General features: G+C 63.9%; 53 protein-coding genes and 1 pseudogene (2 of these 54 only partly in view). 28 read left to right on the top strand and 26 right to left on the bottom strand.

From position 1 onward, the window contains the following. Positions 1-179, top strand: partial view of a hypothetical protein gene (locus HNQ95_RS06210; RefSeq protein ID WP_154385493.1) — the 3' portion only. The gene continues 37 nt to the left of window position 1, outside the view; only the last 179 of its 216 coding nucleotides appear in the window; its start codon lies off the left edge, out of view; the stop codon is at positions 177-179. Positions 180-282: 103 nt separating this feature from the next. After that, positions 283-582 carry a hypothetical protein gene (locus tag HNQ95_RS06205; protein ID WP_154385492.1) on the top strand — a complete coding sequence of 100 codons (300 nt, stop codon included), beginning with the start codon at positions 283-285 and terminating at the stop codon, positions 580-582. 80 nt (positions 583-662) lie between these two features. On the opposite strand, the gene HNQ95_RS06200 is transcribed toward HNQ95_RS06205, so the two are convergent. From HNQ95_RS06200 to HNQ95_RS06190, 3 genes are all read right to left on the bottom strand, one after another. Continuing rightward, a complete protein-coding gene (locus HNQ95_RS06200) occupies positions 663-2,297 on the bottom strand; it encodes an inverse autotransporter beta domain-containing protein (protein ID WP_182573657.1) in 1,635 nt (544 codons plus the stop codon). A gap of 273 nt (positions 2,298-2,570) precedes the next feature. Next, positions 2,571-3,095 carry a hypothetical protein gene (locus HNQ95_RS06195; RefSeq protein ID WP_154385491.1) on the bottom strand — a complete coding sequence of 175 codons (525 nt, stop codon included), beginning with the start codon at positions 3,093-3,095 and terminating at the stop codon, positions 2,571-2,573. Positions 3,096-3,596: 501 nt separating this feature from the next. Then, complete coding sequence (locus HNQ95_RS06190) at positions 3,597-4,322, bottom strand: outer membrane protein (RefSeq protein WP_067963485.1); 726 nt, start codon at positions 4,320-4,322, stop codon at positions 3,597-3,599. Between the two features lie 167 nt (positions 4,323-4,489). Here HNQ95_RS06190 and HNQ95_RS06185 point away from each other — a divergent pair, with 167 nt between their 5' ends. Next, the gene (locus tag HNQ95_RS06185) at positions 4,490-5,188 is read left to right on the top strand and encodes an SOS response-associated peptidase (RefSeq protein ID WP_182573658.1); all 699 of its coding nucleotides are present in this window, start codon (positions 4,490-4,492) and stop codon (positions 5,186-5,188) included. Between the two features lie 172 nt (positions 5,189-5,360). On the opposite strand, the gene HNQ95_RS06180 is transcribed toward HNQ95_RS06185, so the two are convergent. Then, positions 5,361-6,101 carry an outer membrane protein gene (locus tag HNQ95_RS06180; RefSeq protein WP_067963478.1) on the bottom strand — a complete coding sequence of 247 codons (741 nt, stop codon included), beginning with the start codon at positions 6,099-6,101 and terminating at the stop codon, positions 5,361-5,363. Between the two features lie 94 nt (positions 6,102-6,195). Between HNQ95_RS06180 and HNQ95_RS06175 the strand changes: the two genes are divergently transcribed. Both HNQ95_RS06175 and HNQ95_RS06170 read left to right on the top strand, forming a co-directional pair. Next, positions 6,196-6,333 carry a hypothetical protein gene (locus HNQ95_RS06175; protein ID WP_157097105.1) on the top strand — a complete coding sequence of 46 codons (138 nt, stop codon included), beginning with the start codon at positions 6,196-6,198 and terminating at the stop codon, positions 6,331-6,333. Between the two features lie 150 nt (positions 6,334-6,483). Then, positions 6,484-6,900 carry a hypothetical protein gene (locus tag HNQ95_RS06170; protein WP_067963475.1) on the top strand — a complete coding sequence of 139 codons (417 nt, stop codon included), beginning with the start codon at positions 6,484-6,486 and terminating at the stop codon, positions 6,898-6,900. A 122-nt stretch (positions 6,901-7,022) separates the two neighbouring features. Here HNQ95_RS06170 and HNQ95_RS06165 read toward each other — a convergent pair whose 3' ends face one another. After that, positions 7,023-7,151, bottom strand: a complete 129-nt coding sequence (locus HNQ95_RS06165; RefSeq protein WP_157097224.1) for an outer membrane protein — start codon at positions 7,149-7,151, stop codon at positions 7,023-7,025. Positions 7,152-7,249: 98 nt separating this feature from the next. On the opposite strand from HNQ95_RS06165, the gene HNQ95_RS06160 reads away from it, so the two are divergent. Continuing rightward, positions 7,250-7,654: an OsmC family protein gene (locus HNQ95_RS06160; protein ID WP_067963472.1), complete on the top strand. Its 405-nt coding sequence runs from the start codon at positions 7,250-7,252 to the stop codon at positions 7,652-7,654. Between the two features lie 33 nt (positions 7,655-7,687). On the opposite strand, the pseudogene HNQ95_RS34150 reads toward HNQ95_RS06160, so the two are convergent. From HNQ95_RS34150 to HNQ95_RS06145, 3 genes and pseudogenes are all read right to left on the bottom strand, one after another. Then, positions 7,688-7,864: pseudogene (locus tag HNQ95_RS34150) on the bottom strand (molybdopterin molybdotransferase MoeA); the annotation flags it as partial. Positions 7,865-8,009: 145 nt separating this feature from the next. Further along, on the bottom strand, positions 8,010-10,478 hold the full coding sequence (locus tag HNQ95_RS06150) for an arsenate reductase (azurin) large subunit (RefSeq protein WP_067963469.1): 2,469 nt from the start codon (positions 10,476-10,478) through the stop codon (positions 8,010-8,012). 11 nt (positions 10,479-10,489) lie between these two features. After that, positions 10,490-11,011 (bottom strand): arsenate reductase (azurin) small subunit, encoded by a 522-nt coding sequence (locus HNQ95_RS06145; protein ID WP_067963465.1) that lies wholly within the window; start codon positions 11,009-11,011, stop codon positions 10,490-10,492. 244 nt (positions 11,012-11,255) lie between these two features. Between HNQ95_RS06145 and HNQ95_RS06140 the strand changes: the two genes are divergently transcribed. From HNQ95_RS06140 to HNQ95_RS06130, 3 genes are read left to right on the top strand one after another with little or no spacing between them, the layout of a single operon-like run. Beyond that, on the top strand, positions 11,256-12,149 hold the full coding sequence (locus HNQ95_RS06140) for a substrate-binding domain-containing protein (RefSeq protein ID WP_154385486.1): 894 nt from the start codon (positions 11,256-11,258) through the stop codon (positions 12,147-12,149). Then, complete coding sequence (locus tag HNQ95_RS06135; protein ID WP_182573659.1) at positions 12,146-13,609, top strand: sensor histidine kinase; 1,464 nt, start codon at positions 12,146-12,148, stop codon at positions 13,607-13,609. The genes HNQ95_RS06140 and HNQ95_RS06135 overlap by 4 nt, the downstream gene beginning before the upstream one ends. After that, positions 13,587-14,921 (top strand): sigma-54-dependent transcriptional regulator, encoded by a 1,335-nt coding sequence (locus HNQ95_RS06130; protein ID WP_067963458.1) that lies wholly within the window; start codon positions 13,587-13,589, stop codon positions 14,919-14,921. Before HNQ95_RS06135 ends, HNQ95_RS06130 begins: the two co-directional genes overlap by 23 nt. A gap of 67 nt (positions 14,922-14,988) precedes the next feature. Here the strand turns inward: HNQ95_RS06130 and HNQ95_RS06125 are convergent, their stop codons facing one another. The 4 genes from HNQ95_RS06125 to HNQ95_RS06110 form a co-directional block, all read right to left on the bottom strand. After that, positions 14,989-15,216, bottom strand: a complete 228-nt coding sequence (locus HNQ95_RS06125) for an MBL fold metallo-hydrolase (protein ID WP_067963455.1) — start codon at positions 15,214-15,216, stop codon at positions 14,989-14,991. 91 nt (positions 15,217-15,307) lie between these two features. Further along, positions 15,308-16,003 carry an outer membrane protein gene (locus tag HNQ95_RS06120; protein ID WP_067963452.1) on the bottom strand — a complete coding sequence of 232 codons (696 nt, stop codon included), beginning with the start codon at positions 16,001-16,003 and terminating at the stop codon, positions 15,308-15,310. A gap of 313 nt (positions 16,004-16,316) precedes the next feature. After that, on the bottom strand, positions 16,317-16,847 hold the full coding sequence (locus tag HNQ95_RS06115; RefSeq protein WP_067963449.1) for a cupin domain-containing protein: 531 nt from the start codon (positions 16,845-16,847) through the stop codon (positions 16,317-16,319). Between the two features lie 135 nt (positions 16,848-16,982). After that, complete coding sequence (locus HNQ95_RS06110; RefSeq protein ID WP_182573660.1) at positions 16,983-18,158, bottom strand: cystathionine beta-lyase; 1,176 nt, start codon at positions 18,156-18,158, stop codon at positions 16,983-16,985. Positions 18,159-18,210: 52 nt separating this feature from the next. On the opposite strand from HNQ95_RS06110, the gene HNQ95_RS34055 reads away from it, so the two are divergent. The 6 genes from HNQ95_RS34055 (at position 18,211) to HNQ95_RS06080 (ending at position 24,380) form a co-directional block, all read left to right on the top strand. Beyond that, a complete protein-coding gene (locus tag HNQ95_RS34055; RefSeq protein ID WP_169808342.1) occupies positions 18,211-19,038 on the top strand; it encodes a phosphatase PAP2 family protein in 828 nt (275 codons plus the stop codon). Between the two features lie 260 nt (positions 19,039-19,298). Continuing rightward, positions 19,299-20,327, top strand: a complete 1,029-nt coding sequence (locus tag HNQ95_RS06100) for an amino acid ABC transporter substrate-binding protein (protein ID WP_067963441.1) — start codon at positions 19,299-19,301, stop codon at positions 20,325-20,327. A gap of 63 nt (positions 20,328-20,390) precedes the next feature. Next, on the top strand, positions 20,391-21,581 hold the full coding sequence (locus HNQ95_RS06095; protein WP_067963437.1) for an amino acid ABC transporter permease: 1,191 nt from the start codon (positions 20,391-20,393) through the stop codon (positions 21,579-21,581). Positions 21,582-21,591: 10 nt separating this feature from the next. Continuing rightward, positions 21,592-22,749 (top strand): amino acid ABC transporter permease, encoded by a 1,158-nt coding sequence (locus HNQ95_RS06090; RefSeq protein ID WP_067963434.1) that lies wholly within the window; start codon positions 21,592-21,594, stop codon positions 22,747-22,749. A gap of 23 nt (positions 22,750-22,772) precedes the next feature. After that, positions 22,773-23,576 (top strand): amino acid ABC transporter ATP-binding protein, encoded by an 804-nt coding sequence (locus HNQ95_RS06085; RefSeq protein ID WP_067963432.1) that lies wholly within the window; start codon positions 22,773-22,775, stop codon positions 23,574-23,576. A gap of 90 nt (positions 23,577-23,666) precedes the next feature. Continuing rightward, positions 23,667-24,380 carry a TIGR02117 family protein gene (locus HNQ95_RS06080; RefSeq protein WP_182573661.1) on the top strand — a complete coding sequence of 238 codons (714 nt, stop codon included), beginning with the start codon at positions 23,667-23,669 and terminating at the stop codon, positions 24,378-24,380. Here the strand turns inward: HNQ95_RS06080 and HNQ95_RS06075 are convergent. Together HNQ95_RS06075 and HNQ95_RS06070 are read right to left on the bottom strand one after the other, a co-directional pair. After that, a complete protein-coding gene (locus HNQ95_RS06075) occupies positions 24,323-25,558 on the bottom strand; it encodes an FAD-dependent monooxygenase (RefSeq protein WP_182573662.1) in 1,236 nt (411 codons plus the stop codon). The two genes, HNQ95_RS06080 and HNQ95_RS06075, sit on opposite strands and share 58 nt — an antisense overlap. Positions 25,559-25,573: 15 nt before the next feature. Further along, positions 25,574-25,822: a zinc-finger domain-containing protein gene (locus HNQ95_RS06070; RefSeq protein WP_154385476.1), complete on the bottom strand. Its 249-nt coding sequence runs from the start codon at positions 25,820-25,822 to the stop codon at positions 25,574-25,576. A gap of 154 nt (positions 25,823-25,976) precedes the next feature. Between HNQ95_RS06070 and HNQ95_RS06065 the strand changes: the two genes are divergently transcribed. Together HNQ95_RS06065 and ppx are read left to right on the top strand one after the other, a co-directional pair. Beyond that, entirely contained in the window at positions 25,977-28,184 is a 2,208-nt protein-coding gene (locus tag HNQ95_RS06065; protein ID WP_067963419.1) for an RNA degradosome polyphosphate kinase, read from the top strand. Then, complete coding sequence (gene ppx, locus HNQ95_RS06060) at positions 28,184-29,719, top strand: exopolyphosphatase (protein ID WP_067963417.1); 1,536 nt, start codon at positions 28,184-28,186, stop codon at positions 29,717-29,719. The genes HNQ95_RS06065 and ppx overlap by 1 nt, the downstream gene beginning before the upstream one ends. Positions 29,720-29,727: 8 nt before the next feature. Here the strand turns inward: ppx and HNQ95_RS06055 are convergent, their stop codons facing one another. From HNQ95_RS06055 to HNQ95_RS06040, 4 genes are all read right to left on the bottom strand, one after another. Next, complete coding sequence (locus HNQ95_RS06055; RefSeq protein ID WP_182573663.1) at positions 29,728-30,141, bottom strand: DoxX family protein; 414 nt, start codon at positions 30,139-30,141, stop codon at positions 29,728-29,730. A gap of 133 nt (positions 30,142-30,274) precedes the next feature. After that, on the bottom strand, positions 30,275-30,700 hold the full coding sequence (locus HNQ95_RS06050) for a DoxX family protein (protein ID WP_067963414.1): 426 nt from the start codon (positions 30,698-30,700) through the stop codon (positions 30,275-30,277). Between the two features lie 202 nt (positions 30,701-30,902). Continuing rightward, entirely contained in the window at positions 30,903-32,300 is a 1,398-nt protein-coding gene (fumC, locus tag HNQ95_RS06045) for a class II fumarate hydratase (RefSeq protein WP_067966785.1), read from the bottom strand. 97 nt (positions 32,301-32,397) lie between these two features. Then, positions 32,398-33,156 carry an NIPSNAP family protein gene (locus tag HNQ95_RS06040; protein ID WP_312870913.1) on the bottom strand — a complete coding sequence of 253 codons (759 nt, stop codon included), beginning with the start codon at positions 33,154-33,156 and terminating at the stop codon, positions 32,398-32,400. A gap of 101 nt (positions 33,157-33,257) precedes the next feature. Between HNQ95_RS06040 and HNQ95_RS06035 the strand changes: the two genes are divergently transcribed. Beyond that, complete coding sequence (locus HNQ95_RS06035; RefSeq protein WP_246340595.1) at positions 33,258-33,875, top strand: TetR/AcrR family transcriptional regulator; 618 nt, start codon at positions 33,258-33,260, stop codon at positions 33,873-33,875. A 191-nt stretch (positions 33,876-34,066) separates the two neighbouring features. Here the strand turns inward: HNQ95_RS06035 and HNQ95_RS06030 are convergent, their stop codons facing one another. Then, on the bottom strand, positions 34,067-34,246 hold the full coding sequence (locus HNQ95_RS06030) for a CsbD family protein (RefSeq protein WP_182573664.1): 180 nt from the start codon (positions 34,244-34,246) through the stop codon (positions 34,067-34,069). 333 nt (positions 34,247-34,579) lie between these two features. Here HNQ95_RS06030 and HNQ95_RS06025 point away from each other — a divergent pair, with 333 nt between their 5' ends. Further along, positions 34,580-34,894, top strand: coding sequence for an EthD family reductase (locus tag HNQ95_RS06025; protein ID WP_067966780.1), 315 nt, complete (start codon positions 34,580-34,582; stop codon positions 34,892-34,894). A gap of 72 nt (positions 34,895-34,966) precedes the next feature. Next, the gene (locus HNQ95_RS06020) at positions 34,967-36,418 is read left to right on the top strand and encodes a patatin-like phospholipase family protein (RefSeq protein ID WP_376769247.1); all 1,452 of its coding nucleotides are present in this window, start codon (positions 34,967-34,969) and stop codon (positions 36,416-36,418) included. A gap of 196 nt (positions 36,419-36,614) precedes the next feature. On the opposite strand, the gene HNQ95_RS06015 is transcribed toward HNQ95_RS06020, so the two are convergent. Next, on the bottom strand, positions 36,615-38,012 hold the full coding sequence (locus HNQ95_RS06015) for an MATE family efflux transporter (RefSeq protein ID WP_182573665.1): 1,398 nt from the start codon (positions 38,010-38,012) through the stop codon (positions 36,615-36,617). A 224-nt stretch (positions 38,013-38,236) separates the two neighbouring features. Next, positions 38,237-38,593 (bottom strand): DUF4406 domain-containing protein, encoded by a 357-nt coding sequence (locus HNQ95_RS06010; RefSeq protein ID WP_182573716.1) that lies wholly within the window; start codon positions 38,591-38,593, stop codon positions 38,237-38,239. Between the two features lie 122 nt (positions 38,594-38,715). Between HNQ95_RS06010 and HNQ95_RS06005 the strand changes: the two genes are divergently transcribed. Beyond that, complete coding sequence (locus HNQ95_RS06005; RefSeq protein ID WP_182573666.1) at positions 38,716-39,474, top strand: DeoR/GlpR family DNA-binding transcription regulator; 759 nt, start codon at positions 38,716-38,718, stop codon at positions 39,472-39,474. 179 nt (positions 39,475-39,653) lie between these two features. Here HNQ95_RS06005 and groL read toward each other — a convergent pair whose 3' ends face one another. The 3 genes from groL to HNQ95_RS05990 all read right to left on the bottom strand — a co-directional run bounded on the left by groL (position 39,654) and on the right by HNQ95_RS05990 (position 42,441). Further along, entirely contained in the window at positions 39,654-41,306 is a 1,653-nt protein-coding gene (gene groL, locus HNQ95_RS06000; protein ID WP_067963396.1) for a chaperonin GroEL, read from the bottom strand. A gap of 64 nt (positions 41,307-41,370) precedes the next feature. Next, positions 41,371-41,667 carry a co-chaperone GroES gene (groES, locus tag HNQ95_RS05995; RefSeq protein WP_018427182.1) on the bottom strand — a complete coding sequence of 99 codons (297 nt, stop codon included), beginning with the start codon at positions 41,665-41,667 and terminating at the stop codon, positions 41,371-41,373. A 159-nt stretch (positions 41,668-41,826) separates the two neighbouring features. After that, positions 41,827-42,441 (bottom strand): DsbA family protein, encoded by a 615-nt coding sequence (locus tag HNQ95_RS05990; protein ID WP_067963393.1) that lies wholly within the window; start codon positions 42,439-42,441, stop codon positions 41,827-41,829. Positions 42,442-42,612: 171 nt separating this feature from the next. Between HNQ95_RS05990 and HNQ95_RS05985 the strand changes: the two genes are divergently transcribed. The 3 genes from HNQ95_RS05985 (at position 42,613) to HNQ95_RS05975 (ending at position 45,932) form a co-directional block, all read left to right on the top strand. After that, positions 42,613-43,083 carry a MarR family winged helix-turn-helix transcriptional regulator gene (locus tag HNQ95_RS05985; RefSeq protein WP_067966777.1) on the top strand — a complete coding sequence of 157 codons (471 nt, stop codon included), beginning with the start codon at positions 42,613-42,615 and terminating at the stop codon, positions 43,081-43,083. Then, entirely contained in the window at positions 43,080-44,222 is a 1,143-nt protein-coding gene (locus HNQ95_RS05980) for an HlyD family secretion protein (RefSeq protein ID WP_067963391.1), read from the top strand. The genes HNQ95_RS05985 and HNQ95_RS05980 overlap by 4 nt, the downstream gene beginning before the upstream one ends. Before the next feature lie 168 nt (positions 44,223-44,390). Next, positions 44,391-45,932, top strand: a complete 1,542-nt coding sequence (locus tag HNQ95_RS05975) for a DHA2 family efflux MFS transporter permease subunit (RefSeq protein WP_067963388.1) — start codon at positions 44,391-44,393, stop codon at positions 45,930-45,932. Between the two features lie 82 nt (positions 45,933-46,014). On the opposite strand, the gene HNQ95_RS05970 is transcribed toward HNQ95_RS05975, so the two are convergent. Beyond that, complete coding sequence (locus tag HNQ95_RS05970; protein ID WP_067963383.1) at positions 46,015-47,994, bottom strand: TadE/TadG family type IV pilus assembly protein; 1,980 nt, start codon at positions 47,992-47,994, stop codon at positions 46,015-46,017. A gap of 266 nt (positions 47,995-48,260) precedes the next feature. On the opposite strand from HNQ95_RS05970, the gene HNQ95_RS05965 reads away from it, so the two are divergent. Both HNQ95_RS05965 and HNQ95_RS05960 read left to right on the top strand, forming a co-directional pair. After that, positions 48,261-49,121, top strand: coding sequence for a TIGR01459 family HAD-type hydrolase (locus tag HNQ95_RS05965; protein ID WP_182573667.1), 861 nt, complete (start codon positions 48,261-48,263; stop codon positions 49,119-49,121). 8 nt (positions 49,122-49,129) lie between these two features. Beyond that, entirely contained in the window at positions 49,130-50,113 is a 984-nt protein-coding gene (locus HNQ95_RS05960) for a bifunctional riboflavin kinase/FAD synthetase (RefSeq protein WP_182573668.1), read from the top strand. 13 nt (positions 50,114-50,126) lie between these two features. Here HNQ95_RS05960 and HNQ95_RS05955 read toward each other — a convergent pair whose 3' ends face one another. Further along, entirely contained in the window at positions 50,127-50,693 is a 567-nt protein-coding gene (locus HNQ95_RS05955; RefSeq protein ID WP_246340597.1) for an HdeD family acid-resistance protein, read from the bottom strand. A 228-nt stretch (positions 50,694-50,921) separates the two neighbouring features. Here HNQ95_RS05955 and HNQ95_RS05950 point away from each other — a divergent pair, with 228 nt between their 5' ends. Together HNQ95_RS05950 and ileS are read left to right on the top strand one after the other, a co-directional pair. After that, on the top strand, positions 50,922-51,725 hold the full coding sequence (locus HNQ95_RS05950) for a MipA/OmpV family protein (RefSeq protein WP_182573669.1): 804 nt from the start codon (positions 50,922-50,924) through the stop codon (positions 51,723-51,725). Positions 51,726-51,956: 231 nt separating this feature from the next. Next, on the top strand, positions 51,957-54,277 hold the 5' portion of the coding sequence (gene ileS / locus HNQ95_RS05945; protein ID WP_154385460.1) for an isoleucine--tRNA ligase. It continues 601 nt past the right edge of the window; 2,321 of the gene's 2,922 nt are visible here — the first part of the coding sequence; the start codon lies at positions 51,957-51,959; its stop codon lies off the right edge, out of view.

The raw sequence follows: 54,277 nt of genomic DNA, 5'->3' as shown, positions 1-54,277 counted from the left end.
TGCTTCTGATCGTCGTGCTGACGGGCGCTGCCGCCTGCACCGCCGCGCGCGGCAGCATCTGCCTGGGTCCAGACCTCCGCTATCGGCAACAGGTCTATGACGCCATGAACGAAGCCGAGGCAGCGCGCCACCTGGCCGCCCTCAAGCTGCGCGAACAGCTCTGCCCGAGGTCGAGATGATCATCCAGGCCACGCTTCTCACCATCAACGACGTGCTGCTGATCGGCTTCGGTCTGTCGATCGGCTGGCTGGCGGTGGCCGGCTGGCGGCGGGGGGCACCGACATGAACGAACGGAACACGGAAATCGACGGCGACCTGCGGTCCCGGCTGGTGGCGCTCGAGCATCAGGGCGCCAGCCGCGACCAGCGCCTGGCGGCACTCGAAGCCCGGCAGCGCCAGAGCGATATCGCCGAGGCACGCAAGGACGAACAGTTCAAGCACATGGACATGCGGTTTTCGACGCTCGACGCCAAGATCGACGGTGTCAGCGGCACGCTCAACTGGATCGCCAAGCTGGTCATCAGCGGCATCATCCTCGCCATCGTCGCCTTCATGATGGGCGGTGGCTTCAAGCTGCCCTGATCATGGACCGAAAGCCGACGTTCCTTGAGCCCCGCTGCCTGGAGGCGGCGAGTTTTTTCTGTGCAAGCTGGCGCGGGTGCTCATGGCCCGCAGGCCGGGGCATTGGTGAATTCAACGGCGACACCGAAGCCTGGAGCCGCAGCGTCGCATCTGCCGTTGACGATCGTATTGCCTGTCGAGCCGGTGAAGATGTTTGCCTCATAGATGTGCACGGCGCGCGTGTTGACGACGTCAGATGCGCGAGCGTCGATGGAGTTGCCACGGACAGTTCCGCTCGACATGAACATTTGAACACCAGTAACGTTGCCATCGGTGTAGTGCTCAACGGCGACGATGTTGTCGGCTATGGTCACATTGTTAGACCATCGAGCGCTGATACCAAAAGCAGTGTGGCCCGCCGATGTCGTGCTCACCGCGTTGTTGGTAATTGTTGCATGATTTACGTTTCTGGCGACTATTGCGATAGGATTGCCAAAGCTTCCCGGATTTTGGCGATGAACAACCATTCCTGAAAATGTGCTGTAGTCCGCCATCTCCACCGCAGCCTGATTGCCTGAAATTGCCGAGTTGATGGTAGCTGCTTGGGTGTACAACGTGGCGCTTCGGCCCGAAGCGCTGCTGACGATCGTGGCGCCGGCGCCCATCAACGTCTGGCCGGTCTGAAGTCGAACCGGGGCATTGGTGTCGAATGTGCCGGACAATATGACATGGCTGTTGGCGCCTGCGCCGGCCACTGCGCCGGCAAGATCTGCGCCAGTCGTCGTGCTGCTGCTGATCACCGAAAGCGAGCGACCGTCCGCCGTTTGCGTAGCCAGCTCTGCTGGTCCACCTGTCACCTGGGTGACGACATCGAGGTCCCGAACCACTCGTTCGGTCATCCGCGATTCCTGGGCGGTCAGGTGACCGCTTCTGCCGGCTGGACCAAGGGGGATGCGAAGGCGGGCAATGGCCGACGCTTCGGTGCCTCTGACATTGTCGTGCTGCAGCTCGGCGCCGACCGTCAATCTGGTACCTTCGGCCATACCGATGAGATCCGACAGGCCGTCGAAGCTGACCTCGAGGCGGCCGCGCGGGCCTGCTATAGCCTCGTCGACCTTGTCGCTGTCGAAATAGAAGCCACCGGCATAGGCGCGGATTTGGGTGGCGTCGCTCGGGTCAAGAATGGGCAGACGCCAGCCTATCTCGCCATCGAAGCCGGCGAGGGCATGCTCTTCCGTGCCCTGAATCCAGATGTTGGTACCGAAAATCGATGCGGTGGCGGCTTGGCCTGTGTCGTGGGTGCGCTGCCCGATCGGCAGGTAACCATTGAGGCGCAGCTCGAAGTCGGCATTGAGTGCCTCGATGCCGAGGGTCAGCTGTCGAAACGTGTTGTCGTGAACCGACCGGCGAACGTCGAAGTAGCCGTACCCACCAATGTTCCAGCCCTTGTCGAGCATGTGGCGAAGACCGACGCCAAAATTACCTTCGCGATTGGAGTTGTCGTCGAAACTTGCTCGGACGTCGGCGAACAAAAGCGAGGCGTCATTCTGCCACAGCGGCGCGAACAATGCGGCATCGCCCAGCGTACGAGCCGAGCTCACTCGACCTTCAATCTCCAGATGCGCGCCCCATTTCGTTGCGAAGTCCGAGGCGTGGGCAAAGGGCATTGCAAAAAGCCAGGCACCTGTCGCCAGTACCAGCCAGATGCCCCCATTCGTTCGATGCAAGTCCCCCACTGGTAGCTCCCGGCAGACGTTTCCCAAGTCGGCCGTCTACCCAGAGGACGCTTCGGAAAAAATACGTCACATGCCGTATTTCGGCAGTGCTCGCCGTAGAGCGGGTCATTGGTCGCCTTAAATCGGGTGCGGTTCGGCGAAGCTGGCGAACGGCCCCACAGATCTGCGCCCGACACCGGAAACATGTTATGCTGGCGCCACTGACCTCCCAGGAGCCCCGCTGCCGCAAAGCAGCGGGGCCTTTTTTCGTTTTCGTTCATGCAGGCCGCGAGACTATCCCTCTCTCAGGCAGTTCCTGTTAATGGAAACCGACACCAGGGAGATCACGTTCCCCAGCTCGTCGGTCCGGGCGATGCCGCCGATGTCGAAACCGCATTGCGTCGCGGATTCGTAGCGGTTCTCCGCGTCGCGAAAATTGTAGTAGACCGCGCATCCCCTGTCGTCGCAGCGCGTCAGATTGTCGATCGGCCTCGACAGGCGCACGTTGAAATAGTCGCTCAGGGCGCGCCTTGTGCAGGGTTCCAGCGCCTCGGTGCAGGATGCGGCCAGCGCGATGGGTATCTCGATATTCAGGCTGCAGAAGCGGTGCGAAGCCGAAAAGCTTGTGCCCGGCATGGCGACCCTTGCCTTGATCAGGCAAAGCTCGCGCAGATGCTGGGAGTATCCGGTAGAATCGGTCGGGAATTCAAATGCCTGCGCTGCCTGACAAGGCAGGGCGAGCAGCACTGCAGCTGCAATCAGGCTGCGCAGATGCGGTCGCCGCCGTCGCGGATGTCTGATGTCGGCCAGATCAGTCACGGCTTCCCCGCCGCTCGTCTCGCATTCGAACACATTAGGCTTCAGCCCCCCTGCCGATCGCCGGAATGCCCCCAGGGACGTCCCCGGAACACTGAAAAGCATAGCTGCTGTCGGCGGGCGGGCAAGGGGGCGCATCGGGACCCGCACGACTCATGTTATGCTCTGTGCGTGAACCTCTCCCATCCTGCCCCGCTGCCGAAAGGCGCGGGGCTTTTGTCGAGAGCGCAAAGTCGCCAGCGCAAACAAGTACGGCCCGCCTGGACGTCGCCAGGTCGGGCCGTTCGTTGCGTAGCATGGGTTGGCGGGGCAGCCGACGCAACACTCATTCGTCGATGTAAGGCGTTGCGCCGGCGAGCAACCCCACCTTGCCATTGCTTGATATTACTTGAGGCAGCGGCCGGCCGACAGTCAGCTGGATGGCGTAGCTCGATGGAGCGGGTTTTGGGGTGGCCCCGCCTCGATGCATCTGCGCGAGGCGGGCAACGGCACGGCTGTCACGGCCTAGAAGCCGTAGCTCGCGCCGAGCCGCACGACATGGAGGTTGGTGTCGAAGTCGTAGCGGTAGGCGTCGCCAGATCCGAACGATCCCCTGTTGTCCTGGAGGTCGACATAAAGATATTCGGCGCGAAGCGACCAGTTGTCGGAAAGCGCATATTGTGCGCCGGCGCCTATGGTCCAGCCGGCGACGACATCGTCGGCGACGGCGTGGTTGCCTGGGCTGAAATCGTTGTCGTCATAGCTGCTCCTGACGTGGCCGAAGGCGAGGCCGCCGGTGACGAAGGGCAGGAAGCGGTCGACCGAATAGCCCAGGCGGGCGCGGGCCGTGCCGAACCAGTCGATGCGGGTCGAGAAGCTCTCATTGGAGCCCGGGATCATCGAGTTGGCGACGGTGGCGTCGATGTCGGTCCCGGTGACATCAAGCTCGACGCCATAGACCCATCGGCCGGATTGCCAGTTGTAGCCGGCGTGGACGCCGCCGAGGAAACCGTCCGAATCGAATCTGAATTCGGTGTCGCCGAAATTCGAGAAGGAATAGTCGTCCAGTTCGGTGACGGTGGTTCGGGCCCCGCCATAACCGAGATGGACGCCGGCATAGCCGCCTGCCCAGACAAACCCTGGCGCGGAGGCCGCGTCGGCGGCCCTGGCCGGCAGGCAGGCGGCAAAAGGCAGCGAGCCCGTCAGCAGCATCAGAACTGACGCCTGGCGGATGAATCTTGTCGTGGTCATGGCTTTCCCTGTTTTTGGCGACTGCAGAACGAACAGGGCAGCGTTCGTGGTGATAAAGGGCTGTCTACTGCAGCTTATGGTGGTGTGCAAGCGCCCCAAGCAACTTTGGCGCGGCGTGTTCTCCTGTCTGGCTGGCTTTATCAGGCGCGTTGCGGCAGAGTTGGAGCATGTGCGGCCGTGTCTTTGTCAGATCGACCCTTGCCGAGATGGTGCGCGGCTTCAGCTTTGCCGACCCCGGTGACGTCGGCGCGCTCGACAACAGCTTTCCCCGCTACAACGGCGCCCCGAGCCTGGTCTATCCGGTCATCGTGCAGGACGAAGCCCAGAAGGGCAGCGCGATGTTCGTCCAGGCGAAATGGGGGCTGGTGCCGTCCTGGCAGAAGGAGGCCGGCACGGGCCGTCCGCCGCCGGTCAACGCCCGCTCGGAAACCATCGCCACAAACGGCCTGTTCAAGCGCGCCTATGCCTCCCGGCGCTGCCTGGTGCCGATCGACGGCTATTTCGAGTGGCACGACATTCACGGCACCGGCAAGGACAAGCAGCCTTACGCCATTGCGATGAAGGACGGTTCACCCTTCGCGCTCGCCGGCATCGTCGATCTCTGGCGCAACCCAGAGACCGGCGAGCTTCTGCGCAGCTTCGCCATCGTCACCTGTTCCCCCAACGAACTGATGGCCACCATCCACGACCGCATGCCGGTCATCCTGGCACCAGTGGATTACCAGAGATGGATCGGCCCGGATGCCGATCCGGCCGAGCTGATGAAGCCGTTCCCCGCCGGGCTGATGACGATGTGGAAGATCGGCCGCAAGGTCGGGTCACCGAAGAACGACACGCCTGACATTCTCGATCCCGCAGAGCCGTAGCCGCCCGGAACGCGCGCATCATCTTGATGGCGGGCGGCGCCTTCACGCTGACCAGGTCATCCCGCAGGCGCCGGCACCATGCTGGCGCCACTGACCTCCCAGCGCTGCCGGGGCCTTTTTTGTGCGCGCAAACAGGAGCCCCGAGGCCGGGGTTTGCGATCGCTCTCGCGCGCTAGAACCTGTAGCTCGCGCCGAGCCGCACGGCATGGATGTTGTTGTCGAAATCGTATCTGTAGCGGTCATTTCCATCCAGCAATGATCCCTGGCTGTCGTTGAGGTCGACAAACAGATACTCGGCACGGACGGACCAATTGTCTGTCAGGGCGTATTGCGCGCCTGCACCTATGGTCCAGCCACCCACAACTTCGTCCGCAACGGCATGATTGTTCTGGCTAGGGTCGTTGTCGTCGTAACTGCTTCTGATGTGGCCCAAGGCGGCACCACCGGTCACGAACGGCAGGAAACGGTCGATCGAGTATCCTAGACGGACACGAGCGGTGCTGAACCAGTCGATCTTGGTCGAGAAGCTTTCGTTGGACATCGGCATCATGGAATTGGCGACGGTTTTGTCTATATTTGCGCCGGTGAAGTCAAACTCCACGCCATATACCAATTGACCCGACTGCCAGTTGTATCCAGCGTGCACGCCGCCAAGGAAGCCGTTAGAGTTGAATTTGAACTGCGTGTCGCCGAACGCCGAGAAGGAATAGTCATCCAGCTCTGTGACCGTGGTTCGGTCGCCGCCATAGCCGAGGTGGACGCCGGCATAGCCGCCTGTCCAGACAAACCCTGCGGGAGGGGCGGAGAGGGCGTCAGAAGCGGCTGCCGGCAAGCTGGCCGCGAGCGCCAAAGAACTCGCAAAAAGTGTCACAAAGGACGCCTTGCGAATAGACTTGATTATGGTGGGGTTCATGGCTTGCCCTCATTCACGACTCAAGTCGAGCGAACAGGGCAGCGTTCAACATACAGCGTGCGGTTATCATGAGTCATGATCAGGGGCAAGGTGGTTGACTATTCAGCCAGCGGTCGCGGCAGCCAGGATCGACGGCGTCAGCGGCACGCTCAACTGGATCGCCAAGCTGGTCATCAGCGGCATCATCCTGGCCATCGCCTTCATGATGGGCGGGGGCTTCAAGCTGCCGTGACAGCGGTATCGCTCTTGTTCAGCGATATTTGACAGCTAAACGGCGCCCCGCCGCGGCAAGGTCGCGGGGCTTTCGTCGTTTCGGCCGATCTTGCGGATGCGGCTTTGTGCGGCCCGTGCTATTTTAGCGATCCTGCAAGGAGCGTGCGCAATGCGATCATTCGTCCTGCTGACAGCTTCCATCGTCTTCGCATTGATCACCCTGACGCCGGGCCTTGCAACAGCGGAGAAGAAACTCGACAGCTGCAAGAGCGACCGGGCACGGTTATGCCCCGGTTTGGCAAGGCATGAATGCAAACTCGGGCGGTACGTCGATCAACTCTCTACGATGTGCAGGGCCGTTATCGAGCCTGAAATGAAGGCAAAGGGAAAGGTGCCGAAGCAGCGGGAGGCAAAAGGAAAGGCGCCGAAACAGCGCGAGGCGAAGGGTGACGGTGCGTGCGCGGCCGATAGGGCCCGTTTATGCGGATCATCCAAGGGTGGCGCCGATTGCAGGCTTGGCAAGATGATCAATGAACTGAGCCCCAGATGCCGGGCAACAGTGCAGCAGAGGCAGGCAACCCGTTAGGCGTGGCCGATTTCCGTCGTCGGTGACCTGCTGGATCGGGATTCGCTATCTGAACATTCTTGGCTGGCCATCTTTGGGCAGGCGCGTCGATTCCGCCGGCTTCGGCCGGCGGGCCTTTGCGTTCAGCAGCATCGCTCGAGACTATTCGCCGTTGTCGTGAACGATCCCCGGCTGTCCTGGAGGTCGACATAGAGATACTCGGCGCGAAGCGACCAGTTGTCGGTGGGGGCATATTGCGCGCCGGCGCGTATGGTCCAGCCGGCGACTCAGAAAACGATCTGTTTGATCTGGATCAGGGCTTTCTGGGAACGAACGCGAGATATTGCGCCGTTCACCAGAGGGTCAAGTGATGCTCGAACATACGATTCAGGCGACGCGCATCGACGAGCACGGCAGCGTCGCGCGATGCAAGGACGCGGCGATCCGTCTCGATACTGACATGGATGGACGCGCCGACGCATTCAACCCGGCGGAGATGCTGCTGGCGTCGCTTGCCGCCTGCATGATCAAGGGCATCGAACGGGCGGCCCCGCTCCTGAAGTTCGCATTCCGGGGGGTTGAGGTCCACCTGCGCGGCGTGCGCGAGGACAGTCCGCCGCGGATGGTTTTGGTGGAGTACGAGATCATCGTCGATACCGACGAACACGACCGTCGGATCGAACTTCTGCATAAGAACGTCCGCAAATATGGCACGATCTTCAACACCCTGTCTTCGGCCACCGTGTTGTCTGGCCAGATGGTCCGGAAGCTTTGACAGGCGCGGAAGCCGCCAGGGACTCGGTACAAACAGCTCGGCCAGCCTGACCGCATGGCGGTCCATTGCGGCGGTATCGGAGGGCGGCAGATCGAGCCGCGCCGTCATGTCAGCGGCGAGCACGCGCCCGCTGGCCGCGAGGAGGTCGACCGTTTCCGTCTTGGCGACCGGCGTCGCCGCCGCGAGCGCTTTCGCAGCAGCGATGTCCACCGGGATCACTGCCGCGGCGGCGTCGGCTTGGCAGTGTCTTTGAAAGGCGAGCGCAGGGCGAGGTCATGGCTGCTCCGGAAGGGGCCTCGCGACGGGAGAGGGGGAGCGTCGCCGGGCGTTTCCGTCCGGCAGCGCGATGCACGGGTCAGCCCGCGCTGTATTCCATCGACTTGAACGAAAGATCCGCAGCCGAGGCGGGCGCATCCGATATCTTGCGGATATTGGCCCAGGTGTGCTTGTAGTTCGGCAGGATCAGCTCGTTCGTGCCGGCATTGACGATGTTGCCCTGCGCGCCATTCGGCGCCCCGAACACCATGAAGGTCTCCTTTCGCCGTGCGGTCGGCGTCGGATAGACCAGCGCCTGCGTCGCACCGACGTCGTTGAACACCTCGACCAGGTCGCCGGCCTTGACCCCCAGTTCGGCCATGTCGTCCGGATTGATCTCGATGAACGGGATCGGGAAGCGGTCGGAAACGAAGTCGTTCGCCTTGTCTAGGAACCAGTTCTGCCAGATCACGTTGGCGCGGCCATTGTTGATGAGAAACGCGAAGTTGTCCCTCTGGTAGGCCTTGCCCGGCGCCTGCAGCCCGCGCCATTCGCCGCCGCAGAACAGCGCCTTGCCGTCCTCGCGGCCGTGACGCGTGAACTTGCCGTCGGTGTAGAGCCGCTTGGTCCCGACCAACTGGCCGTTCTCGAAGCCGACCACAGGCTCCTGCACGCCGTTGTTGCCCATGGCCCGCAGGCGGTCATACGTCACCTCCGGATTGCCGGAGTTGTAGCCGTCCATGAAGGCATCTTCCTCGGTCTTCCAGTCGTAGCCCTTGAACTGGTCGGCATAGGCGTCGCGACCCTCCTCGCGCAAGACCCGCTCCAGGTTCTGGGCGATCGCGGCTGCGATCAGGCAGTCCGGCTTGGCGTTGCCCGGACCGTCCATGTATTTCTCGACCAGACGCAGCCTGCGCTCGCCGTTCATGGAGGTCAGGTTCATCTCGCCCGACTCCACCGCCGGCAGGATGACGTGCGCGGCCTGGCCGATTTGGCTGTGGATGATGTCCACGTTGACCGAGAACAAGCCTCCCGCGTTGATCGCGCCAACGATGGCGTCTACCAGTTCCTCGCGGCTGGACCCCGCATGGGCGTCCATGGCGTCCTTCACCATGTTGGTACGGCGGTTGTATTCGCGCTTGAACTCGGTCGCGTTGAGCGTGGTCTTGTAGTGGTCGTTGGCCCAGATGTGATGCACCTTGCCCTGGCCGCCGATGATGAGCTGATCGACATAAGGCGCTGGCCGGCCGACATGTGCGTCGGAGGGCCGGAAGTAGCCTTCCTGATGACCGCCGAGACGGCACACGCCACCGCCCTCTCGGCCGATGTTGCCGGTTGCGAGCCCGATGTTCACCAGCGCGCCGATGACGCGGTAGTTGTCGTTGCCCCAGATGATACCCTTTTCGTAACCGGTGGTGCATTTGCGGCGCGAGCCGTCGTCCTTTGGCTTGGCGATCCACTCGGCAGCCTTGACGATGTCGGCTTCGGACAGGCCGGTGATCGACGCGCCTTCGGCGAGCGACATCTTGCACTTGGCGCGCGCCATCTCGAACGAGCCCAGAGCGGCAGGGTGCGCCTCGTCCAGCGGCACCGCGACGTCGCCCTGGAGGGTCGATGCCGCGATGAAGTCACTGTCCACCCATCCCTGGTCGGCGATGTAGGTGAAGAGCGTATTGAACAGCGCCAGGTCGGTGCCGGTCTTGATCGCCAGGTGCAGCACATTGTCGGCGCCGGCCTCCACTTCGCAGGCATTGGCGGTCACTGTGCGGCGCGGATCGACGATGATCACCTTCGCCCCGTTGCGCATGCCCGGCACCATGTGATTCAGGAACAGGTTGGTCTGGCATTCGAGCGGGTTGGTGCCGACCAGCATGATCGTGTCGGTCAGCGTGTAGTCCTCGTACGCGTAGTTCAGCTCGTCGACACCCATGTCGCGGGTCGAGTGAACCTCGGAATTGTAGGCCGGCCGGTTGTGGATGCGGCAGTTCTTGACCTTCATCGAGCCGAAATAGAGCTTTCCCGTGCCCCAGGTGTTCTCGTAACCGCCGGCCGAACCGCCATGGTCGAACATCGAGACGAACAGGTCGTCCTCATCGTCCTTGTCGATGACGCGCGTGGTGACGCGGGCGACCAGATCGAGCGCGTCGGCCCAGCTCGTCGGCTGCCAGGTGCCGTAGCGCCAGACCATCGGCTCCGACAGACGCTGCTGCTGCGTACCCGTCTTGTCGGAGCGGCGGTTCTCGGCCATGCGGGCGCCGCGCACGGAGCCCAGGCCGGAATTCACGACGCAGCCCCTGTCCGGCTTGATGACGAGATGGACGTCCTTCCCGTCCTGCTTGACGATGTTGTACATCGACGGCGCGTACCAGGCCTCGGTCTCCGCCGGCTGCTGCTCGGCGAGGTTCACGCCGAAGGCGTTGGCGGCGGCGTCGGTGCCGCCCTGCTTGTTCACCGGCCAGGTGTAGGCGTGGTAGCCGCAGCCGACGATGCAATAGTGGCAAGTGACGTTATGCTTCTTCGCGTCCGCCGGGATGATCGGCAGGCGGTCGATGTTTCGCTTGTAAGCCATGGTTCCCTCCCTCAGAGCACGTTCGACAGGCGGCCGTAGAGAAGTTCGTCCACGCCTTCGGCGTAGATGTCGCCCTTCTCGTCCACCCTCAGCGCATATTGCGGAAGGTTCTGCGTTGCCTGGCCCCAGATCTGCTGGCCGCCGGCCTCGCAGTCGAAGCGGGAGTAATGGCCGGGGCAGTTCAGCGTGCGGTCGGCAGCAACGTAATTCAGTGGAAAGCCCTTATGCGGGCAGATCGTCGAGAAGCCGACAATGTCGCCATCCGGTCCCGCGCCGCCTTCGACGCGCGTGCCGAGCTTGAGCAGCACGCCAGGGGCGTTCTCGTCCGGATAGGCGACGTCCAGGGGTTCGTTCGGCTTGAGGTCGGCGACATTGCCGAGGCGGTTCAAGGGATAGTCGACCCGCGCAAGCGCTGCGGCCTTTGCAGGCGCCGCTGGAAGCGCGACGGCGGTGGCGGTAGCGGCAGCGGCAATCGCGCCACCCCGCAGAAACTGACGGCGACCGACATCGACCAACTTGTCGCAACGATCCATTGTTTTCCTCCCTGGTTCGCGACTGGGTACGCATTGCGTGCAGCAAGGAGCATGCCAGCTGCCGTTCGCCACCCCGACGCCGCAGTTGCAGGGACTTTGCAAATGCCGTCGATCGCGATGTCCGGAATTCCGGACATGCTGCGCCGCCGAAGGTCCGGAAACCCGGACGGCCGAAAGTGCGGGATTTCCGGTCGATTTTGACGGCGTGCGGCGCTAGTCTATCCCGCAGGGAGGATTTCGCGTCTTGACCGCACGGTACCCAGCCGCGAGCCAGGTACTCACGCGCCGTTCGGCCATCGCGCTGTGCGGCTCGGCGGCGGCGTCGGTCGCGTTCGCGCCGGGCCTCGCCTCCGCGAAGGACGAGGGGTTCAGGTTCGGCCTGACGCCCGTCTTCCTCTCGAACGATCTCGAACTGCTCGCTGCCCTTCGCGCGTATCTGTCCGAGGCGACCGGACATCCCGTGGAACTGGTCAGCCGCCGGACTTACCAGGAGATCACCGCACTGCTCGTCGCGGGCCAGCTCCACGCGGCATGGATCTGCGGCTATCCGTACGTCCAGTTCAAGTCGGAGCTCGATCTCGTCGCCACCCCGTCCTGGCATGGCAAGCCGCTCTACCAGTCCTACCTGATCGCCGCCCCTGACAGGCCCGCAAACCAATGGCAAGACCTGAAAGGAGACATCCACGCCTTCTCGGATCCGGACTCCAATTCCGGCTTCCTCGTCACCCGAGCGCTTCTGGCGGAGAACGGGCTGAAGCCCGAAGGTTTTTTCGCCCGCACCTTCTATACCTACGGTCATCGCAACGTGATCCGCGCCGTCGCCTCCGGGCTCGCCCAGTCCGGCAGCGTCGACGGCTATGTCTGGGACGTCATGCGCGAGATGGAGCCAGGCCTCGTCGGCCGCACACGAATCGTGCGCCGTTCCGAATGGCTCGGCTTTCCGCCGGTTGCGTCGCCGAAGGCCCTGGCAGGCGATCCCCGCATCGCGCGGCTCAAGCAGGCGCTGACGACGATGGATCGGCACGAGGAGGGCCGCAAGGTGCTGGCCTTGCTGAAACTCGACGGTTTCCTCGCCACCGAGCCAGCGCTGTTCGACACAATCGCGGCGAAGGTCGATGCGGTGAGGCGGTTCGGATGAGGTTCTTCGGCCGCCTGCGCACCATTCCAGTCTCCTATCGGGTGCCTGTGCTGGTGGCGCTCCTGATGGTGGCGATCAGCGTGGTGATTTCCGAGCGCGTTCTCGACCGGCTGTCGCGCACCCAGGAATCCTTCCTCGACGGTCTCGCCGGCAGCTATCTCGACGGGCTGACCGCGGCGGTGCTGCCTGCGGTGCTGCGTGGCGACGTGTGGGAGGTCTTCGACGCGCTCGATCGCTCGCGAAAATCCTACGAGGCACTTTCGCCAATCGAGGCGGTGGTCACCGGTGCCGACGGCAAGGTTCTGGCGGCCACGGACCCGACCCGCATTCCCTCCTTCTCGGATCTGCCGGAAGCCTATGCCTCACGCTACGGTGCGAGCACGGTGACTTTCGACCGGGAATCCGCCACCGGCTTCGCTCACCGTGATCTCGTCTATCAGGGGCAGCCGGTCGGTGCGATCCACACCGCCTTCGACGCCTCCCACATTTTCGCCGAGCGCCGTGAGATCCTGGTGACGCTGCTCGTCACCAACGGAATCCTGGCGGCGGTGTTCGCCTTCGGCGGCTTCCTGCTGGTCCGCCGCATGATCGAACCGATGCGCGTGCTGGAGGATCACATGCGTGCCGCTGCGAACGGTGTCGCCGAGCCCATTCCGTCAGCCGAGTTTCCGGCGCGCGGCGGCGAGGTGGCGAGCCTCTTCAACGGCTACAACGCCCTCGTCCATGCCGAGCGCGAGCGCGCCAATTTCGCCATGCAGCTGGCAGAAGAGGAGAAGCTGGCCAGTCTCGGGCGGCTGGCCTCGGGCATGGCGCACGAGATCAACAATCCGCTGGGCGGCCTGTTCAACGCCATCGACACGCTGAAGACCCACGGCAGGACGCCCGGTGTGCGCGACACCTCCATCAGCCTGATCGAGCGGGGATTGCACGGCATAAGGGAAGTCGTCGAAGCGGCGCTTGCTACCTATCGGCCGGAGCGATCGGCCCGGCCGCTCAGCGCCGACGACCTCGAGGACGTCAAAGTGCTCATGAAGCCGGAACTGCGCAGGCGCAGGCAGCGGCTGGACTGGCAGGTCGACTGGCCTGCGGACGCCGCGGCAACGATCCCCGGCGGCCCGGTACGGCAAGCCGTGCTCAACCTTCTGCTCAATGCCAGCGCGGCGACGCCCGAGGGCGGCAGGATCGGTCTTAAGGTCGAGCGGACTGCGGACCGGTTGAAGATATCGGTCTCCGACGAAGGCCCCGGCATGCCCAGGGAATCGATCTCCATGCTGAGCGACGACGATCCCGGCCCCGCCGTCCGCGTCGGAAGAGGGCTAGGCTTGTGGATGGCCCGCCGGATGGTCGACGCCTGTGGAGGCAAGGCCACCGTAGAGCCAGCTCAGTCGTCGGGGTCGATCGTTACGCTTATCTTGCCGATCCGGGAGGAAGCAAAGCATGAAAACAGTCGTGCCGCCTGACCGCGCGCGTGTCGGGCTCGTCGAGGACGATCCCGTCATGGGCGGTTCCATTGTCCAGCGGCTGGAACTTGAGGGCTGGGAGGTGACCTGGTGGCAGACCGGGCGCGAGGCTGTCGCAGGTCTGGGTCGTGTTGCCGGCGCGCTCGATCTCGTGATCTGCGACATAAGGCTGCCGGATATGTCCGGCGAAGCTGTCTTCGAAGAGGCAGCGCGGCAGCCCAACGCGCCACCCTTCCTGTTCGTTACCGGCTTCGCCGAGATTGACCAGGCCGTTCGCCTCATGCGCTCAGGCGCGGCCGACTTCATGACCAAGCCCTTCGCAATGGACGACTTTCTGAAACGCATCGCCACAGGCCGGCGGAGCGCCTGCTCCGGCATGCGGCTGAAGGAATATGTGCTTGGCCAGTCGCCGACGATCCAGCACGCCGAGGATCTCATCCATCGCTATGCCGTGCACGATCTGCCGGTGCTGATCACCGGCGAAACCGGGTCCGGCAAGGAGGTCGCGGCGCGGCTCCTGCACCAGATCTCCGCGCGGGCAGAGCAGCCCTTCGTCGCGGTGAACTGCGCCGCAATCCCAGCCGACCTCCTGGAGAGCGAAATCTTCGGCCACGAGAAGGGAGCATTCACCGGCGCCCACCAGCGCCACCTCGGATACGCCGAACGCGCGAAGGGCGGCACGCTCTTCCTCGACGAGATCGGCGACATGCCGGCCGCGCTGCAAGCCAAGCTGCTCCGGCTGATCGAAAGCGAGTCTTTCACGCGCCTCGGCGGCGAGACGCCGGTTCCCTTCCGCGCCCGCATCGTCGCCGCAACGCACAGGGACCTGGCGCCGGGTCAGGCGTCGGGATTCCGCGAGGACCTCTATTTCCGGCTCGCCGTGCTCCCTGTCGAGATTCCGCCATTGAGACAACGGCCCGAAGACATCGTCTGGCTGCTTGACCGCTTTCTCGAGAATGCGGTCGCGCGCTCCCACGCCCGCATCCGCGGCTTCAGCGCACTAACGGAGGAGGCAGCACTCGTCTATTTGTGGCCGGGCAACGTGCGCGAATTGCGCAACCGCGTCGACCGTGCGGTCGCACTCTCGGCTTCAGAATGGATCATGCCGGGCGATCTATTCCCCGACAGTCCGGGAAGGCGGCCCGTACCTGGTTTCCTTCCTCTCGCCGACGTCCGCGACGCAGCCGAACGGCGGCAGATCGAACGCGCGCTGGAACAGACCGACGGACAGGTCATCAAAGCTGCCGAATTGCTCGGCATCGGTCGTTCGACGCTTTGGGAGAAGATGACACGGCTGGGGGTGCGTATTTGATCAGCGTGATCGCGCCACGTGGCGTGGTCGGCAAGATCGAAACCGAGCGTTGAACGGAGATCGCTTTTCACGGGGACTTGGCGTCTTCGACGACATCCAACACAAATGTCGTGTTGCCCCGCGTGTGTCCGCCCATATTCAAGGCTGTGACTGCAATTTCGCCCAGGCGAATTACGTCTCCTTCACGCAGGACGCGGTCGATCGTTGTTGGCGGATAGTAGCAAGCCTCATCCTTGCCATAGTGAAAGTGGCTCTTGCCGCCATCCAGCATGGCAGAGCCATCACCCTCCCTCATGGCAAACTTGCCGGCGCAGCATTGTGGGCTAGCTCCAGCCTTTACGGGAGCAGCCTTCCGGTGCCGTCAACTTGTTGTCGTCGAACGGCGATCAGAAGTGATAATTGACGCCCAGCCGCGCGGTATGGAACTTGAAGTCGGCCAGGAAACCATCGCCGTTGCCTTCGCCAAAACGGGCTCTTCCAAGATCGACGAACAAGTGCTCGGCCTTGGCTGACCATTTGTCGTTGAAAGCCCACTCAAGGCCGCCGCCTGCGGTCCAGCCGGTCTTGGTATCGCTGCCGCACCAAACGTCGCCAGGACACCCGCCATCAAGTTCACCACTGACGCGACCGATGGCGACACCGGCTGAAACAAATGGCAGGACTGGACCGACCGCATACCCCAGACGAGCGCGCAGTGTCGCTGCCCAATCGACCCGGAACGTGCAGATATCCTCAACACCGCAGCCCCAGTCGTCGCCGCCGTCGCCTTTACCCGACATGCGCGCCCCCGAAACGTCACCCTCGACGCCAACGACCAAGTTGCCGAATTGCTTGTTGTAGCCAACTGTTAGGCCGCCGATGGCTCCCGAGTAGCCGATGTCATCGGAGTGTACGCCATCGAATGCGCTCGTATCACCGGTTCCGTATCCGACCATGCCGCCCATATAGACGCCCGACCAGTCAACCGCGGAGCCGTTCTGGCCAGCATCGGCTGTTTCGTTGGTGACAAGCAAAGCCGCGCCCAAGAGCAGTACGACCAGTCGTTTTCTGATGTTTTGGCGAAAGGTGGAACTGTGGTCCATCTCTGATAGCCCCGACTAAAGCTCAAGTTGAGCGAACGGGGCAGCGTTCGCGATGCATTTTTGCGACTATCACGGGCGGCAACGCAAGACAAGACGGCTGATCTTCCGCCGTGGCGTCCCATCGGAACGTTCAAAACGCCCCCGCTGCCTGGAGGCAGGTGGCTTTTCCTGCGTTTGGGAGGAATGGCGGCGAAAGGCCGGCCAGCATCGGGCAGCATCGGCGGCCCGACATTGGTCTTGCGCGCCCGCTGAGCCGTGGACGCGCCTGCGCCGGCCAGCCCGTTGCTGGCATCCGACGACAGCTGGTCCTGGGCTAATCGCGGCTTTCGCCGGTGTCCCGCTCAGCACGCACCCGGTCCGGCAGGCCGTCATGGTCGCCGAGCGGCCGCTTCGGCGCGTCGTGCCACCAGTCCTCGCGGATCGCCTTGCGCTCGAGATTGACCGGATAGATGATCCGGTTCTCGTCCTTGTTGGTTTCGCCGACCACCAGCAGGCGCACTTCGGCGTCGGTGTTGTTGAGGAAGCTGTGCGCCAGCCCGGTGCCGGCGGGGAAGCCGACGGAATCGCCCGGCTTGAGGCGGTGCAGGGTGCCGTCGAGCCAGACGTCGGGCTCGCCCTCGATGACATGGACGAATTCTTCCTCCAGGCTTTCGGCATGCGGAAACGAGGTGCGCCGGCCCGGCGGCAGGCGGACATGGTGGATGCCGAGGCGTTCGAGGCCGAAATGCTGGGCGAGCGGCGCGCCGAGCCCGCGCAGCTCCGAGGTGCCGATGAAGGTCTCGCCGTCGGGCTTTTCGACCTCGCTCCAGTGGGCGATTTCGGCAGGGCGGCCTGAGGTTGTCATCTCGATACTCCCGATGAACGTGCCACATTCATAAGGGCGAACGTCGTGATGGCGACGCTGCCTGTTGGTTCGCGTGCGCAGGAAGAGGTATCACGGTCAGCTTTCGGGTGCAGCTGCGCCCGGCCGCCGCCGGTCTCACCCCACGGCGTTTGCCGCTGCCAGGCCGGCAGCGATGTCTTCTTTCAGGTCGGCGACGTCTTCGAGGCCGATCTGCAGCCGGATGATCGGGCCTTCATAAGGACCGTTGGCGATTTTGCGGTCGGCGAGGCTGACCTGTACGGCGAGGCTTTCATAGCCGCCCCAGGAATAGCCGAGGCCGAAGATCTCGAGCGCGTCGAGGAAGGCATGCGCTTTGTCAGTGCCGCCGCCCGCAAGCACCACCGAGAAGATGCCGCTCGAGCCGGAGAAGTCGCGCTTGAACAGCTTGTGGTCGGGGTGGCTTTCGAGGCCCGGATGCAGCACGCGGGCGACACCTTGCTTGCCTTCGAGCCAGCGCGCGATCTCGAGCGTGCTCTTCTGGTGATGGGCGAGCCGCACGCCCATGGTGCGCAGGCCGCGCAGCACCTGGTAGACATCGTCCGGGCCGGCACAGCAGCCGAGCGTGACATAGGCCTCGTGCAGCTTCGGCCAGCAGGCGGCATTGGCCGACACCGTGCCGCTCAAGACGTCCGAATGGCCGGCCGGATATTTGGTCGCCGCATGGATGGTGACGTCGACGCCGAAGTCGAGCGCCTTGAAATAGAGCGGCGTCGCCCAGGTGTTGTCCATCATGACGATGGCACCCGCTTCATGCGCTGCCTTGGAGATCGCCGGAATGTCCTGGATCTCGAAGGTGTTGGACGCAGGAGATTCGGTGAACACCACCTTGGTGTTCGGCTTGATCAGAGCGGCGATGCCTGCGCCGACATGCGGATCGTAGTAATCGACCTCGACGCCGAGGCGCCTGAGCATGGTGTCGGCGAAATGGCGGGTCGGAAAGTAGACGGAATCGGTGATCAGTATGTGGTCGCCCGACGACAGGAAGCCGAGCAGGGGGATCGTCACCGCGGCCAGCCCAGAGGGCACGGCGATGGTGCCGGCCGAGCCTTCGAGCTCGTCGATGGCGTGGCACAGCGCGTCGCTGGTCGGCGTTCCGCGCGTGCCATATGTGTATTTTTGAGCACGCCCGGCCATCGTCGCAGCGTTGGGGAACAGAACCGTCGAGGCGTGCACGACCGGCGGATTGACAAAGCCATGAAAGCCGTGTGGATCGTGCCCGGAATGCGTCAGCCGCGTGTTGACGCCTTTGATCCTGCCATTGTCACGAGTCATGAATCCGCACCCTTTCAGTGAAGACGCCAGCCATAAAGCGACGCCCCGAGCCGTGCAACCGCCGCAGGCGCCCGTTCGGCTGGGCCAGATCTGGCCCAAGGGTTTTGCCGGGCGTCTTTGGGAGACGGTGGCGTTTTCCTCGCGCCGCATCCGCCGCCGCCCCGTTGGCGCGCCGCAGCCGGTGTGGTCGCGCGGGCTGACCTTGCTGCTTTTCTGCGGCGCCGTTTGCGTCGCGCTTCTGTTCACCATCGATTCGAAGGTGATGAACTTCATGCTCAGCAACCGAAACGGCTTCACCGCCTGGCTCGCCTGGCTGAGCGATATCGGCAAGTCGGAATGGTATCTCGTGCCCGCCTTGCTGGTCTATCTCGCCACCGCCGCCGCCGACTGGCGCGGCGTCGGTCACGGCGTGAAGGCGCGGCTGGTGACGCTGTTCGGCCAGGCCGCCTTCGTCTTCGGCATGGTTGCCTTCACAGGCATTGCCGTCAACATCGTCAAGCTGTTCTTCGGCCGCGCCCGGCCGGCCTTCTATGGCGAATATGGCGCCTATCATTTCGACCCCTTCGTGGTGACGCGTTATTCCTCGAGCTTTCCCTCCGGCCATGCCACGACAATCGGCACCGTGGCGGCGATCCTGATGATCTGGTTTCCGCGTCACTGGCTGGCGATCGGCATCGTCGGTCTGGCGCTGTCGGCGCTCAGGATTCCGGCGGCGGCGCATTATCCCTCCGACATCACCGCCGGCTTCCTGTTCGGCCTGATCGTGACCATCGTCGCCGCCCGATTCTTCGCCGTGCGGCGGGTCGGCTTCAGGCTGGTGGCGGGAAAGCTGCTGCCGGCGGCTGTCGGTTTTGGCAGACGAAAACGCGCCGTCCGCTGACGTCTTCGAAGTGAAGCGGACACCGGCCGCAGCAATCATTGCCGCTGATTTCTAATACTAAAGGCGCAGCCGGCGGCAGCGGGCCTTTATTGCTTGACCTCACAAGAATTATCGCCTTCGATGCATCCGTGAACCGGACTGCAGCAATGTGCGCCGGACAGGACGCGCAATCCGGATTTGGGCCGGGTAGGGGATGCTGAGTTCACAATTCAAAAAGGCAGGCAAAAAAAGCCTGTAAAAAACAGAAGGGTTCGTGGGTCATGAAGTACATCATTTCAGGCATTCTCGGGGCAGCCACGCTCGGCATGGTGGCGACGGCCGCATCTGCCGGCACCCTTGAGGACGTCAAGGCAAAGGGCTTCCTGCAATGCGGCGTCAGCACCGGCCTGGCCGGTTTCTCGGCGCCGAACGACAAGGGCGACTGGCAGGGTCTGGACGCCGATTTCTGCCGCGCAGTGGCCGCTGCAGTGTTCGGTGACGGCACCAAGGTCAAGTTCACGCCGCTCTCCGCCAAGGAGCGTTTCACCGCGTTGCAGTCGGGTGAAATCGACCTGCTGTCGCGCAACACCACCTGGACCATCAATCGCGACACCGCACTTGGTCTCAACTTCGTCGGCGTCACCTATTTCGACGGCCAGGGCTTCATGATCAACGCCAAGAAGCTGCCGGGCGTCAATTCCGCGCTGCAGCTTTCGGGCGCCGCCGTCTGCGTGCAGACCGGTACGACGACCGAACTCAATCTCGCCGACTACTTCAAGGCGAACAAGATGGAGTACAACCCGGTCGTCTTCGAGAAGCTCGAAGAGGTCAACGCCGCTTATGACGCCGGCCGTTGCGACGTCTACACCACCGACCAGTCGGGCCTCTACGGCATCCGCCTGACGCTGGGCGCGCCGGACGATCACGTCGTGCTGCCGGAGATCATCTCCAAGGAGCCGCTCGGACCTGCCGTGCGCCAGGGCGACGACAAGTGGTATCACATCGTCAAGTGGACCTATTTCGCGCTGCTGACCGCCGAGGAACTCGGCATCACCCAGGCCAATGTCGAAGAGATGAAGGCGTCGGGTAACCCCGAGGTCAAGCGCGTGCTCGGCACCGAAGCCGACACCAAGATCGGCACCGATCTCGGCCTCGGCAACGACTGGGTCGTCAACATCGTCAAATCAGTGGGCAACTACGGCGAAGTCTTCGAACGCAATGTCGGCCAGGGCAGCCCGCTGAAGATCGCCCGCGGCATCAATGCGCTCTGGACCAAGGGCGGCCTGCAGTACGCACCGCCGATCCGCTGATCCGAAGTCTCACCCGGAGGGCGGCGCTGCCGCCTTCCGGCTCCTCTTTTGAAGGGACTTCCGATGGCTACGCAGGACATTCCCCAAGACGTAGGGGGCGGCCGCGCGTCGCTGCTCTACGACCCGAAGGTGCGCGGCATCTTCTTCCAGATCCTGGTGGTCGTTGCGCTCACCGCCTTCGTCTACTGGATCATCGGCAACACGATCGAAAACCTCAAGCGCGCCAACATCGCCTCGGGTTTCGCCTTTCTCAACGGCCGCGCCGGTTTCGACGTCAGCGACACGCTGATCCAGTTCGATTCCGATTCGACCTACAAGCGCGCCTTGCTCGTCGGCCTGATCAACACCGTGGTCGTGGCCGGCGCCGGCATTGTCACGGCGTCGATTCTCGGCTTCCTGATCGGCATCGGACGGCTGTCCAACAACTGGCTGATCCGCAAGATCTGCACGGTCTATGTCGAGCTGTTCCGCAACATCCCGCCGCTCCTGGTCATCTTCTTCTGGTATTTCGGCGTGCTTTCCGTGCTGCCCTTGCCGAAGGAGAGCATCGAGCTGCCCTTCGGCTCCTATCTCAACAGCCGTGGCTTCTATTTCCCCAAGGCGGTCTGGGGCGAAGGCGCGTGGCTGATCGGCGTGGCCCTGTTGCTCGGCATCGCCATGTCGTGGTTCGTCGCCCGGCAGGCAAGGCAGCGGCAGATGGCAACGGGCGCGACATTCCCGGTGTTCTGGACCTCGCTGGCCCTGATCGTCGGCCTGCCGCTTCTGGCGCTTGTCGCCACCGGCTTTCCCGTCAGCTTCGACTTGCCGCAGAAGTCGACCTTCAACCTGACCGGCGGCCTGCAGATCAAGCCCGAGTTCCTGTCGCTCTATCTGGCGCTGTCGTTCTACACCGCAGCCTTCATCGCCGAGATCGTGCGTGCCGGCATTCGCGGCGTCAACAAGGGCCAGACCGAAGCGTCCTCGGCGCTCGGCCTGCGCTCCGGCCAGGCGCTCAGGCTGGTGGTGGTGCCGCAGGCGATGCGCATCGTCATCCCGCCGCTGACCAGCCAGTTTCTCAACCTGACCAAGAACTCGTCGCTGGCGATCGCCATCGGCTATCCGGATCTGGTCGCCGTCGGCGGAACGGTGCTCAACCAGACCGGACAGGCGATCGAGATCGTGGTCATCTGGATGGTCGTCTATCTCGGCCTCAGCCTGATCACCTCGGCCTTCATGAACTGGTTCAATGCCAAGATGGCATTGGTGGAAAGGTAAGGAGGCGGACATGTCGCAAAACGACCTTCATTACGTCCGCACCGAAATGGCGCTGCCGCAACCAGCGCCGCTTCGCGAGCGCGGGCCGGTGGCCTGGATTCGCAAGAACCTGTTCGCCAACCCGTTCGATTCGGTGCTGACCATCATCGGCATGATCATCGTGATCATGATCCTGCCGCCATTGGTCGACTGGGCGCTGGTCCAGGCGCAATGGACCGGCACCGACCGGACCTTCTGCTCGACCGTCGCCCAGGGCGGCATCCAGCCGGAAGGCTGGTCCGGCGCCTGCTGGGCCTTCGTCAACGCCAAGTTCGGCCAGTTCATGTTCGGCCGCTATCCGATCGAGGAGCGCTGGCGCGTCATTCTGGTGGCGATCATGTTCGTGGCGCTTCTGGTGCCGCTGCTGATCCCCCGGGTGCCGCGCAAGGGGCTGAACGCATTCCTGTTCCTGGTGGTGTTTCCGATCGTCGCGGCCTTCCTGCTGATCGGTGGGTTCTTCGGCCTGCCGCATGTCGAGACCCCGCTCTGGGGCGGCCTGCTGGTGACGCTGACCCTGTCTTATGTCGGCATCGTCGTGTCGCTGCCGCTCGGCATCCTCCTGGCGCTCGGACGGCGCTCGAAGATGCCTGTCGTCAAGATGCTCAGCGTCATCTTCATTGAGACTGTGCGCGGCGTGCCGCTGATCACGGTGCTGTTCATGGCCAGCGTCATGCTGCCCCTGTTCCTGCCGGCCGGCGTCAGCTTCGACAAGTTCCTGCGGGCGCTGATCGGTGTGTCGCTGTTCGCCTCGGCCTATATGGCGGAGGTGGTGCGCGGCGGCCTGCAGGCGATCCCCAAGGGCCAGTATGAAGGGGCCGATTCGCTCGGCCTCAGCTATTGGCAGAAGACCGGACTGATCATCCTGCCGCAGGCGCTGAAGCTGGTCATCCCGGGCATCGTCAACACCTTCATCGGCCTGTTCAAGGACACCAGCCTGGTCTACATCATCTCGATGTTCGACCTGCTCGGCGTCGTCAGGCAGAATTTTTCGGATCCGGCCTGGGCGTCGCCCCAGACCCCGGCGTCAGGGCTCGTCTTTGCGGCGCTGGTGTTCTGGATGTTCTGCTTTGGAATGTCGCGATATTCCATTTATATGGAGCATCGCCTCGACACCGGGCACAAGCGATAACGAACAACAAAAGGGAACGGCCCATGGCCATAGAAAACGCAGTCAGCGCCGACGACATCAAGGTCGATGGGGCAAAGATGCACATCTCCGATACCGACGTCGCCATCGACATCGTCGGCATGCACAAGTGGTATGGCGAGTTCAACGTGCTCAAGGACATCAACCTCAAGGTGATGCGCGGCGAGCGCATCGTCATCTGCGGTCCGTCCGGCTCGGGCAAGTCGACAATGATCCGCTGCATCAACCGTCTGGAAGAGCACCAGAAGGGCAAGATCATCGTCGACGGCAAGGAGCTGACCAACGATCTCAAGAAGATCGACGAGGTCCGCCGCGAAGTCGGCATGGTGTTCCAGCACTTCAACCTGTTCCCGCATCTGACCATCCTGGAGAACTGCACGCTGGCGCCGATCTGGGTGCGCAAGACGCCGAAGAAGCAGGCCGAGGAGCAGGCGATGCACTTCCTGCGTCGCGTCAAGATCCCGGAGCAGGCCAACAAATATCCGGGCCAGCTGTCGGGCGGCCAGCAGCAGCGTGTGGCGATCGCCCGCTCGCTGTGCATGAACCCGCGCATCATGCTGTTCGACGAGCCGACCTCGGCGCTCGATCCGGAAATGATCAAGGAGGTGCTGGAGACCATGGTCGGCCTCGCCGAAGAGGGCATGACCATGCTGTGCGTGACCCACGAAATGGGCTTCGCCCGCAAGGTCGCCAACCGCGTCATCTTCATGGATCAGGGCCAGATCGTCGAAGAGAACACGCCAGCTGAGTTCTTCGACCATCCGCGCCATGAGCGCACCAAGCTGTTCCTGAGCCAGATCCTGCACTAGGAATCGGATTCCGGAAATCAGAAAGCCCGGTCGTATTTCGGCCGGGCTTTTTTGTTGCAACAAGTGCTGCGGAAGCGGGGACGGCGGCGGGTGAGAAGAATTCTACGTCTGCTGGGCGCTATCGTGCTTGTCGCCGTGGCGGCGTTCGCGTTGGGTACGCTCGTACCACGGCCGCTGTTCGGCGGTGCTCCGGACGGGGCAAGTCCCCGCCATATCCTCGTCTTCACCAACCCGATCCACACCGACATCGCCGTGCCGATCGACGATGCCGTGCTGCAGAAATTCGGCTTCCTGCTCGACGCCGGCATCCAGGCCGACCTGCCGGCGGCGCGTTACCTGGTGTTCGGCTGGGGCAGCAAGGCCTTCTACATCGGCACGCCGACCTGGTCGGAGCTGAAGCCCGGACCGGTGTTTGCGGCGCTGACCCTCGACAATTCGGTCATGCATGTCGATCTCGCCGGCGACGTCGACCTGCCTCAGCCCGCCGTCCAGCGTTTCGAGCTCGGCGAGGCGGGTTTTGCCGCCATGCTCGACTTCATCGAGCGCAGTTTCGTGCGCGACGAAGGGGCCGTTCAGCGCATTTTCGGGGTAGCCTATGGCGAATATGACGGCTTCTTCGATGCCCATGGCAAGTTCAACGCACTCGCCGGCTGCAACACCTGGACGGCGGCGGCACTCCGGGAAGCCGGCTTGACGACAGGCTGGTGGAACCCGCTGCCGGCGACCTTGAATTTTTCGCTCGGCCTCTACAACCGGTCGTCGGATGATCTAGGCGGCGACCAGCCCGGCGGCGTCCAGCCATAAAGCCAGTCCATGTCGGCGGCGAGGCTCGCCGGCGACTTGAACCTGAGGAACAGGTTGCGGGCGAGCGCCACCGGCCCGCTCGCATGCCAGGCGAAATGGTTGAGCGCGCCGCGCCGCGCCACCCTGGCGACACGCGCCTTGCGCACCGCTTCCCACTGTTGCAGCGCATCCGCCTTGTTCTGGGCGGCGAGCACGGCGTCGGCCAGCGTCCAGGCATCCTCGATCGCCATGGCGGCACCCTGGGCGGCAAAGGGCGTCATGGCATGCGCCGCATCGCCGATCAGCACGATGCCGGATGCCGAGGTCCAGGGACGGGAGGCATCGACAGTGTGCAGCGGCCACACCGTCCACGGCCCGGCCTCCTCGACAAGCCGGGAGAGTGCCGGGGCCGTGCCCTGCATGGCGCGGGCCAAGGCGCCGGCATCGGTTTCACCGGACCATTGCTCGGAAATTGCCGTGCCGGGGGTGAAGGCGACAAGATTGACCGCATGGCCGGCGCGGACCGGATAGGCGACGAGGTGGAAGCCCGGATGCAGGAAGGTCGTGACAGTCGTCAGCGATGTCACTCCGGCGAACTGCCGGCCCAGCTCGCTGTCGACCGGGATCGTCGTGCGCCAGGCCAGCTCGCCCGAGAACCGGCTCTTTTCATGCGGGCCGACAAGGCGCCGGCTGGCCGACCAGACGCCGTCGGCGGCAACGAACAGGCCGGCCTCTTGCTGTGACGTGATGCCGTCCTGGGTGATCGAGATGCTGAGGCCGTCCGCCCTGGGCTCGACCGTGTCGACCGTCGATCCGGTGGCGACCGAGATCAGCAGGCTTTCGCTGACGCGGCTGAGCAGCGCCGACTGCAGATCGGCGCGGTGGGCAACGAGGTAAGGCGCTTTCCAGCGGCGTTCGGCCGCAGCACCCAGCGGCACGCGGCCGCGCTCGACAAGGCTTGCCGCGCAGCGCAGCACCACCGCCTCGGGCCGCACGGCAGACCTGCTGACCAGATCGAGCACGCCGAGGCGGTCGAGAATGCGGGTGGCGTTGGGAGAAAGCTGGAGACCGGCGCCGACTTCTTCGAGCACCGGCGAACGTTCATGGACGTGGACACGGACGCCGTGCCGGGCAAAGGCAAGGGCGGCGGTCAGCCCCGCGATGCCGGCGCCTGCAATGACGACCGGCGGCGACCGCATGATCGTGCCTGGGCCTCAGGCGGCGCGATCGATGGCGTAGAGGCTGCCCGCCGGCAGGGTCTCGGTGGCCTTCAGCTTGGCGGAGTAGCGGTACAGCGTCGAGCAGTAGGGGCAGACCTTCTCGGAATCGGCGCCCATGTCGAGGAACACATGCGGATGGTCGAACGGAGCCTTGGCGCCCACGCACATGAACTCCTTGACGCCGATCTCGATCACGGCATGTCCAGCGTCGTTCTGGAAGTGGGGGATGGAGCCACCGGCCATGGTATTTTCCCTTCTGAGGACCCTTATTGCAGAGCGTTTGTATCATAAGCGGCGGCTTTGCAAGATGCTGAAATGAAACTGTCGCAATTGCCTGTCAGAGGATAAGTTGAGCCGGATAAGCGGCGGAACGCGGCAGTGGGGAAGGGTTGTCCAAATGAATCAGCTGAAACCGGTCCATACCGATTTCGTCAACGACAAGTCGCCGACCGGCGCGATCGACGGCAATCCGGACCGCTTCGTCAACCGCGAGTTTTCCTGGCTGCAGTTCAACAGGCGGGTGCTCGAGCAGTCGCAGAACCCCAACCATCCACTGCTCGAACGCGTCCGCTTCCTGTCGATCTCGGCCGGCAATCTCGACGAGTTCTTCATGGTCCGCGTCGCCGGTCTCGCCGGGCAGGTGCGCGAAGGCATCACCATCCGCAGCGCCGACGGCCGCACGCCGGAACAGCAACTCGACCAGCTGCTGCACGAGGTCGAGCGGCTGCAGGAAGACCAGCAGAAAAGCCTCGCCAGCCTGCTCGAGCTGCTCAAGCTCGAAGGCATCGAGACCATCGCCTCGGCGGATCTTACCAAGGAAGAGCGCAAGTGGCTCGAAGATCATTTCATGGAGCAGGTCTTCCCGGTGCTGACGCCTTTGTCGATCGACCCGGCGCACCCGTTCCCCTTCATCCCCAATCTCGGCTTCTCGATCGCCCTGCAACTGCGCCATCGCAAGAGCGGCGAGGAAATGACGGCGCTGCTGCGCCTGCCGGTGGCGCTCAAGCGCTACATCCGCTTGCCCGACCGCAAGCGCTCGGTGCGTTTCATCCCGATCGAGGAAACGGTCAACCTGTTCATCGGCAAGCTGTTCCCCGGCTATGAGGTCAAGGGCTCGGGCACCTTCCAGATCATCCGCGACAGCGATATCGAGGTCGAGGAAGAGTCCGAGGATCTTGTCCGGCTGTTCGAGACGGCACTCAAGCGCCGCCGCCGCGGCTCGGTGATCCGCGTCGAATTCGACAGCCTGATGCCGGCCGAGCTGCGCGAGTTCGTTGCCAGCGAACTGGGTGTCGCCTCGAACCGCGTCAGCGTGCTGAGCGGGCCGCTGGCGATCAACCAGATCTCGGAGATCGTCTCGATCGCCCGCGACGACCTGAAGTTCCCGCCCTTCAATCCGCGTTTCCCCGAGCGCATCCGCGACCATCGCGGCGACTGTTTCGCGGCGATCCGCGAGAAGGATTTTGTCGTCCACCATCCTTATGAATCGTTCGACGTGGTGGTGCAGTTCCTGCGCCAGGCGGCGATCGATCCGGAAGTGGTGGCGATCAAGCAGACGCTTTACCGCACCTCCAACGACAGCCCGATCGTGCGCGCCCTTGTCGACGCCGCCGAGGCCGGCAAGTCGGTGACCGCACTCGTCGAGCTCAAGGCGCGTTTCGACGAGGAGGCCAATATCCGCTGGGCCCGCGATCTCGAGCGTGCCGGCGTGCAGGTGGTGTTCGGTTTCCTCGAACTCAAGACCCACTCCAAGATGTCGCTGGTGGTGCGCCGCGAGGACGGCCGCCTGCGCAACTACGTCCATCTCGGCACCGGCAACTACCACCCGATCACCGCGCGCATCTACACCGACCTGTCCTTCTTCACCACCGATTCGGCGATCGCGCGTGATGTGGCGCATATCTTCAACTTCATCACCGGTTATGCCGAGCCGGCCGACGAGATGTGCATCGCACTGTCGCCCTACACGCTGCGCAGCCGCATCCTCAAGCACATCGCCGACGAGGTCGAACATGCCCGCGCCGGCCGGCCGGCGCAGATCTGGATGAAGATGAATTCGCTCGTCGATCCCGACGTCATCGACGCGCTTTATGACGCCAGCCGCAGCGGCGTCGAGATCGACCTGGTGGTGCGCGGCATCTGCTGCCTCAGGCCGCAGGTTCCCGGCCTGTCGGAGAATATCCGCGTCAAGTCGATCGTCGGCCGTTTCCTCGAGCACAGCCGCATCTATTGTTTCGGCAATGGCCACGGCCTGCCGTCGGACGAGGCGATCGTCTATATCAGCTCGGCCGACCTGATGCCGCGCAACCTCGACCGGCGCGTCGAAACCATGGTGCCGATCGCCAAACATTCGACCGTGCACGAGCAGGTGCTGGGCCAGGTCATGCTGGGAAATATCATGGACAACCAGCAAAGTTTCGAAGTATTGGCGGATGGAACCTCGCGGCGGATAACGCTCGACGAGGGCGAAGAGCCGTTCAATGCGCAGGAATATTTCATGACCAATCCGAGCCTCTCCGGACGGGGTGACGCGCTGAAGTCTCACGCGCCCAAACGCATTGCCCAGTTCAAGCGTCGCAAGAAGGCGGAGGCGGCGGCCGGCTGATGGCGCAGCTTTCGCAGGGCCGGCTCAAGGACCGCCGACCGCTGTCGATCATCGATATCGGCTCGAACTCCATACGTCTCGTCGTCTATGAAGGGTTGGCACGCTCGCCGACCCTTCTGTTCAACGAAAAGATGCTCGCCGGCCTCGGCCGCGGCATCGTCTCCACCGGCAAGCTCGACCCCGAGGGCGTGACCCGCTCGATGGAGGAGTTCCGGCGCTTTCGTGCGCTGTCCGAGCAGGCCGGCGCGGAAAGGATGTATGTGCTGGCCACCGCCGCCGCACGCGAGGCGATCAACGGCCCCGACTTCATCCAGCGTGCCGAGGACGTGCTGGGCACCAAGATCCAGGTGCTGACAGGCCGCGAGGAAGCCTATTATTCGGCGCTCGGCGTCATCTCGGGCTTCCATCCCGCCGACGGCATCGCTGGCGACCTTGGCGGCGGCAGCCTCGAGCTTGTCGACGTCAGGGGCGAAGCCATCGGCGACGGCATCACCTTGCCATTGGGCGGCCTCAGGCTGCAGGACATGGCCAAGGGCTCGCCTGTAACGGCCGCCAAGATCGCGCATGCCGAACTCGCCCGCGCCAAATTGCTCAAGGGCGGGCAGGGCAGGACATTCTATGCCGTCGGCGGCACCTGGCGAAACCTCGCCCGGCTGCACATGAACACCTCGAATTATCCGCTGGAGGTGATGCATCACTACCAGATGGACCCGGTGACCCTGGTGCCGTTCCTGCGCCAGGTGGCGCGCGGCGAGGTCGAGAAGATCAAGGGCATCGAAGGCGTCTCCAAGAACCGCCGGTCGCTTTTGCCTTATGGCGCGCTGGTGCTGCAGGAGATCATCACGGCGATGAAGCCGGAGAAGATCGTGGTCTCGGCGCTCGGCGTGCGCGAGGGTTTTCTGTTCTCGTTGCTCGAAGAGCAGGAACAGCGCGCCGATCCGCTGATCTCGGCGGCCGAGGAGCTGGCCGTGCTGCGGGCGCGTTCGGTGCGCCATGCCCATGAACTGACCGAGTGGACCAAACAGTCCTTCGCCGCCTTCGGCATCGAGGAAACCGAAGAGGAGGCGCGTTACCGTCACGCCGCCTGCCTTCTCGCCGACATCGGCTGGCGGGCGCACCCGGAATATCGCGGCCGCCAGTCGCTCAACATCATCGCGCATGCCTCGTTCATCGGCGTCGATCATCCCGGCCGTGCCTTCCTGGCGCTGGCCAATCTGTTCCGCCATGACGGTGTCTTCAACGACAGTTTTGCGCCTGAGCTCAAGGAACTGGCGACGCCGCGTTATCTCGAGCGCGCCCGCATCCTCGGCGCGATGATGCGTGTGGTTTATCTGCTCTCGGCCTCGATGCCGGGGGTGATGCCGAAGCTGCGCTGGGAAGACAGGGGCAATGGCGTGTTGGCGCTGGTGATCCCGTCGGAGTTCGGCCAGCTCTATGGCGAGCGGCCGGCGGGACGTTTGGCCCAGCTTGCCAAGGTCACCGGCCGCAAGCTGGTGCTGGCGGTCGAGGACGGCCCCAGCATCTCAGTCAAATAGCATCGCCGTCAAACAGGCTGGCGGGCGAGCAGCCGGTCGAGCGACAGCGCGCCGGCACCCGCCACTGACAGCGCCAGCAAGCCGCCCGCGGTAGCGATGTCCTTCATCAGCGCCTGCTGGTGCATGAAGGCCATGGCGGCGTCGTCGCCGCCCTGGCCGTAATGGCCGATGAAGCCGGCAGCGAGCGCGAAGGCGGCGAGCAGGACGGGCACCACGCGGGACTGGAAACCTGTAAGCACCAGCAGGCCGCCGACCAGCTCGAACAGCCCGACGCCCAATGCGACGAGCGTCGGCAAGGGAAAGCCGAGCCCGGCGAAATAGCCTGCGGTGCCCGAGATGTTGGACAGCGTGCCGATGCCCGCCGGCACGAACAGCGCGGCGATCAGAATTCTGGCGACAAGAAGAAGCAGGCTGTTCAGCATGGAGGTGTCCTCGCAGCCGCAGGATGCACCGGCTCACTTTCGATGTCATCACCGTCTCGAACCGGCGTCAGGGCCAGGGCACAAAAAAGCCCGGGACGAGCCCGGGCCATTTCTTGGGAGGAATTTCTGCAGCTTAGCGGCGGCGGCCGTCGATCGACAGGGCGCCGGCGCCGAAGGCGGCGAGCACGAACAGGCCGCCTGCAATGGCGAGGTTCTTCTGCAGGAACATCACCTGGACCTGGTCGGCGAAGTCGAGATGGGCAACCGCGGTGGCAGCCAACGTGAACAGGCCGAGCACGATCGCGGCGATGCGGGTCTGGAAGCCGACCAGGATGGCGATGCCGCCAACCACTTCGACCAGGCCGACGACGACGGTGGTGACGGTCGGCAGCGGCAGGCCGATGCTGGCGAACCAGCCAGCGGTGCCTGAAATGGCGGTCAGCTTGGCAAAGCCGGCGAGGATGAAGATGATCGACAAAAGCACGCGGCCGGCAAGGGTGAGGGCCGAGGCGTTGGTGCTGAGGCCGGACTTTGCGGTGGCAATGGAAGCGTTGGACATGGGCTTGGGGCTCCGTTGAAATTCGATGGCCAACACCTAGTCGATCTCGACTGTTCACTAAAGGTGCGGATGTGTCGACAGATCGTTCACAGTTAGAATGAATTGCTCGAAGCCGTCGGCCGAACGATCTGCGCTGCACATAAAGAAACGGCGCGGCAGGTGACTGCCGCGCCGTTTCAAGGGGATCGACCCCGGGCCGAAATCAGCCCGGACGGGTCATGTCCTCGGGGCGGACGATGCGGTCATAGTCCTCGGCGCTGACCAGCCCGGTCGCCAGCGCTTCGTCGCGCAGCGTGGTGCCGTTCTTGTGCGCGGTCTTGGCGATCTTGGCGGCGTTGTCGTAGCCGATGGTCGGCGCCAGTGCGGTGACCAGCATCAGCGAGCGGTCGAGCGCTGCCTTGATGTTGTCCTCGCGCGCCTCGATGCCGACGACGCAATTGTCGGTAAACGAGATTGCCGCGTCAGCCATCAACTGCACCGACTGCAGGAAGTTGTAGGCCATGACGGGATTGTAGACGTTGAGCTCGAAATGGCCCTGGCTGCCGGCGAAGGTCAGCGCGGCATTGTTGCCGAACACCTGGACGCAGACCTGGGTCAGCGCCTCGCACTGGGTCGGGTTGACCTTGCCCGGCATGATCGACGAGCCCGGCTCGTTTTCCGGCAGCGCCAGCTCGCCGAGGCCCGAGCGCGGGCCCGAGCCGAGGAAACGGATGTCGTTGGCGATCTTGAACAGGGCAGCGGCCGCCGCATTGATGGCGCCGTGCGAGAAGACCATCGAATCGTGGGCGGCAAGCGCCTCGAACTTGTTCGGCGCGGTGACAAAGGCGATGCCGGTGATGGCGGCAATGCTTTCGGCAACCTTTTCGGCGAAGCCGACCGGCGCGTTGAGGCCGGTGCCGACGGCGGTGCCGCCCTGGGCCAGTTCCTGCAGGCCGGGCAGGGTCAGCTCGATGCGCTTGATCGACGAGGCGACCTGGGCGGCATAACCGCCGAATTCCTGGCCGAGCGTCAGCGGCGTGGCGTCCTGGGTGTGGGTGCGGCCGATCTTGATGATGTGGTCGAATTCGCGCGCCTTCTTGTCGAGGGCGGCATGCAGGTGCTTCAGCGCCGGCAGCAGGTCGTGGACGATGCGCTCGGCGCAGGCGATGTGCATGGCCGTCGGATAGGTGTCGTTCGACGACTGGCTCATATTGACGTGGTCGTTGGGATGAACGGGCTTCTTCGAGCCCATCTCGCCGCCCAGCATCTCGATGGCGCGGTTGGAGATCACCTCATTGGCGTTCATGTTCGACTGCGTGCCTGAGCCGGTCTGCCAGACGACAAGCGGGAAGTGGTCGTTGAGCTTGCCGTCGATGACTTCCTGGGCGGCGGCAACCACGGTGTTGCCGATCTTGGGGTCGAGGCGGCCGAGCGCCATGTTGGCTTCGGCGGCGGCGCGCTTGACGATGCCGAGCGCCCGCACCACCGACAGCGGCTGCTTTTCCCAGCCGATCTTGAAATTGCCCAGCGAGCGCTGCGCCTGCGCACCCCAATAGCGGTCGGAGGCGACCTCGATCGGTCCGAAGGTGTCTGTCTCGGTTCTGGTCTTCTGGGCTGTCACGATCAGGTCTCCGAAAAATCTCGTTGCGGGCATCGGCCTATCGCGTTGCACACACAGCTTCAAGCGGAGATTGGGGCGTGCCGAAATCCTAATCGGTTCAAAGCAGTGAGCGCGAGGTCGGCATCAGGCGAAGCCGCTCGATCGGTTGTCCGAGCTGGCCGTAAAGACGGGGCAGGACCCCTTCGACCCATGACGGCTCGGCTGAAAGTGCGGTCTGATGACGGCCATGCGCCTCGGCGTTTTCGAACGCGGAAAAGGCGATGAAGACGTTGACGTCGCTGCGCACCGGCAGGCGCGGAAAGCTGTTTTCGGCATGTTCGGTGATGAATGTCGCAAGCAGCGGCGCGCCGAGGCGGGCAAGCAGCGGAACGACGTCGCTTTCGAACAGCGCGAGGAATTCGGCTTCGGCTGCGGGGCGGAGGTGGAACATCGTTGCAACGATCATCGCGCCCGGCTGCACCTGGCCAGCCATGCCGCGCGCCTTGCCCGAAAGATCGAAACCGCCGCCGACTGGGCGCAGCAAAAGCACGTCGTCGGAATCGATCATGGTCTTGTTGGCCGCATCCTTGTGGGCAGCCCAGACCGGTCCGCCGTAAAAGGCTTCGAGCGCCGCCTTTCGGGCAGCCATGTCGTCGAAGCCACGCAACCAGACGAAATGATCTGATCGGTCGAGGTCGCGGAACTGGCCGATGATTTTCATACCGCACGCTTCCTGGCTCTCGACAAGATGGCTGTCGAAAATGTCGATCAGCACGTCGCGTTGGCCCTGATGCAATGTGTATTGCCTGAGTTCGACAACAGGCGAGCAGAGTTCGGCGGCCGCCCGGGGCGGCACGGTCAGGTGTTCGGACATCATTCCCTCTCAATAACAAACCGGTTGACCTGTTTTAATAAAAGACCGGTTGCCCGGTTTTGTCAAACTGGTATTTTGCGGCATCCTCAATCCTGGAGCAGCGCATGGCAAAACCGACAGATCGAAGGACCCGCACCAACGACCCAGAAGGCATGCGCCAGAAGCTTCTGGACGTTGCCGAGGAGAAGTTTCAGGCACAGGGCTATCACGCCACGAGCCTCGGCGACCTGATGCAGGCGGCCAGTGTGACCGGCGGGGCGCTGCATCATCATTTTCCAACCAAGAAGGCGCTTGGCCTGGCTGTGATCAACGAAAGGGTGGCGGCGGCGGTGGCGGAAACCTGGATCCGGCCGGTCGAGGGCGCGCTTTCGGCGCGTCAGGGCGTGCGACAGGTTTTTGCCGGCGTCGCCGATCAACTGGAGCGCCAGGGTTTCGTGCGCGGCTGCCCGCTCAACAACCTTGCGCATGAATTGTCGCTCGCCGATCCGGAGTTTCGCGCCGCACTGGCGCGGATTTTTGCCGATTGGCAGGCGGCCATTGCCGACAAGATCAGGGCTGACCAGCACAGCGGGGTCGAAGATCGGCAGACGGATCCGGATCGCTTCGCTGCCCTGGCAGTCGCGACATATTCCGGCGCCATGTCGATGGCCAAGACCGCACAACATGCAGCTGTGCTGCGGTCCTGTGCGGCCGGTTTCGAACCGATGGGGCGAGACGGCTGACCAGGCGGCACCTCATGTCAGCCGGCGCCGTAGCCGCAGCAAAAAGGCGGCGCATGGCGCCGCCTCCATTGGAATAGCCGTGGCTGGGACAACAGTTGCCGGATGCCCGTGGCTAGGTCCGTGCCTTGGCCCGTGGCTGGGCCCATGGCTGGGCCCATGGCTGGGATTGCGCGATTGGCGTTCGCTGACGGTCAGAGCGCCTTTTTGATCTTTTCCTTGGTGTCGCCATAGACCTTCTGCACCTTGCCGGCGATCTTTTCGGCCGTGCCCTTGGCCTGGGTCGTCTTGTTGCCGGTGGCCTTGCCGGCGGCTTCCTTGACCGAACCGGCGACCTGCTTGGCAACGCCCTTGACCTGATCCTTGTTCACCATGTCGCATCTCCTGTGGTGGGTGGCGCAGCACAACGTTCGGCATGCGTTACGGTTCCGGCGCCCGGTTGCAGGGTTCTGGTCGTGACGGGAGGTGCTGATGGGCCAGCCGCAATCGCCGCCCGCCGTTCAGCGCCTGCTTCTGTCGGTGCCGCAACATCGTCGACTGCGTGCTCGGCAAACTCAGGAACTTCCGTGCCGTGGCCACCGCTTCGAAGAGCACAGCCACCATGCTCTCGCCAAACTGGCTCAACCAAATCGGGATGCGCGTCACCAGTCGGCGAGCTAGAAAGGCCCGGCGAACGCTCGGAGAGGCGTTCAGGCAGGAGCATGACGATGATCAAGATGAGTGTCTACTATAGCGCCGATGGCGGTTCGACCTTCGATCACGACTACTACCGCACCCGTCATATGCCACTGCTCCAGGAACGGCTCGGCGATGCCTGCCTGCGCTACGAGATCGACAAGGGCCTTGCGGGTCGCGAAGCCGGAAGCGCGCCGGAGTTCGTCGCAGCATGCCACGTCTACTCGCCTGACCTGGCGACCTTCCAGGAAGCATTGGCTCCCCACCGCGCCGAGATCGCCGCTGATGTCGCCAACTATACCGACATCGCCCCCATCGTGCAGATCAGCGAAGTCGTTGAAGGCTAGGGCAAATCTGGATGCGCTTTGTGAAACGGTGAGCTAGGCTCAGCCGGATCTTGTCGGGCATCGGAGGTGGGGATGCGGTTGGCAATGCGCGCGGCCTGGGCCGTGGTGGCGGGAGTGTCGGCAGCCGGCTGCGTCGCCAGCGACGTCGGTCCGATCAACACGCTGACCGCGCATGTCGGCCAGGCCTCGCCCGAATTCATTCCCGACATGGGCGATGACGGCTCGACGGTGGTGGGCCTGAGTTTTTCCGGCGGCGGCACGCGGGCTGCGGCCTTCGCCTATGGCGTGTTGCGCGAACTCGACGACACCATCATCGACGAGCATCCGGCGACGCGCAGCCTCGTCGACGACATCCGCATGATTTCAGGCGCGTCGGGCGGGGCGGTGGCGGCGTCCTATTTCGGCTACAGGGGACGGGACGACTATCGCGATTTCCGCGAGCGCTTCCTGATCAAGGACGCCGAAGCCTATCTCAGGACCTCGACGCTCTCGCCGCTCAACCTGGCGCGGGCGCTCAATGGCGGCGTCAACGACCGCAACGGCCTGGCCAGATGGCTCGAGGACAATCTTTTCAATGGCGCGACTTTTGCCAATTTCAGGCGACCGGATGCGCCGATCGTCTGGATAAACGCCTCCGACATCTACAACCGCACGCCGTTCCTGTTCACCTATGACACCTTCGCTGCCCTGTGCAGCGATCTCGACAAGGTCAGGCTGTCCGATGCGGTTGCAGCATCTGCTGCGGTTCCCGTGGTCTTTGCACCCGTCGTCCTGTCGGCAATCATGCCGAAATGCGGGTACAGCCAGCCTGCGTGGCTGAGCCGCGCGCTTGCCGATCCCGATGCCTCGGTGCGGCTCAAGGCCTATGCCGGCGCCTTGAAGGCTTACCAGCATGCCGACCGGCTCGACTATGTGAAGCTGCTCGATGGCGGGCTGACCGACAATCTCGGCATCACCGGCTTCACCATCGAGCGTTCGTCGGCCGGCACACCCTATGGTCCGCTGTCGCCGGCGGCGGCCGTCAAGCTGCGGACCTTGTTGTTCATCGTCGCCGATGCCGGTCGTGAGGACGATGTCGACTGGGGCGAGACCATCCACGGTCCGGGCCTCGGCGACCTGCTCGAGGCGGTGACCAACACGACCTTCTCGGCTGCCGTTCGCGACCAGCTCGACGCGCTCACCTTTGCCGTGAGCGAGTGGCGCGGCGAACTGATCCGCTATCGCTGCAGCCTGCCGGCTGAAACGGTCAGGCGGTATCGCGGAACACTTGCCGGCTGGAACTGCCGCGACATCAGGCTGGTGGTCGAGCACCTGTCATTCCAGGACCTCGATGCTGCCGCCCAGGCAAAGCTGAACCGCGTGCCGACGCGGCTGAAACTGCCCGTCGAACAGGTCGACCTGACGATTGCGGCAGGGCGTGAAGCGCTTCGGGCCAATGACAGCTTCCAGGAAGCCGTCGCCGACATCCGTCGGCACGCCGGCGTGCTCGACCAGCAGCAGGTCGCCTCGGGCGGCGCGAACTGAGCTCTGCCCCCGAGGTCCGCCGCAGGCACAAAAAAGAACGCCTCCCGCACCTGTGACAGTGCTGGAGGCGTCCTGTTCGTCGTTCGATGTTCCGTCCGAATTGCTTCTTCAGGTACCGACGACATCACCTCAATGCGCGGGCGGCAGAAAGGTTCCACCGGTTTCGAAAAAAATCCGAAGTTTTTTCGACGCCGTTTCAGGCCATGGCGGCTTTGGCCCGGAACAGGCCCCAGGCGAAGCCGGTCCGTGCCCTTGCGTGCAGCAGCAGCGCTGAGACCACCAGCACCATCAGCAGCTCGGCGATGGGTGAGGCCAGCCAGATGCCGCGTTCGCCGAGCAGATGAGGCAGGCCGATGGTCAGCGGGATGGCCAGCAGATAGGTGCGCGCGACGCTGAGCAGCAAAGCGCGGCGGGCATCGCCGATGGCCTGGAAATAACCCGACAACATCATCACGGGCCCGGCCAGCATGTAGAGCGAAACGGTCATCGGCAGGATGCGGGCGACCTCGCTCTGTGTCGCCGGATCGTCGACGAAGAGCGCGCCAAGGCTGCCATGGCTGAGCAGCATCGCCGCCTCGAACAGCGCGCAATAGCCGAGCGCCAGCAAGAGCCCCAGCTTCAGCCCGGCATCCGACCGTTGCCATTGCCCGGCGCCGAAATTGTTGCCGACGATCGTCTGCATCGCCATGTTCAGCCCGAGCATCGGCAGGAAGGCAAAGGTCATGATGCGGGTGATGATGCCGTAGGCGGCGACGGTTGCCGCATAGGCCTCGCCTTCCCAGAGCTGGGTCGAATAGATGACCGTGGCGGCGAGCAGCGAGATGCCGATGAAGCTCACGCTCTGCGGCGCCCCAAGCGACAGCAATGGCCGCCAGGCGGCGGTCCAGCGCATCGACGGGACAGCTGCGTATTGCAGCACCGTGCCGGCGCGCAGCCGGTAGACGACGACGAACCCAACGGCCATCGCCTGGGCCAGCACGGTGCCAAGGGCCGAGCCTGAAACCCCATAGTCGAAGCCGACGATGAGCACGTAGTTCAGGCCGGCATTGCCGACCGAGGTCAAAAGGTTGGCCGCGGCGACGACGCCGAGGCGGCCTTCGCAGCGCAGCCCGTCGCCGTTGAGCGACAGCGCAAACATCACAGGCGCACCCCAGATCAGGATGGACATGTAGCCGTAGCCCATCTCGGCGAGCGGTCGCGACCCGTTGGCAAGCCGCAAGGCCAGCTCCTTGCCGCCGAGCAGGAAGGCAGCGATCGCCAGTGCGCAGACGAGCAGGGCAAGGCCGTGCGCATCGAGGAAGGTCGCACGCGCCTTGTCGCGCTCGCCGGCGCCGAGCAGGCGGGCGAGCTGGCTCGCCATGCCGCTCGCCACCAGCGTCGAAAGCGCCACAAGCAGCATGAAGGCCGGGAACATCAGGGTCACGGCGGCGAGCGCGTCCGGCCCGACATATTCGCCGAGGAAATAGGCATCGACGATGGCGAGCAGGCCGTTGGTGGCCATGATCAGGATGATCGGTGCCGCCGTCCTGAGGAACAGGCCGGGCAAGGGGGCATGCAGAAAGGCATTCGCGCCTCGAGCGTCGGGGGAAGTCATCTCGTCGTCTCCGATAGCGCATCAAACGGAGATCAAATGGGGCCCGCATTGCCATTGGTCTGATGCGTCGGTTTCGACTGACACAGTGAAGGCTTTACCGTGCTTGCGCTGCGGGCGGCGGGCGCTTCATGCCCTGGGCGCTGACTAGGCCCGCAGACAGCGGCTGTCAATCTCGGCGGCGGGCGCGCCCCGACAGGACGGGCGCCTGGCGCGGCGCGGTTGCCTCAGGCCATGCCGGGCACGTCGGACAGCTCGAAATAGACCGGAAGTCCACGCTCGCGGGCGAGCCGCACGTCCTCGTCGGCGCCCTTGGAAGTGCCGGGCAGCCGCAGCACGGCGTCGCAATGGTGCAGCAGCCGGTCGGCGACCGGATAGGCGAATTCGTCATAGAGCGGGTCGCCGGCGCCTTTCGAGCCGACCTGCCGCCCGAGCGGCAGCGCCACCCATTCGCCGATGACCGGCAGGTGGCCGGCGCGAAACAGCGGAACGGCGACGCGTTCGAGGCGGCTCAGATTCTCCGCCATCTTGACCGGGTCGTCGCCGGTGCCGGAGCGATAGGGGCCGGCGATCAGGATGAGCAGCGGTTTTCCAGGGGTGTTCATGATATCTCCAGATATTGCACGAATCTGCACGAAATAAATATCGCCTCATGCATCATCGTGCAATATCGTGTGGCATCATTGAATTGACGGAGCCGTTCGAAGTGCTCACCAGCCAACGCAAACGTCTGATCCTCGATCGCCTCGCCCGGGACGGGCAGGTCGTCGCCAAGCAGCTCAGCCACGAACTCGCTTTGTCGGAAGACACCATCCGGCGCGACCTCAGGGAGCTTGCGGCGGAAGGCCTGCTATTGCGAGTTCATGGCGGGGCGATGCCGGTGTCGCCGACGGCGGTGCCGATCGCCGAGCGGCGCAGCCTCTCCCGGGACGCCAAGTCGGCGCTCGGCAAGGCCGGTGCCGCGATGATCCGGGACGGCATGACTGTCGTCTTCGACGGCGGCACCTCCAATCTGGAGATCATCCGCCACCTTCCGGCGCAGGCCCGATTCACCGCCATCACCCACAGCCCGACGATTGCCGTGGCGCTGGAGGACAGGCCTGATGTCGACGTCGTCATCATCGGCGGCAAACTCTTCCGTCACTCGATGGTGGCGACAGGCGCGCTGGCGGCCGAAGCGATTGCGCGCATCCGCGCCGATCTTTTCTTCCTTGGCGTCACCGGCGTTCATGCCGGCGAGGGGCTGACGACGGGCGACATGGAAGAGGCGGCGATCAAGCGGCAGCTGATGTCAGCGTCGGCCGAGACGGCAGTGCTGGCGACAAGCGACAAGCTTGGCGCGGTGTCGCCGTTCCGCATCGGTGGCATCGGCGAGATTTCGACGCTGATCGTCGAGGGTGAAGCGGCGGAAGAGCGCATCGCGGCGTTTGCCGGCAGCGGCGTTTCAATCCTGCGCGCGGGGTAGGATAACTAGCGCCGCATAGGCCGAAGTCTCAGGCGAGGGTGGTTCAAAAGCAAAAAGGGCGCCCGAGGGCGCCCTTTCGTAAGCTTCTGGAAGCTGGACTTCTTAGAAGTCCATGCCGCCACTCAAGCCCGCAAGCGGGCTTGAGCAACTTTAGCTCATGGGCGTGCTTTATGGACTTCTTAGAAGTCCATGCCGCCCATGCCGCCCATGCCGCCGCCGGGCATACCGCCCGGCATGCCGCCGGCGGAGTCCTTCTTCGGGGCTTCAGCGATCATGGCTTCGGTGGTGACCAGCAGGCCGGCAACCGAAGCTGCGTCCTGCAGGGCCGTACGAACGACCTTGACCGGGTCGACGATGCCGAAGGCGATCATGTCGCCATATTCGCCGGTCTGGGCGTTGTAGCCGAAGGTAGCCGTCTTGTTCTCGAGGATCTTGCCGGCAACGATCGAAGCTTCCGCACCTGCGTTCGAGGCGATCTGGCGGGCCGGAGCCTGCAGAGCGCGACGGACGATGTTGATGCCGGCAGCCTGGTCGGAGTTCTCGCCGACAGCCTTGATGGCGAGCGACGAACGCAGCAGGGCAACGCCACCGCCAGGAACGATGCCTTCTTCGACAGCGGCGCGGGTTGCGTTCAGCGCGTCGTCGACGCGGTCCTTGCGCTCCTTGACCTCGATCTCGGTCGCACCGCCGACGCGGATGACGGCAACGCCGCCTGCCAGCTTGGCGAGACGTTCCTGCAGCTTCTCCTTGTCGTAGTCCGACGTGGTCTCTTCGATCTGCTGCTTGATCTGGGCGACGCGGCCCTGGATCTCGGCCTTCTTGCCGGCGCCGTCGACGATGGTGGTGTTCTCCTTGGAGATCGACACCTTCTTGGCGCGGCCGAGCATGTTGAGGCCGACGTTCTCGAGCTTGATGCCGAGGTCTTCCGAGATGACCTGGCCACCGGTCAGGATGGCGATGTCTTCCAGCATGGCCTTGCGGCGATCGCCGAAGCCCGGAGCCTTGACGGCAGCGATCTTCAGGCCGCCACGCAGCTTGTTGACGACGAGCGTGGCCAGAGCCTCGCCTTCGACGTCTTCCGAGATGATGAGCAGCGGCTTCGAGGTCTGCACGACGGCTTCGAGGACCGGCAGCATGGCCTGGAGGTTCGACAGCTTCTTCTCGTGGAGCAGGATGTAGGCGTCTTCGAGATCAGCAACCATCTTGTCGGGGTTGGTGACGAAGTAGGGCGAGAGGTAGCCGCGGTCGAACTGCATGCCTTCGACGACTTCCAGCTCGGTCTCAGCGGTCTTGGCTTCTTCTACCGTGATGACGCCTTCGTTGCCGACCTTCTGCATCGCTTCCGCGATCATCGAGCCGATTTCCTTCTCGCCGTTTGCCGAGATGGTGCCGACCTGGGCGACTTCTTCCGAAGTCTTGATCTTCTTCGAAGACTTGACGAGGTGGGTGACGACTTCAGCAACGGCGAGGTCGATGCCGCGCTTCAGGTCCATCGGGTTCATGCCGGCGGCAACGGCCTTGTGGCCTTCCTGAACGATGGCCTGGGCCAGAACGGTCGCGGTCGTGGTGCCGTCGCCGGCGATGTCGTTGGTCTTCGAAGCAACTTCGCGGACCATCTGGGCGCCCATGTTCTCGAACTTGTCTTCAAGCTCGATTTCCTTGGCGACGGTGACGCCGTCCTTGGTGATGCGCGGGGCGCCGAACGACTTGTCGATGACGACGTTGCGACCCTTCGGGCCGAGCGTGACCTTCACCGCGTCGGCGAGGATGTTGACACCGCGCAGCATGCGCTCGCGAGCGTCGCGGGAGAACTTTACGTCTTTAGCAGCCATTTTAAGCTCCTCGATGGGCCTTTAGGGCCCGAATTTCAGATGGGATGGTGCGGATATCAGGCGATCAGCCGATGATGCCCATGATGTCGGATTCCTTCATGATCAGAAGGTCTTCGCCATTGAGCTTCACTTCGGTGCCCGACCACTTGCCGAACAGCACGCGGTCACCAGCCTTGACGTCCAGCGGGACGAGCTTGCCGGCTTCATCGCGCGCGCCGGAGCCGACGGCGACGATTTCGCCTTCCTGCGGCTTTTCCTTGGCCGTATCCGGGATGATGATCCCGCCGGCGGTCTTGGATTCGGATTCGACCCGGCGAACGACCACGCGGTCATGAAGCGGGCGGAACTTCGACTTTGCCATTTGAACTTCCTCGGTGAACTGTTGAGAACCCTCTGTCCGGCTGAACCGGACTTGGTTAGCACTCACTTCGAGCGAGTGCTAACGTGCCGCTGAGATAGTCCGCCACCCCTCAGCTGTCAAGGGAATGACAGCTTCGCGACAGCGACTTTTCTGGGGAGCCTAGGCGCGCGCCCGGGCGATGGCCTTGCGGAAGTCGTCCGAGGTCATGCCGCGCTTATAAAGCGCCTTGCCGATCAGGAAGCCCGGCGTGCCCTGGAGCTGCAAAGCGCTGGCCTGGGCCTCGTTGCGCTGGAGCACGCCGACCAGCACGTCCTGCCTCGCCTGGAGATCGCCGCGGGCGCGCTCGACATCGACGCCGGCTTCGTCAAGCAGATTGGCGGTGCTGCGGAATGTCAGCTTTTCGCGGGCGGTCATCAGCGTCTGCACGGCGTCGGCATAACGGCCCTGGCTGTTTGCGGCCAGGGTGAGCAGGGCGGCATTGCGCGAGACCTCGCCAAAGATCGGCCAGTCGCGCAGCACGAGGCGAATGCCTGTGTCTTCCTTCATCACCTCGGACAATTGCAGGAAGCTCAGCTTGCAATAGGGGCACTGGTAGTCGGTGAACTCGACCACCGTGACGTCGCCGTCGGCATTGCCGAGCACCGGGATGTCGGGATCGAAGGCGACCTCTTCGACGCTCGGCATCGGATTGGCCCAGAGCGGCAGCGGGGCAAGCGCGCCAAGGGCAGCAACGGCCTTGAGGATATGACGCCGGTTGGGCGACCGGTCGGGCATGCGATCGATCCTGTTTGTCGTGGCGTTGTCCTAGACGATGAGCCCGCATGATTAACAGTCGCCTAATCGCTAGGCCGGCACACGATGATGTGAAGGCTGGGATGCGAATGCAGGCGTGCCATGCAAAAAACGCCGCTTGAATGATAAGCATGCTTATAATATATGCGGCTCATGAAAAATGAAGGCATCGACAGGCTGGGTTTCCTGATCCACGACGCCGCACGGCTGATGCGCCGCAGTTTCGAGCAGCGCGGCAGCGAGTTCGGTCTGTCGGCGGCGCAATGGCGGCTGCTGGTCCGGCTGGTCAAGGAAGAGGGCGTGGCCCAGGCGCGGCTTGCCGAGCTGCTAGAAATCGAACCGATCAGCGTCTCGCGACTGCTGGACCGGATGGAGGAGGGCGGCTGGATCGAGCGACGCCAGGGCGCCAGCGATAGACGGGTGCGGATGATCTTTCCGACCGACAAGGCGCTGGAGGCCTTTTCCAAGGTCAAGGCGGTCGCCGGCGAAGTGTACGAGAAGGCGCTGGCGGGACTTTCCGATGAACAGCGCCTCGCCACGGTCCATGGCCTGCGCACCATTGTCGACAACCTTTCCGCGGGCGAGCCCATGGATGCGAATTGTTTGAGAGAGACGAAGACATGAACGCGGTGGCGAAAGTGAACGAGAACAGCACGAAGGTCGAACTCGAGGGCGTGGCGGTCGTGCCGCAGCAGGCGGCGGCACCTCAGCCGGCGCCGAAGAAGCGCGGCCGCGTCTTGCTGATGGCGGCTTTGCCGCTCGCTTTGGTGGTCGGCGGCGGCTATTTCTGGGTCACCGGCGGCCGCTACCAGGAAACCGAAAACGCCAATCTGCGCCAGGCCAAGGTCAACATCGCCTCGGAAGCGGCCGGCCGCATCGTCAAGGTCGACGTCACGGACAACTCCACGGTGAAAACGGGCGACGTCCTGTTCGAGGTCGATCCCGAGCCCTACAAGATCGCGCTTGCCCAGTCGGACGCGACCCTTGCCGCCGCCCGCCTCAATGTAGAGCAGCTGCGCGCCGCCTACAGCCAGGCGGTCGCCCAGGAACGGGTCGCAGCCAGCGGCCTCGACTATGCCCAGGCGCAGTTCGACCGCAGCAACGGTCTGGTCACCAAGGGCGTCAACACCAAGTCGTCGCTCGACGAGGCCCGCATGGACCTCGACAAGGCGCAGGAGCAGCACAGTGCGGCGGTGCAGGGCATCGCCAGCGCCAAGGCAGCGCTCGGCGGCAATCCCGACATCGAGACCGACAAGCACCCAACCGTCCTGTCGGCGCTCGCCGCCCGCGACAAGGCAGCCTTCAACCTGGCCCAGACCACGGTCCGCGCCCCCGCCGACGGCGTGGTCTCGCAGGCCGCGTCCTTCAAGGTCGGCCAGTTCGTCGGCACCGGCACAGCACTGTTCAGCCTGGTCGAGACGGGCGACACCTGGATCGAGGCCAATTTCAAGGAAACGCAGCTGACCCACATGAAGGTCGGCCAGGAAGCCGAGATCGTGCTCGACACATATCCGGACCGCAGCTTCCGCGGCACCGTCGAGGCGATCGGCGCCGGCACCGGCGCCGAGTTCTCGCTGCTGCCGGCCCAGAACGCCACCGGCAACTGGGTCAAGGTCACCCAGCGCATTCCGGTCAGGATCAAGGTCGACGCCGGCGACGCCGGTCTTGCCATGCGCACCGGCATGAGCGCCACCGTGTCGATCGACACCGGCGTGTCGCGCGGCTTCGGCAGCATCTTCGGTCACGCGGTGGCGGCGGAGTAAGCGCCGTCCCGGGGCGGCGTAGCAGCCCGTTCGTATCCAAGTGGGCGGCGGAACCGCTGCCCCAGTGCACATTTGAAATTTTCGAAGTGGATCCGGCCGCGCTGACGTGGCCGGCGCTCCGGCTTCTGGTCGCCGCTTGACGACCACAGGGTCCCAAGGGTTGGTCGAATGAGCCAGTCAGCAGCAAAATCCCTCACCGAGGTGCCGCATCGCGGCCTGATCACGGTTGCCATCATGCTGGCAACGGTGATGCAGGTGCTCGACACCACCATCGCCAATGTCGCGCTGCCCTCGATGGTCGGCGATCTCGGGGCGTCCCAGGACACCATCAACTGGGTGCTGACTTCCTATATCGTCGCCGCCGCCATCATGACGCCGCTGACCGGCTGGATGTCGGACCGTTTCGGCCGCAAGGAGCTGTTCCTCGTCTCGGTCGTCGGCTTCACCATCATGTCGATGCTCTGCGGCGTCGCCTGGAGCCTCGAGACGATGGTGCTGTTCCGCGTCCTCCAGGGCTTGTTCGGCGCGGCCATCGTGCCACTGAGCCAGACCTTCCTGCTCGACATCAACCCCAAGGAGCGCCACGGCCAGGCCATGGCACTGTGGGGCGCCGGCATCATGGTCGGCCCGATCATCGGCCCGACGCTTGGCGGCTGGCTGACCGAGAGCTTCAACTGGCGCTGGGTGTTCTTCATCAACCTGCCTGTCGGCATCGTCGCTTTCCTCGGCTCGGCAGCTTATCTGCCGGCCGTCGCCAAGCGCCTGCGCGGCTTCGACTTCTTCGGTTTTGCCATGCTGTCCCTAGGCGTCGGCGCGCTGCAGCTGATGCTCGACCGCGGCGGCGAGGTCGATTGGTTCTCGGCCGTCGAGATCTGGATCGAGCTCGGCCTGGCCATCACAGGCTTCTGGGTCTTTGCCGTCCATATGGCGATGTCTGAGAATACCTTCCTCGACCCAAAAATCTTCACCGACCGCAACTTCGTCACCGGCCTGGTGTTCATCTTCGTCATCGGCGTCATCCTTCTGGCGAGCCTGGCGCTGTTGCCGCCGATGCTGGCCCGCATCTATGGCTACCCGACCATCACCACCGGCCTGGTCATGGCGCCGCGCGGCGTCGGCACGATGATCTCGATGCTGCTTGTCGGGCGCCTGGTGCGCATGGTCGACAACCGCTACCTCGTCGTCGCCGGCCTGATTTTGACAGCGTTGTCGCTCTATTACATGACCGGCTTCACGCCACAGATGGACGCCTTCCTGATCGTTTCGACCGGCGTCGTGCAGGGCCTCGGCCTCGGCCTCGTCTTCGTGCCGCTGTCGACGGTGGCGTTTGCGACGCTGGCGCCGCAATACCGCACCGACGCCGCGAGCCTGTTCAGCCTGGTGCGCAACATCGGCTCGTCGATCGGCATTTCGATCGTCACGGTGCTGTTGACGCGCAACGTCCAGATCAACCATGCCGAGCTCTCGGCCAACATCACGCCGTTCAACCCCAACCTGATGGCACTGTCACCGGGGGCGGTCGCCGGCAACCCGACAGCGCTGTCGCAGGTCGACGGCCTGGTCAACATCCAGGCGCTGATGATCTCCTACATCGACGACTTCAAGCTGATGATGGTCGTCTCGCTCTGTGCCATTCCGCTGGCGCTTTTGCTGCGCAAGCCGAAGGGGCAGGCGACGGCCGGCGCTGCCCCGGCAGCGCATATGGACTGAACTGCCCGGCAGCGCTTGAAGAGCGAAAAGAAAAAAGGCGCCGCCCGCGAGGGTGGCGCCTTTTCATGTTTGGCGGCTGTCGTCAGCCGACGATGCGCAGGTTCGACAGCTCGTCGGCGATCTCCTTGAACACCTGCATCAGATTGGCGCCGGTGGCGTTCCAGTAGAGCTTCTTGCCGATGGTGGTGCGCGAATAGGAGGCGCAGGCCTTCATCGCGTCGATGGCCTTCTTCTCGGCGGTCTTGCTTTCGCTGAGGTCGAGCGACACGGTCATGACGACGACGGCGTCATTGCCCTGGCCGTCGATCTTGCGGGCATTGACGCCCTTGGCGTTGGAGCAGACCGTCTGCATCGTCTCGTCCATCGCCGCCTGGAAGTTGTCGCTGGTGTAGGTAGACTTGCTCACCGACGAACTGGTGCCCATGAATATGCGCGACGTGCTGGTGCCGTTGTAGCCCTTGCCGGCATAACCATAGGCGGCATAGGTCGAGCGGTTGTTGGCATAGCTCTGGTCGCCGAACGAGCTGTAGGTGTTGGCGCCGTCGGTCAGGACGATGATGACCTTGTCGTTGCCCTTTTCCGATTCAGACCTGCCGCCGGTGAACGGCGCGGGGCTCGACACCACCCTCCAGCCCCAGGCGGTGCCTTCCGGCACGTTGGTGTTGCCGGACGGCTCCATGTCGTCGATGGCCTTCTTGATGGCGTCTTTCCCGGCGGTCACGCTGATGTCGGTCAGCGGGGTGATCGGATTGGTGGTGCAGGAGTAGTTCGGACCATTGCCGTCAGGCGCGGCCGCCGCATCATAAGGCTTGACACGGAAATACTTCCGCATGTCGGCTTGGCGAGGCTTGGTGGTGGTGTCCTGCCAGTCGGCCCACCAGTCGTTGTCGTAGTTCCAGTTGTCGGAGTTGAGGTCGGGAATGCCGTCATCGTCCAGGTCGGTCCACAGGTGCCTCGCCTCGTCGGGGGCGAACATCGGCACGAACAGCGTCTCCGGTTTTGTCGTCGTGGCCGTCGTGTCGTCGGTATTGTAGGGCGCCGGGCGCGCTTCGACGCAACCCTGCCAACTGGTATATTGGCTGACCGTGTACTCGTATTCTGGTTCGTTGGTATACTCGCGACACCTGCCGCTGCTGTAGCGCTTGCAAACCCGCCTGACGGTGTTTGGCACAGCCTCTCGGTCGGTTTGCGCGATGATGTCTTGATACAGGCTGAACCTGGTGAGCGGCTCGCCGACCGCGGTTCCCCAGCCGGCACCCTTCTTGCGCCACATGCCGCCCGAATATTCGGCGAAGCGCTCGCCGATTTGGGCGATGTCGGCGGCCGTCATGTTGGCTTGCGTCATCTTCGACCAGTCGAAGTTCTCGTGATGAACAGGCGACAGCCCGTTCGTATCCATCCAGGACTGGTCGTCATTGTCGGGCGCGATGTTGACCGAGGCGGCAAACGGCACCAGTCCGAACTGCACCGGCTTGTCGATCTGCTTCATCGCGGCGGCCTGGTCGGCCATCTTGTCGACCAACTGCTTGGACGCGGCCTTGAGCAGGTCGATGCGCTTCTGGCCGGTGCCGGACCCGAGATAACTCATCGACCCCGAATTATCGAGGACGAGGGCGACCTCGAGCGTGTTCTTGAGGCGTATCTCCGACTTGACGGAAAATTCCATCTGGTTCGACCCGCTGCCCTTGCCGAGAAGTGCTGCCGCGGCGGGCACGAAATAAGGATCATATTTGAGATTGGCTTCGAGCTTCAGTGTGCCGCCGCCCGAATTGTTGCCGGGCAGGGTCACCACCAGTGTGGTGTTCGCCGGCTTCACCGGACCGAGATTGGCCTTGAAGAAGTCGCTCGCATAGGCCTTGAGCTGGTCGTCGGTGGCGCCTTCGATGAGGCGCCTGGCCGTGGCGATGCCGGCGGCGTCAAGGGCGTTGCGCGTGATCTCGCGCTGGCGCGACATCTCCGAATAATCGATCGCGAGAGCCAGAGCCCCCATGATCGGTACCATTGCTGCGACTGTGAGGATTGCATAGCTACCGCGCCGGTCGCGCAAAAAATTGCGGATCATGGATGGGGGTCCCCGAGCTCAACCCCAGTAAATTCGCACACAATCGGTAAATTTGCGGTTCCTAATCTAACGACAAGTCGCGGTTGCAGATTAGCTTCCCGTTTACCAAGCGGGCACCGACCTGCCGTGGCAGGGACGCTGTCGGTGTCGCTGGCATAGTTGCATCAAGGGCAAAAGCTGGTGACAGGACGGGCCGGTTCGGATAATTCCGGGCTGCTTGGCCGTTCAGCCAAAGTCTCCCGTTGGGATCGATCGAAGGACAGGAAATGGCAGGCTTGCCGCAATCAATCGCGTCGCTCGAAGCGCTTACCGGCCGTTATCAGGCTTTGCTCTGCGACGTCTGGGGCGTCATCCACAACGGTGTCGATGCTTTCCCCGAAGCCGCTGCGGCACTCAAGGCCGCGCGCGACAAGGGCGTGGCTGTCGTGCTGATCACCAATGCGCCGCGTCCGCGCGCCGGTGTCATCGCCCAGCTCGCCAATCTTGGCGTGCCCGAAAGCGCCTGGGACCGTGTCGTAACCTCCGGCGACGTCACCCGCGAATTGATCCGCTCGGGGCCGCGCCGGGTCTTCCACATCGGCCCCGACCGCGATTTTCCGATCTATGACGGTCTCGATGTCGATCTTGTCGAGGAGTTCGAGGCCTCCGTCGTGGTCTGCACCGGGCTTTTCGACGACGAGACCGAAACGCCCGACGACTATGCCGAGATGCTGCGCCGCCTGCGCGCGCGCAACCTGCCGTTCATCTGCGCCAATCCCGACATCGTCGTCGAGCGCGGCCACGAGCTGATCTGGTGCGCCGGCGCGCTGGCGCGTGACTACGGCCAGCTCGGCGGCCGCACGCTGGTGTCGGGCAAGCCGCACCGGCCGATCTATGAGGCGGCACTGGCGGCGGCGGGCGAAGTGCTCGGCCGCGAGGTCAAGCTGGCTGATGCGCTGGCGATCGGCGACGGCATGTTCACCGACGTCAAGGGTGCCGCCGACAACGGCATCGACGTGCTCTACGTCTCGGGTGGCATCCATGCCCGCGACTATGGCGAGGCGCATGCGCCCGATCCTGACATGCTCGCGGCGTTCCTCGACAAGCATGGCTATTCGCCGGTCGCGACCATTCCGAAGCTGCGGTAAGCGCCAAGATGACACAGAGCTTTCTTCGCATTTCGGGGGAAGAGCCGGTGCCGGAGCGGTTGCGCGGCAGCGTCGTTGCCATCGGCAATTTCGACGGCATCCATCGCGGCCACCAGGCGGTGCTCGAGCGCGCCCTCGAAGAGGCGCAGCGGCGCGGCGTGGCGGCACTGGTGCTGACCTTCGAACCGCATCCGCGCAAAGTGTTCCGGCCCGACGTGCCGCTGTTCGTCCTGACACCGCCGCCGGTCAAGGCGCGGCTGATCGAGGCGCTCGGCTTTGCCGGTGTCGTCGAAACGCCGTTCACGCGCGAATTTGCCGGCCTGTCGGCCGAGGATTTCGTCACCTCCATCCTGGAGCAGCGCCTCGGCATCAGCCACGTCGTCACCGGCTTCGATTTCCATTTCGGCAAGAACCGGCAGGGCGGACCGGCTTTCCTGATGGCGGCGGGGGAGCGGCACGGCTTCGGCGTGACCCTTGTCGACGCCTTCCGCGACGAAGGCACCGAGATCATCTCGTCGAGCCGGATCCGCGAACTCCTGTCCAGGGGCGAGGCGGCGGAAGCGGCCGGATTGCTCGGCTATCGCTACACGGTCGAAGCAGAGGTCTTCGGTGGGGCGCAACTGGGCCGCACCCTGGGCTTTCCGACCGCCAATATGCGGCTGTCTTCGGAGAGCGGTCTCAAGGAAGGCATCTATGCCGTGCGTTTCCGTCGCGCCGACGGAACGCTGTTTGACGGCGTCGCCAGCTTCGGCCGCCGTCCGACGGTGGGCGACAATCTGGCGCCGCTGCTCGAAACCTTCGTCTTCGACTTTGCCGGTGACCTCTATGGCGAGATCGCCTCGGTGTCGCTGTTCGGCTACCTCAGGGGCGAGGTCAAGTTCGAAGGCCTCGACGCCCTCGTCGTCCAGATGAAACAGGACGAGGCCGAGGCGAGGGCGCTGCTCCAGGGCGTGCGCCCCCTCTCCGAACTGGACCAGGCCATCGCGTTCTAGAAATGCGAAAGCGCTAGGCGTTGGCGCTTTTCAGGCCGAAGCCGAAGGCGATGTAGCCGATGCCCTGGAAGATCAGGTCGATCGCCAGGAAGGCGCCCAGCACGATCAGGCTGTTCACCGGCCAGCCGATGGCGATGACGATGCCTGCGAGCAATGTCACGACACCTGCGGCGACGATCCAGCCCCAGCTGGCGAGCAGGCCTCTGCCCTTGATGCCCATCCAGATGCGCATCAGGCCCGAGGCGACGAGGCTGGCCGCCAGGAACAGCGTCAGGATCGAGGATGCCAACAGCGGATTGTTGAAGGTGAGGAAGCCGGCGACGATGTAGAGCACGCCGCCGAGCAGCCACAGCAGCAGGCCGCCCCAGCTCTTGACGCCAAAGGCATGGACGATCTCGAAGACGCCGGCGAGGATCATCAGCCAGCCCACGAGGTAGACCGAGGTCACCGTCGCGATATACAGGTTGCCGGCCGCGATGATCCCGAGAACGGTGAGTGCTGCGCCCAAAAGCACGAACCAGCCCCATTTGGAGCGCAACGCGGCGATGTCGCCTTGCGGCATTTGATCGGAAATTGCCATCGGTCCCTTCTCCTGAAAAGTTGCCTGCTTCAGTTGCGTGACCTCCGGCCACACCGCCAACGCTAGTACCGGCGGTTGTATCCGTCCAGCATTCCGGTTTCGGCATTCCGGTTTCGTCGGGGCGTGGGCCAATGTTGTGCCAGGGCTAGAAATTAAATCAAATTTTACCGAGTTGGGCCAAACCCGGGGGGTGTCCTGTTGGGTGTGTTTCGTGTACGCGGGGTTGTGATGCCTAGTTTCGCTCGTATTTTGGCGGCAGCCTCCGCGCTTGCCTTGGTGACGGTTCCGGCAACCGCCGGCGAGGGCGCATTCGGCTTTCTCTCCGGCGACTGGTACCTGACGCTCGGCGCCACCGGCATGGTCGCGCCCCGTTTCGAGGGCTCCAAGAAATATCTGTTCAGCGCCCAGCCGATCATTTCGCTGGGGAAGGCAGGCAATGAGGTGCGCTTTTCCTCGCGCAACGACAACATCTCCCTGGCGCTGATCGACGATGGCGGCGTCCGCGCCGGCCTGAACGGCAAGATCATCTTCGGCCGCGACGCCGAGCACGAGTTGCAGGGCCTGCACGACGTGCGCTGGGGCGGTGAGGTCGGTGGCTTCTTCGAATTCTACCCGACCGACTGGATGCGCGCCCGCGCCGAGGTCCGGCATGGCATTCGCGCCCATAGCGGCATCGTCGCCGACATCGCCGTCGATGCGTTCCACGACGTCACCCCCGAAATCCGGGTCTCGGGTGGCCCGCGTGTGTCCTTTGCCTCCAACGATTATTTCGACACTTATTACGGCGTCAGCGCCCAGGAAGCCGCCGCTTCCGGCATCAGCCAGTACAATCCCGGCAGCGGCATGCGCTCGGCGGGTCTCGGCGGCGCGGTCACCTGGAAGGCGACCGACAATGTCACCGCCAGCCTGTTTACCGAGTATTCGCGCCTGATGGGGCCGGCGGCCGATTCGACCATCGTCAGGGAGCGCGGCTCGCGCGACCAGCTGACGATCGGCGTGTCGACCAGCTACCGCTTCGACTTCAACCTTTGATATCAGGCGAATTAGGCGCTTTATTCCGCGCTCCGGCTCCGCTAAAAGCGCGGCCATGAGATTTTTCGCGCCCGTCTTTGCGACGTCGATACGAATTACAGGCCCGGCCTTCCGGGTGGCCTGAGGCTGTCCGCAAGTCCGGGACTTTTTGCCTGCGCGCTACCGGCGCCTTTTCCAGATCATGACAGTTGAACGCCCGTGGCAGCTTTGCCGGGCAAGATGGCAAGACAAATGACCGACACGTTCGAAAAGCTCGACTATTCCAAGACGCTTTACCTGCCGCAGACGGAATTCCCGATGCGCGCCGGCCTGCCCGAGAAGGAGCCGGTGACGGTTGCGCGCTGGCAGAAGATGGACCTCTACAAGCGCCTGCGCGAAAGTGCCGCCGGCCGCGAGAAATACGTCCTGCATGACGGCCCGCCCTATGCCAACGGCAACATCCATATCGGCCATGCGCTGAACAAGATCCTCAAGGACGTCATCACCCGCTCGTTCCAGATGCGCGGCTACGATTCCAACTACGTGCCGGGCTGGGACTGCCACGGCCTGCCGATCGAGTGGAAGATCGAGGAAAAATACCGCGCCGCCGGCAAGAACAAGGACGAGGTCGAGATCAACGAATTCCGCAAGGAATGCCGTGAATTCGCCGCCGGCTGGATCGGCATCCAGGCCGAGGAGTTCCAGCGTCTCGGCGTCATCGGCGACTTCAAGAACCCGTACACGACGATGAATTTCCACGCCGAGGCGCGCATCGCCGGCGAGCTGTTGAAGTTCGCCATGTCGGGCCAGCTCTATCGCGGCTCGAAGCCGGTGATGTGGTCGGTCGTCGAGCGCACCGCGCTCGCCGAGGCCGAGGTCGAATACCAGGATTACGAGAGCGACACGATCTGGGTGAAGTTCCCGGTCGCTTCCGGCTCCGAAGCCCTGGCCGGCGCCCATGTCGTCATCTGGACGACGACGCCCTGGACCATCCCCGGCAACCGCGCCGTCAGCTATTCGCCGCGCATCGCCTACGGCCTCTATGAGGTCACCGCTGCCGAAAACGATTTCGGCCCGCAGCCGGGCGAAAAGCTGATATTTGCCGCAGCCCTTGCCGACGAGGCCGCGGCCAAGGCCAAGGTGACGTTGAATCAGATCGCCAGCGTTTCCGGCGAAGAGCTTGGAAAGGCTGTGCTTTCGCATCCGCTCAAGGGCTTCGGCGGCGGCTATCTGTTCGGCGTGCCGATGATTGCCGGCGACCATGTCACCGACGATGCCGGCACCGGCTTCGTGCACACGGCACCCGGCCATGGCCGCGAGGACTTTGACGCCTGGATGGATGCGGCGAAGGATCTGCACGCGCGCGGCATCGACCCGGCGATCCCGTTTACCGTCGACGATGGCGGCTTCTTCACCAAGGACGCGCCGGGCTTCGGTCCCGGCCGCGAAGGTGGTGCGGCGCGCGTCATCGACGACAACGGCAAGAAGGGCGACGCCAACAAGGCGGTCATCGACGAGCTGATCAGGCACGCGGCGCTGTTTGCGCGCGGCCGGCTCAAGCACAGCTATCCGCACAGCTGGCGTTCGAAGAAGCCGATCATCTTCCGCAACACGCCGCAGTGGTTCGTCTATATGGACAAGGAGCTCGGCGACGGCACGACCTTGCGCAGCCGCGCGCTTCAGGCGATCGACGACACGCGTTTCGTGCCCGCCGCCGGCCAGAACCGCCTGCGCGCCATGATCGAGGACCGCCCCGACTGGGTGCTGTCGCGCCAGCGCGCCTGGGGCGTGCCGATCGCCATCTTTGCCGACGCCGACGGCAATGTGCTGAAGGACGAGGCGGTCAATGCCCGCATCGTCGCGGCCTTCGAGGACGAGGGCGCCGACGCCTGGTTCGCCGAGGGCGCGCGCGAGCGCTTCCTGGGCTCCCGCGCCAACGAGGCGTGGACCCAGGTGATGGACATCCTCGACGTCTGGTTCGACTCGGGCTCGACCCATGTCTTCACGCTGGAGGATCGCCCCGACCTGAAATGGCCGGCCGATGTCTATCTCGAAGGCTCGGACCAGCATCGCGGCTGGTTCCACTCGTCGCTGCTCGAAAGCTGCGGCACGCGCGGCCGCGCGCCTTACAACACGGTCGTCACCCATGGTTTCACCATGGACGAGGAAGGCCGCAAGATGTCGAAGTCGCTCGGCAACACCGTGGTGCCTCAGGACGTCATGAAGCAGTCGGGCGCCGACATTTTGCGCCTGTGGGTGATGACGACGGACTATTGGGAAGACCAGCGCCTCGGCAAGAACGTGCTGCAGACCAACATCGACGCCTATCGCAAGCTGCGCAACACCATCCGCTGGATGCTCGGCACGCTCGCCCATGACGACGGCGAGGAGGTGGCGCTGGCCGAGATGCCGGAGCTGGAGCGGCTGATGCTGCACCGGCTGTCGGAGCTCGATGCGCTGGTGCGCAAGGGTTATGACGATTTCGAGTTCAAGCGTATCACCCGTGCGTTGATCGACTTCATGGTCGTCGAGCTGTCGGCCTTCTACTTCGACATCCGCAAGGACGTGCTCTA

The organism is Aminobacter ciceronei (assembly GCF_014138625.1).
Taxonomy (GTDB): domain Bacteria; phylum Pseudomonadota; class Alphaproteobacteria; order Rhizobiales; family Rhizobiaceae; genus Aminobacter; species Aminobacter ciceronei.
The sequence above is the reverse complement of the archived record's forward strand: the minus strand, read 5'-3'. Positions and strand labels throughout refer to the sequence as shown.

What these genes read in the sequence shown, in the direction of transcription:
- HNQ95_RS06205 (WP_154385492.1), top strand. Translation starts at nt 283, where the DNA reads ATGAACGAACGGAACACGGAAATCGACGGCGACCTGCGGTCCCGGCTG.
- HNQ95_RS06190 (WP_067963485.1), bottom strand. Translation starts at nt 4,322, where the DNA reads ATGACCACGACAAGATTCATCCGCCAGGCGTCAGTTCTGATGCTGCTG.
- HNQ95_RS06185 (WP_182573658.1), top strand. Translation starts at nt 4,490, where the DNA reads ATGTGCGGCCGTGTCTTTGTCAGATCGACCCTTGCCGAGATGGTGCGC.
- HNQ95_RS06180 (WP_067963478.1), bottom strand. Translation starts at nt 6,101, where the DNA reads ATGAACCCCACCATAATCAAGTCTATTCGCAAGGCGTCCTTTGTGACA.
- HNQ95_RS06170 (WP_067963475.1), top strand. Translation starts at nt 6,484, where the DNA reads ATGCGATCATTCGTCCTGCTGACAGCTTCCATCGTCTTCGCATTGATC.
- HNQ95_RS06160 (WP_067963472.1), top strand. Translation starts at nt 7,250, where the DNA reads ATGCTCGAACATACGATTCAGGCGACGCGCATCGACGAGCACGGCAGC.
- HNQ95_RS06150 (WP_067963469.1), bottom strand. Translation starts at nt 10,478, where the DNA reads ATGGCTTACAAGCGAAACATCGACCGCCTGCCGATCATCCCGGCGGAC.
- HNQ95_RS06145 (WP_067963465.1), bottom strand. Translation starts at nt 11,011, where the DNA reads ATGGATCGTTGCGACAAGTTGGTCGATGTCGGTCGCCGTCAGTTTCTG.
- HNQ95_RS06135 (WP_182573659.1), top strand. Translation starts at nt 12,146, where the DNA reads ATGAGGTTCTTCGGCCGCCTGCGCACCATTCCAGTCTCCTATCGGGTG.
- HNQ95_RS06130 (WP_067963458.1), top strand. Translation starts at nt 13,587, where the DNA reads ATGAAAACAGTCGTGCCGCCTGACCGCGCGCGTGTCGGGCTCGTCGAG.
- HNQ95_RS06125 (WP_067963455.1), bottom strand. Translation starts at nt 15,216, where the DNA reads ATGAGGGAGGGTGATGGCTCTGCCATGCTGGATGGCGGCAAGAGCCAC.
- HNQ95_RS06120 (WP_067963452.1), bottom strand. Translation starts at nt 16,003, where the DNA reads ATGGACCACAGTTCCACCTTTCGCCAAAACATCAGAAAACGACTGGTC.
- HNQ95_RS06115 (WP_067963449.1), bottom strand. Translation starts at nt 16,847, where the DNA reads ATGACAACCTCAGGCCGCCCTGCCGAAATCGCCCACTGGAGCGAGGTC.
- HNQ95_RS06110 (WP_182573660.1), bottom strand. Translation starts at nt 18,158, where the DNA reads ATGACTCGTGACAATGGCAGGATCAAAGGCGTCAACACGCGGCTGACG.
- HNQ95_RS06100 (WP_067963441.1), top strand. Translation starts at nt 19,299, where the DNA reads ATGAAGTACATCATTTCAGGCATTCTCGGGGCAGCCACGCTCGGCATG.
- HNQ95_RS06095 (WP_067963437.1), top strand. Translation starts at nt 20,391, where the DNA reads ATGGCTACGCAGGACATTCCCCAAGACGTAGGGGGCGGCCGCGCGTCG.
- HNQ95_RS06090 (WP_067963434.1), top strand. Translation starts at nt 21,592, where the DNA reads ATGTCGCAAAACGACCTTCATTACGTCCGCACCGAAATGGCGCTGCCG.
- HNQ95_RS06085 (WP_067963432.1), top strand. Translation starts at nt 22,773, where the DNA reads ATGGCCATAGAAAACGCAGTCAGCGCCGACGACATCAAGGTCGATGGG.
- HNQ95_RS06075 (WP_182573662.1), bottom strand. Translation starts at nt 25,558, where the DNA reads ATGCGGTCGCCGCCGGTCGTCATTGCAGGCGCCGGCATCGCGGGGCTG.
- HNQ95_RS06070 (WP_154385476.1), bottom strand. Translation starts at nt 25,822, where the DNA reads ATGGCCGGTGGCTCCATCCCCCACTTCCAGAACGACGCTGGACATGCC.
- HNQ95_RS06065 (WP_067963419.1), top strand. Translation starts at nt 25,977, where the DNA reads ATGAATCAGCTGAAACCGGTCCATACCGATTTCGTCAACGACAAGTCG.
- ppx (WP_067963417.1), top strand. Translation starts at nt 28,184, where the DNA reads ATGGCGCAGCTTTCGCAGGGCCGGCTCAAGGACCGCCGACCGCTGTCG.
- HNQ95_RS06055 (WP_182573663.1), bottom strand. Translation starts at nt 30,141, where the DNA reads ATGCTGAACAGCCTGCTTCTTCTTGTCGCCAGAATTCTGATCGCCGCG.
- HNQ95_RS06050 (WP_067963414.1), bottom strand. Translation starts at nt 30,700, where the DNA reads ATGTCCAACGCTTCCATTGCCACCGCAAAGTCCGGCCTCAGCACCAAC.
- HNQ95_RS06040 (WP_312870913.1), bottom strand. Translation starts at nt 33,156, where the DNA reads ATGATGTCCGAACACCTGACCGTGCCGCCCCGGGCGGCCGCCGAACTC.
- HNQ95_RS06035 (WP_246340595.1), top strand. Translation starts at nt 33,258, where the DNA reads ATGGCAAAACCGACAGATCGAAGGACCCGCACCAACGACCCAGAAGGC.
- HNQ95_RS06030 (WP_182573664.1), bottom strand. Translation starts at nt 34,246, where the DNA reads ATGGTGAACAAGGATCAGGTCAAGGGCGTTGCCAAGCAGGTCGCCGGT.
- HNQ95_RS06025 (WP_067966780.1), top strand. Translation starts at nt 34,580, where the DNA reads ATGATCAAGATGAGTGTCTACTATAGCGCCGATGGCGGTTCGACCTTC.
- HNQ95_RS06020 (WP_376769247.1), top strand. Translation starts at nt 34,967, where the DNA reads ATGCGGTTGGCAATGCGCGCGGCCTGGGCCGTGGTGGCGGGAGTGTCG.
- HNQ95_RS06015 (WP_182573665.1), bottom strand. Translation starts at nt 38,012, where the DNA reads ATGACTTCCCCCGACGCTCGAGGCGCGAATGCCTTTCTGCATGCCCCC.
- groL (WP_067963396.1), bottom strand. Translation starts at nt 41,306, where the DNA reads ATGGCTGCTAAAGACGTAAAGTTCTCCCGCGACGCTCGCGAGCGCATG.
- groES (WP_018427182.1), bottom strand. Translation starts at nt 41,667, where the DNA reads ATGGCAAAGTCGAAGTTCCGCCCGCTTCATGACCGCGTGGTCGTTCGC.
- HNQ95_RS05990 (WP_067963393.1), bottom strand. Translation starts at nt 42,441, where the DNA reads ATGCCCGACCGGTCGCCCAACCGGCGTCATATCCTCAAGGCCGTTGCT.
- HNQ95_RS05985 (WP_067966777.1), top strand. Translation starts at nt 42,613, where the DNA reads ATGAAAAATGAAGGCATCGACAGGCTGGGTTTCCTGATCCACGACGCC.
- HNQ95_RS05980 (WP_067963391.1), top strand. Translation starts at nt 43,080, where the DNA reads ATGAACGCGGTGGCGAAAGTGAACGAGAACAGCACGAAGGTCGAACTC.
- HNQ95_RS05975 (WP_067963388.1), top strand. Translation starts at nt 44,391, where the DNA reads ATGAGCCAGTCAGCAGCAAAATCCCTCACCGAGGTGCCGCATCGCGGC.
- HNQ95_RS05970 (WP_067963383.1), bottom strand. Translation starts at nt 47,994, where the DNA reads ATGATCCGCAATTTTTTGCGCGACCGGCGCGGTAGCTATGCAATCCTC.
- HNQ95_RS05965 (WP_182573667.1), top strand. Translation starts at nt 48,261, where the DNA reads ATGGCAGGCTTGCCGCAATCAATCGCGTCGCTCGAAGCGCTTACCGGC.
- HNQ95_RS05960 (WP_182573668.1), top strand. Translation starts at nt 49,130, where the DNA reads ATGACACAGAGCTTTCTTCGCATTTCGGGGGAAGAGCCGGTGCCGGAG.
- HNQ95_RS05955 (WP_246340597.1), bottom strand. Translation starts at nt 50,693, where the DNA reads ATGGCAATTTCCGATCAAATGCCGCAAGGCGACATCGCCGCGTTGCGC.
- HNQ95_RS05950 (WP_182573669.1), top strand. Translation starts at nt 50,922, where the DNA reads ATGCCTAGTTTCGCTCGTATTTTGGCGGCAGCCTCCGCGCTTGCCTTG.